The 56763-nt window shown below is 63.5% G+C and carries 53 protein-coding genes (1 of these 53 running past the window's edge); 16 read left to right on the forward strand and 37 right to left on the reverse strand.

Annotated elements, in window-relative coordinates; genetic code table 11:
- Window positions 1-58 precede the first annotated feature (58 nt).
- The 7 genes from GJ700_RS14520 to GJ700_RS14550 all read right to left on the reverse strand — a co-directional run bounded on the left by GJ700_RS14520 (window position 59) and on the right by GJ700_RS14550 (window position 6646).
- Window positions 59-808: a DUF3108 domain-containing protein gene (locus tag GJ700_RS14520; protein WP_371867962.1), complete on the reverse strand. Its 750-nt coding sequence runs from the start codon at window positions 806-808 to the stop codon at window positions 59-61.
- Between the two features lie 7 nt (window positions 809-815).
- Entirely contained in the window at window positions 816-1877 is a 1062-nt protein-coding gene (locus GJ700_RS14525) for a DUF3108 domain-containing protein (protein WP_371867959.1), read from the reverse strand.
- A gap of 128 nt (window positions 1878-2005) precedes the next feature.
- A complete protein-coding gene (locus GJ700_RS14530) occupies window positions 2006-3913 on the reverse strand; it encodes a family 2A encapsulin nanocompartment cargo protein cysteine desulfurase (RefSeq protein ID WP_154374981.1) in 1908 nt (635 codons plus the stop codon).
- Entirely contained in the window at window positions 3888-4817 is a 930-nt protein-coding gene (locus tag GJ700_RS14535) for a family 2A encapsulin nanocompartment shell protein (RefSeq protein WP_154374983.1), read from the reverse strand. Before GJ700_RS14535 ends, GJ700_RS14530 begins: the two co-directional genes overlap by 26 nt.
- A gap of 97 nt (window positions 4818-4914) precedes the next feature.
- Window positions 4915-5145 carry a helix-turn-helix domain-containing protein gene (locus tag GJ700_RS14540; protein ID WP_229507010.1) on the reverse strand — a complete coding sequence of 77 codons (231 nt, stop codon included), beginning with the start codon at window positions 5143-5145 and terminating at the stop codon, window positions 4915-4917.
- Window positions 5146-5152: 7 nt separating this feature from the next.
- Window positions 5153-6124, reverse strand: coding sequence for a serine O-acetyltransferase EpsC (gene epsC / locus GJ700_RS14545; RefSeq protein WP_154374987.1), 972 nt, complete (start codon window positions 6122-6124; stop codon window positions 5153-5155).
- 12 nt (window positions 6125-6136) lie between these two features.
- Window positions 6137-6646 (reverse strand): rhodanese-like domain-containing protein, encoded by a 510-nt coding sequence (locus tag GJ700_RS14550; RefSeq protein ID WP_154374989.1) that lies wholly within the window; start codon window positions 6644-6646, stop codon window positions 6137-6139.
- A 182-nt stretch (window positions 6647-6828) separates the two neighbouring features.
- Here GJ700_RS14550 and GJ700_RS14555 point away from each other — a divergent pair, with 182 nt between their 5' ends.
- On the forward strand, window positions 6829-7671 hold the full coding sequence (locus GJ700_RS14555) for a PhaM family polyhydroxyalkanoate granule multifunctional regulatory protein (protein WP_154374991.1): 843 nt from the start codon (window positions 6829-6831) through the stop codon (window positions 7669-7671).
- A 67-nt stretch (window positions 7672-7738) separates the two neighbouring features.
- Here the strand turns inward: GJ700_RS14555 and GJ700_RS14560 are convergent, their stop codons facing one another.
- The 5 genes from GJ700_RS14560 to GJ700_RS14580 form a co-directional block, all read right to left on the reverse strand.
- Entirely contained in the window at window positions 7739-7954 is a 216-nt protein-coding gene (locus GJ700_RS14560; RefSeq protein WP_154374993.1) for a hypothetical protein, read from the reverse strand.
- Window positions 7955-8004: 50 nt separating this feature from the next.
- Window positions 8005-9684 carry a tetratricopeptide repeat protein gene (locus GJ700_RS14565; protein WP_371867963.1) on the reverse strand — a complete coding sequence of 560 codons (1680 nt, stop codon included), beginning with the start codon at window positions 9682-9684 and terminating at the stop codon, window positions 8005-8007.
- A 35-nt stretch (window positions 9685-9719) separates the two neighbouring features.
- The gene (locus tag GJ700_RS14570) at window positions 9720-10445 is read right to left on the reverse strand and encodes a sensor histidine kinase (protein ID WP_154374995.1); all 726 of its coding nucleotides are present in this window, start codon (window positions 10443-10445) and stop codon (window positions 9720-9722) included.
- Window positions 10446-10652: 207 nt separating this feature from the next.
- Complete coding sequence (gene mnmC1, locus GJ700_RS14575) at window positions 10653-12458, reverse strand: FAD-dependent 5-carboxymethylaminomethyl-2-thiouridine(34) oxidoreductase MnmC1 (protein ID WP_154374998.1); 1806 nt, start codon at window positions 12456-12458, stop codon at window positions 10653-10655.
- A gap of 8 nt (window positions 12459-12466) precedes the next feature.
- Entirely contained in the window at window positions 12467-13045 is a 579-nt protein-coding gene (locus GJ700_RS14580) for a DNA-3-methyladenine glycosylase I (protein ID WP_154375000.1), read from the reverse strand.
- A 74-nt stretch (window positions 13046-13119) separates the two neighbouring features.
- Between GJ700_RS14580 and GJ700_RS14585 the strand changes: the two genes are divergently transcribed.
- A complete protein-coding gene (locus GJ700_RS14585; RefSeq protein ID WP_154375002.1) occupies window positions 13120-13584 on the forward strand; it encodes an OsmC family protein in 465 nt (154 codons plus the stop codon).
- A 3-nt stretch (window positions 13585-13587) separates the two neighbouring features.
- Here GJ700_RS14585 and GJ700_RS14590 read toward each other — a convergent pair whose 3' ends face one another.
- The 3 genes from GJ700_RS14590 to GJ700_RS14600 form a co-directional block, all read right to left on the reverse strand.
- Window positions 13588-16443: a sensor domain-containing diguanylate cyclase gene (locus GJ700_RS14590; protein ID WP_154375004.1), complete on the reverse strand. Its 2856-nt coding sequence runs from the start codon at window positions 16441-16443 to the stop codon at window positions 13588-13590.
- A gap of 70 nt (window positions 16444-16513) precedes the next feature.
- Window positions 16514-17458: an AEC family transporter gene (locus GJ700_RS14595; RefSeq protein ID WP_154375006.1), complete on the reverse strand. Its 945-nt coding sequence runs from the start codon at window positions 17456-17458 to the stop codon at window positions 16514-16516.
- An 82-nt stretch (window positions 17459-17540) separates the two neighbouring features.
- Window positions 17541-18287: a DUF4142 domain-containing protein gene (locus GJ700_RS14600; protein ID WP_154375008.1), complete on the reverse strand. Its 747-nt coding sequence runs from the start codon at window positions 18285-18287 to the stop codon at window positions 17541-17543.
- 154 nt (window positions 18288-18441) lie between these two features.
- On the opposite strand from GJ700_RS14600, the gene GJ700_RS14605 reads away from it, so the two are divergent.
- On the forward strand, window positions 18442-18906 hold the full coding sequence (locus GJ700_RS14605; RefSeq protein ID WP_154375010.1) for an RNA polymerase sigma factor: 465 nt from the start codon (window positions 18442-18444) through the stop codon (window positions 18904-18906).
- Complete coding sequence (locus GJ700_RS14610; protein WP_154375012.1) at window positions 18903-19664, forward strand: anti-sigma factor family protein; 762 nt, start codon at window positions 18903-18905, stop codon at window positions 19662-19664. Before GJ700_RS14605 ends, GJ700_RS14610 begins: the two co-directional genes overlap by 4 nt.
- 12 nt (window positions 19665-19676) lie before the next feature.
- Here the strand turns inward: GJ700_RS14610 and GJ700_RS14615 are convergent, their stop codons facing one another.
- Window positions 19677-20174 carry a winged helix-turn-helix transcriptional regulator gene (locus GJ700_RS14615; protein ID WP_154375014.1) on the reverse strand — a complete coding sequence of 166 codons (498 nt, stop codon included), beginning with the start codon at window positions 20172-20174 and terminating at the stop codon, window positions 19677-19679.
- Between the two features lie 189 nt (window positions 20175-20363).
- On the opposite strand from GJ700_RS14615, the gene GJ700_RS14620 reads away from it, so the two are divergent.
- Window positions 20364-21179, forward strand: coding sequence for a response regulator transcription factor (locus GJ700_RS14620; RefSeq protein WP_154375016.1), 816 nt, complete (start codon window positions 20364-20366; stop codon window positions 21177-21179).
- A gap of 9 nt (window positions 21180-21188) precedes the next feature.
- Here the strand turns inward: GJ700_RS14620 and pnuC are convergent, their stop codons facing one another.
- The gene (gene pnuC / locus GJ700_RS14625) at window positions 21189-21743 is read right to left on the reverse strand and encodes a nicotinamide riboside transporter PnuC (RefSeq protein ID WP_154375018.1); all 555 of its coding nucleotides are present in this window, start codon (window positions 21741-21743) and stop codon (window positions 21189-21191) included.
- A 119-nt stretch (window positions 21744-21862) separates the two neighbouring features.
- Here pnuC and GJ700_RS14630 point away from each other — a divergent pair, with 119 nt between their 5' ends.
- Both GJ700_RS14630 and GJ700_RS14635 read left to right on the forward strand, forming a co-directional pair.
- Window positions 21863-22924, forward strand: coding sequence for a hypothetical protein (locus tag GJ700_RS14630; protein ID WP_154375020.1), 1062 nt, complete (start codon window positions 21863-21865; stop codon window positions 22922-22924).
- 61 nt (window positions 22925-22985) lie between these two features.
- The gene (locus GJ700_RS14635) at window positions 22986-26465 is read left to right on the forward strand and encodes an ATP-binding protein (protein WP_154375023.1); all 3480 of its coding nucleotides are present in this window, start codon (window positions 22986-22988) and stop codon (window positions 26463-26465) included.
- A 2-nt stretch (window positions 26466-26467) separates the two neighbouring features.
- On the opposite strand, the gene GJ700_RS14640 is transcribed toward GJ700_RS14635, so the two are convergent.
- Together GJ700_RS14640 and GJ700_RS14645 are read right to left on the reverse strand one after the other, a co-directional pair.
- Entirely contained in the window at window positions 26468-27967 is a 1500-nt protein-coding gene (locus GJ700_RS14640; RefSeq protein WP_195763905.1) for a tetratricopeptide repeat protein, read from the reverse strand.
- A gap of 92 nt (window positions 27968-28059) precedes the next feature.
- Window positions 28060-28659, reverse strand: a complete 600-nt coding sequence (locus GJ700_RS14645) for a glycine zipper 2TM domain-containing protein (protein WP_154375027.1) — start codon at window positions 28657-28659, stop codon at window positions 28060-28062.
- 215 nt (window positions 28660-28874) lie between these two features.
- On the opposite strand from GJ700_RS14645, the gene GJ700_RS14650 reads away from it, so the two are divergent.
- Genes GJ700_RS14650 through GJ700_RS14660 form a run of 3 tightly spaced genes read left to right on the forward strand, consistent with a single transcriptional unit; the run spans window position 28875 to window position 31255 of the window.
- The gene (locus GJ700_RS14650; protein ID WP_154375029.1) at window positions 28875-29477 is read left to right on the forward strand and encodes a LysE family translocator; all 603 of its coding nucleotides are present in this window, start codon (window positions 28875-28877) and stop codon (window positions 29475-29477) included.
- A 56-nt stretch (window positions 29478-29533) separates the two neighbouring features.
- Entirely contained in the window at window positions 29534-30787 is a 1254-nt protein-coding gene (locus tag GJ700_RS14655) for an SDR family oxidoreductase (RefSeq protein WP_154375031.1), read from the forward strand.
- The gene (locus GJ700_RS14660; protein ID WP_154375033.1) at window positions 30788-31255 is read left to right on the forward strand and encodes a DUF2269 family protein; all 468 of its coding nucleotides are present in this window, start codon (window positions 30788-30790) and stop codon (window positions 31253-31255) included. It abuts the gene before it with no gap.
- Here the strand turns inward: GJ700_RS14660 and GJ700_RS14665 are convergent.
- Window positions 31252-32892 (reverse strand): magnesium transporter CorA family protein, encoded by a 1641-nt coding sequence (locus tag GJ700_RS14665; protein ID WP_154375035.1) that lies wholly within the window; start codon window positions 32890-32892, stop codon window positions 31252-31254. The genes GJ700_RS14660 and GJ700_RS14665 overlap by 4 nt on opposite strands.
- 136 nt (window positions 32893-33028) lie before the next feature.
- On the opposite strand from GJ700_RS14665, the gene GJ700_RS14670 reads away from it, so the two are divergent.
- The gene (locus GJ700_RS14670) at window positions 33029-34402 is read left to right on the forward strand and encodes a family 43 glycosylhydrolase (RefSeq protein WP_154375037.1); all 1374 of its coding nucleotides are present in this window, start codon (window positions 33029-33031) and stop codon (window positions 34400-34402) included.
- A gap of 29 nt (window positions 34403-34431) precedes the next feature.
- Here GJ700_RS14670 and GJ700_RS14675 read toward each other — a convergent pair whose 3' ends face one another.
- Window positions 34432-35337: an SAM hydrolase/SAM-dependent halogenase family protein gene (locus GJ700_RS14675; RefSeq protein ID WP_154375039.1), complete on the reverse strand. Its 906-nt coding sequence runs from the start codon at window positions 35335-35337 to the stop codon at window positions 34432-34434.
- 3 nt (window positions 35338-35340) lie between these two features.
- Window positions 35341-37776 carry a TonB-dependent receptor plug domain-containing protein gene (locus GJ700_RS14680; RefSeq protein WP_154375041.1) on the reverse strand — a complete coding sequence of 812 codons (2436 nt, stop codon included), beginning with the start codon at window positions 37774-37776 and terminating at the stop codon, window positions 35341-35343.
- 245 nt (window positions 37777-38021) lie between these two features.
- On the opposite strand from GJ700_RS14680, the gene GJ700_RS14685 reads away from it, so the two are divergent.
- Together GJ700_RS14685 and GJ700_RS14690 are read left to right on the forward strand one after the other, a co-directional pair.
- Window positions 38022-38708, forward strand: coding sequence for a substrate-binding periplasmic protein (locus GJ700_RS14685; protein ID WP_229507011.1), 687 nt, complete (start codon window positions 38022-38024; stop codon window positions 38706-38708).
- A gap of 49 nt (window positions 38709-38757) precedes the next feature.
- Window positions 38758-39543: a substrate-binding periplasmic protein gene (locus tag GJ700_RS14690; RefSeq protein WP_154375045.1), complete on the forward strand. Its 786-nt coding sequence runs from the start codon at window positions 38758-38760 to the stop codon at window positions 39541-39543.
- Between the two features lie 10 nt (window positions 39544-39553).
- Here the strand turns inward: GJ700_RS14690 and GJ700_RS14695 are convergent, their stop codons facing one another.
- From GJ700_RS14695 to GJ700_RS14760, 14 genes are all read right to left on the reverse strand, one after another.
- Window positions 39554-40849: a type II toxin-antitoxin system HipA family toxin gene (locus tag GJ700_RS14695; protein WP_154375047.1), complete on the reverse strand. Its 1296-nt coding sequence runs from the start codon at window positions 40847-40849 to the stop codon at window positions 39554-39556.
- Window positions 40849-41082 carry a helix-turn-helix transcriptional regulator gene (locus tag GJ700_RS14700; RefSeq protein ID WP_154375050.1) on the reverse strand — a complete coding sequence of 78 codons (234 nt, stop codon included), beginning with the start codon at window positions 41080-41082 and terminating at the stop codon, window positions 40849-40851. The genes GJ700_RS14695 and GJ700_RS14700 overlap by 1 nt, the downstream gene beginning before the upstream one ends.
- Window positions 41083-41327: 245 nt before the next feature.
- On the reverse strand, window positions 41328-42464 hold the full coding sequence (locus GJ700_RS14705; protein WP_154375052.1) for an AAA family ATPase: 1137 nt from the start codon (window positions 42462-42464) through the stop codon (window positions 41328-41330).
- Window positions 42461-43300, reverse strand: a complete 840-nt coding sequence (locus tag GJ700_RS14710; protein ID WP_154375054.1) for an RNA ligase family protein — start codon at window positions 43298-43300, stop codon at window positions 42461-42463. Before GJ700_RS14710 ends, GJ700_RS14705 begins: the two co-directional genes overlap by 4 nt.
- 272 nt (window positions 43301-43572) lie before the next feature.
- Window positions 43573-44349, reverse strand: a complete 777-nt coding sequence (locus GJ700_RS14715) for an enoyl-CoA hydratase (protein WP_154375056.1) — start codon at window positions 44347-44349, stop codon at window positions 43573-43575.
- 206 nt (window positions 44350-44555) lie between these two features.
- Window positions 44556-45752, reverse strand: coding sequence for an acetyl-CoA C-acyltransferase (locus tag GJ700_RS14720; protein ID WP_154375058.1), 1197 nt, complete (start codon window positions 45750-45752; stop codon window positions 44556-44558).
- A 47-nt stretch (window positions 45753-45799) separates the two neighbouring features.
- On the reverse strand, window positions 45800-46246 hold the full coding sequence (locus tag GJ700_RS14725) for a PaaI family thioesterase (RefSeq protein WP_154375060.1): 447 nt from the start codon (window positions 46244-46246) through the stop codon (window positions 45800-45802).
- Window positions 46247-46328: 82 nt separating this feature from the next.
- On the reverse strand, window positions 46329-48728 hold the full coding sequence (locus GJ700_RS14730; protein ID WP_154375062.1) for a 3-hydroxyacyl-CoA dehydrogenase/enoyl-CoA hydratase family protein: 2400 nt from the start codon (window positions 48726-48728) through the stop codon (window positions 46329-46331).
- A gap of 68 nt (window positions 48729-48796) precedes the next feature.
- A complete protein-coding gene (locus tag GJ700_RS14735; protein ID WP_154375064.1) occupies window positions 48797-50587 on the reverse strand; it encodes an acyl-CoA dehydrogenase C-terminal domain-containing protein in 1791 nt (596 codons plus the stop codon).
- Between the two features lie 109 nt (window positions 50588-50696).
- Window positions 50697-51287, reverse strand: coding sequence for a TetR/AcrR family transcriptional regulator (locus GJ700_RS14740; RefSeq protein WP_154375066.1), 591 nt, complete (start codon window positions 51285-51287; stop codon window positions 50697-50699).
- 243 nt (window positions 51288-51530) lie between these two features.
- Window positions 51531-51986 carry a cache domain-containing protein gene (locus GJ700_RS14745; RefSeq protein WP_154375068.1) on the reverse strand — a complete coding sequence of 152 codons (456 nt, stop codon included), beginning with the start codon at window positions 51984-51986 and terminating at the stop codon, window positions 51531-51533.
- A 116-nt stretch (window positions 51987-52102) separates the two neighbouring features.
- Window positions 52103-52486: an RNA-binding S4 domain-containing protein gene (locus GJ700_RS14750; protein ID WP_154375070.1), complete on the reverse strand. Its 384-nt coding sequence runs from the start codon at window positions 52484-52486 to the stop codon at window positions 52103-52105.
- Window positions 52479-53642 carry a cardiolipin synthase ClsB gene (gene clsB / locus GJ700_RS14755; protein ID WP_154375072.1) on the reverse strand — a complete coding sequence of 388 codons (1164 nt, stop codon included), beginning with the start codon at window positions 53640-53642 and terminating at the stop codon, window positions 52479-52481. The genes GJ700_RS14750 and clsB overlap by 8 nt, the downstream gene beginning before the upstream one ends.
- Before the next feature lie 6 nt (window positions 53643-53648).
- Complete coding sequence (locus GJ700_RS14760; RefSeq protein WP_154375074.1) at window positions 53649-54458, reverse strand: endonuclease/exonuclease/phosphatase family protein; 810 nt, start codon at window positions 54456-54458, stop codon at window positions 53649-53651.
- Between the two features lie 170 nt (window positions 54459-54628).
- Here GJ700_RS14760 and GJ700_RS14765 point away from each other — a divergent pair, with 170 nt between their 5' ends.
- The 3 genes from GJ700_RS14765 to GJ700_RS14775 all read left to right on the forward strand — a co-directional run bounded on the left by GJ700_RS14765 (window position 54629) and on the right by GJ700_RS14775 (window position 56588).
- Entirely contained in the window at window positions 54629-55654 is a 1026-nt protein-coding gene (locus tag GJ700_RS14765; RefSeq protein WP_154375076.1) for a MerR family transcriptional regulator, read from the forward strand.
- 86 nt (window positions 55655-55740) lie between these two features.
- Window positions 55741-56118 carry a cupin domain-containing protein gene (locus GJ700_RS14770; RefSeq protein WP_154375077.1) on the forward strand — a complete coding sequence of 126 codons (378 nt, stop codon included), beginning with the start codon at window positions 55741-55743 and terminating at the stop codon, window positions 56116-56118.
- On the forward strand, window positions 56115-56588 hold the full coding sequence (locus GJ700_RS14775; RefSeq protein WP_154375080.1) for a hypothetical protein: 474 nt from the start codon (window positions 56115-56117) through the stop codon (window positions 56586-56588). The genes GJ700_RS14770 and GJ700_RS14775 overlap by 4 nt, the downstream gene beginning before the upstream one ends.
- Before the next feature lie 21 nt (window positions 56589-56609).
- Here the strand turns inward: GJ700_RS14775 and GJ700_RS14780 are convergent, their stop codons facing one another.
- Window positions 56610-56763 carry the end of an amino acid ABC transporter ATP-binding protein gene (locus tag GJ700_RS14780; protein ID WP_154375082.1) on the reverse strand. The gene runs 572 nt beyond the window's last position, so only the last 154 of its 726 coding nucleotides appear in the window; its start codon lies beyond the right edge, outside the window; its stop codon occupies window positions 56610-56612.

Consider the following 56763-nt stretch of genomic DNA (forward strand, 5'->3'; position numbering starts at 1 on the left):
GAAAGCTAAGCTGCTGAAATCAAAGGCAATCCGTACAACACGGGGCGTAGCGCCCTCCTTATTTCTTCACCACCTTTTCCAGCAACTGGTCGACATAATCGCCATCGTCATCGACGAAGCGGATACGCACGGGGAACCAGTCCAGCCCCGGCGCCAGCCACAGGTCGACTTGCTGGCTGGCGTCGCTTTTCGGTGGCGATTTCACGAAGTGCACGGCATCCACCGTGCCGGCGCCCGTTTGCACGGTTTCCTTGCCGACAGTCTTGAATACCCACGGTTCCGCGTCGCGCCGTCCGGCCACGAAATACGCCCATTGCGAGCCCGGCGTGAATTTCTCGGGCGCGCTGCGCGCATTGGCCACCAATTGCCACGGTGCACTGGTGCGGTCCTGCTCGCCGCCCTTGATCGGGTAACTCTCGTCGCCTTTGCTGAACGTGATGGTCTTGCTGTCGCGGTGGAAGGTGGCTGTCGTGGGTTCCTTGCGGAAACGCTTTTCGTGGAACGTCTCCGGGGCCAGGCCGTAATCGTCGATGTCGCCTTCGCTGTGGTTTTCCAGGATTTTGCCGAACAAGCCGGCATGGCTGACCGTGTGCAGGCTGTATTTGCCGTCGCCATGGCGCCACTGCACGGTGGCGTCGCCATTGATGGTGATGCTGCGCTGGCGCGCCTTGATGGAATACACCAGGTCGGCCTGCGGCGGCAGGCTGAAGGCACGCTTGGCGCTCGGGTGGCTGTCGGCGGCCCACGCCGGAGCCACAATGGCGGACAGCGCCACCACGGCGGAGCTGAGGAAAATTCGTTTATTCATCATTGCCTTATTTAGCCATCGAGATTTTGCTGACGGTTTGCGTCGTCAGCGCACCGTTGGCCTCCGTATTGCGTATTTGTACAGGGAACCACTGCAGCGATGGCGCCAGCCAGATATCGAGCCGGGCGGAATACGAGCCCGGTTTCGGCGGCCGCGCCAGGTGCCACGTAACGATGCGGCCCATTTTCGTGTCGATTTCTTCTTCACCCACCAGCTGGAAGCGGTAAATCGCCGCATCGCGGTTGTCGCCGACGAGGATGTCGATATCGCCGCCAAACTGGTTGACATTGGCGCGGCCAATGGCGGCCAGCTGGAATGGAATGGTGGCGCGGTCTTGCGCACCGGTCAGCAGCGGGTAACTGCGCTCACTGGCGGAAAACGTGATGCGCCCTTCGCCGCGCTGGAAATGCGTGGCCGTCAGCGAGCGGCCGCGCCGCTTTTCCGTGAACTTGTTCGGCGCGATACCCGCGTCGTCGATTTCACCTTCGCTGTTCAACTCCAGCACGTTGACGCGCGTGACCAGCATCGACAGGCCCGCTTCCACGCTGACCTTGTACGTGCTGCCATCGGTCTGCCACACCATCTTGCCGGACGCGCTCCAGTTCGCGCCTTTCGCGTCCGTGCGCGTGAGTTCCAGGTCGAATTCGGCCGATGGCGGGATGTTGACTTTATAACGGCGCGTGCTGGCCTGCTCCAGCGACGTGCCCTGCTGTTCCTTGTTGCCGGCTTCGGCCTGCACCACCGGCGGCGCGGGTTCCGGTGCAATTTCCGGTGTTGGCAACGCGGCCACGGCCTGTTCGATACCAGCCAGCGGATCGGCCACGGCGCTGCTGGCCGGCGGCAGCGCGGCAGCGGCATCCGGTTGCGGCAACGGCAAGGGCCGCGCCTTGCGCGGGTGTGGCGGCACGGCTGCCGGCGCTTCCGGCGCGATGTCGGGCGGCGGCGTATTGCTGCCTTTTTTCTCCGGCAGCGGCAAGCGTACCGTCGCCACGGAAGGCTTTTGCGATATGGCAGGCTGCGCGCCAAGGCGGGAGCCCAGCCAGTCGATGGTGACGAAATGGAGCGCCACAGTGGCCGCGCATAAGGCGAACACACGGCGGCGGCGGGAAAGGGAAGCAACTAGCGTCATGGCGCTAGTGTAACGCGGGAAGCGTCCCCGCCGCTGACACGGTGGCGACGCTTCCCTGCCGGGACGCTTCAGCGGCGGGCGCCCGCGAGGCGGCGTACCACCGCGATCATGCGGTCGATTTCCTCGCAAGTGTTGTAAAACGCGAAAGATGGCCGCACGGTGGCTTCCACGCCGAAGCGGCGCAAAATCGGCTGCGCGCAGTGGTGGCCCGTGCGCACGGCGATGCCTTCCTGGTTCAGCGCCTTGCCCACTTCCTCGGTCTGGTAACCCGCCAGGACGAACGAGGCCACGCTGGCCTTGTCGCGCGCGGTGCCGATCAGGCGCACACCGGGGATCGCCCGCAAATGCGCCGTCGCATAGTCCAGCAACGCGGTTTCGTAATACGCCACGTTGTCCAGTCCCAGCCGCTCCAGGTAATCGAGCGCGGCGCCCAGTCCCACGGCATCGGCAATATTGCCGGTTCCCGCTTCAAAGCGGGTCGGCGGCGCGTGATAGACGGTGCGCTCGAACGTCACGTCGGCAATCATGTTGCCGCCGCCCTGCCATGGCGGCAGTTGCGCCAGCAGGTCCGCCTTGCCATAGACCACGCCGATGCCGGTCGGGCCGAATACCTTGTGGCCGGAGAAGACATAAAAGTCCGCATCCAGCGCCTGCACGTCGACCCGCATGTGCGATACGGCCTGCGCGCCATCGACCAGCACGCGCGCACCCACCCGGTGCGCCATGGCCACGATATCGGCCACCGGCGTCACCGTTCCCAGCGCATTCGACACTTGCGTGACCGCCACCAGCCTGGTGCGCGGATTGAGCAGCTTCGCATAGTCGTCCAGCAGGATCTGGCCGCTGTCGTCGACCGGGATCACCCGCAGCCGCGCGCCCTTTTCCGCCGCCAGTTGCTGCCACGGCACGATGTTGGCGTGGTGCTCCAGGTGCGACACGATGATTTCATCGCCGGCGCCAATGCATTGCTGGCCGAACGTTTGCGCCACCAGGTTGATGGCTTCGGTTGCGCCGCGCACGAAGATGATTTCATTCGGGCCGGCCGCGCCGAGGAAGCGCGCCACTTTGTTGCGCGCACCTTCGTACGCATCGGTGGCGCGCGCCGCCAGTTCGTGGGCGGCGCGGTGGATGTTCGAATTCTCATGCGCGTAGAAATACGCGAGACGGTCGATCACGGCTTGCGGCTTGTGCGTGGTGGCCGCGTTGTCGAACCATGCCAGCGGCTTGCCATTGACCCGTTCCGCCAGGATGGGGAAGTCGCGCCGTACGGCATTGACGTCAAAGGCGGGATGCCCCTGCCACTGCGGGCGCTGCTGCTGTGGCGCGTTGCCGCCCTGTTCGAAATAGTAGGCGGGCTGCGCCGGCTGGATGGCGGGCTGGATGGCCGGCGCCGGTTCCGCGAACGAGCGGCCGCCCGTCAGCAGGCGGCGCAAATCGTCGACACCCGGCAAGGCGAAAGCCTGCGCCGTCACGCGGTCGTCGGCGCGCGTGGCTTGCTGCGCCAGCGCATCGAGACCGCTGGCGCGCGACAGCGGCTGGTAACTGGCTTCGCCGATAAAGTAATACGGCGCCGAAGGGGCGCCGGATGGCGGAGATGGACGGTCGATTTGCGGCAGCGCGGCGGCATACGGCGCGGACGCTTGCGGCGCAAGGTGCGACGACTGCGGCGAACCATGCGCCGGCGCACCTGCCGGCGCGACCACCGGCGTCACGCCCTGCCCCGCCGGCGATGCGGCCGGCGCCGCGTGCACTGACGGCGCGACGCCCTGTGCACCCGGGACACCATGCGGTCGCGGCGCAGATACGATGGCAGGCGACGCCGCCGGAGCGGACGGCGATTGTCCGCCCACCAATCCGGCCGCGATGCCCGCCGCGCCCGGCCACTGCGCAAACAGTTCGCCCGCCAGGCGGTTCAGCAAGGCTTCGTCAGGAACGTGCGCCGGAGCGGGGTTATTTGTAGGTGTCTGGATAGTCATGGTATTTACCGATCTCCACATCTTCCAGCACCGCCACCGCGTCGTCCGTCAGCACGGCCAGCGAGCAATACAGCGAAATCAGGTACGACGAAATCGCATTGCGGTTGATGCCCATGAAGCGCACCGACAGGCCCGGGCTTTGCTCGCCCGCCAGGCCCGGCTGGAACAAGCCCACCACGCCCTGGCGCTGTTCGCCCACGCGCAGCAGCAGGATCTTGGTCTTGCCATCCTCGATCGGCAATTTGTCGGACGGCACCAGCGGCACGCCGCGCCACGTGAGGAACTGGGAACCGAACAGGCTGACGGTCGGCGGCGGCACGCCGCGGCGCGTGCATTCACGGCCAAAGGCGGCAATCGCCAGCGGGTGTGCGAGGAAGAAACCCGGCTCCTTCCACACCTTGGTCAGCAATTCATCCATGTCGTCCGGTGTCGGCGCGCCCGTCAGCGGGAAGATGCGCTGGTCGTCGTGCACGTTGGCCAGCAAGCCGTAATCGGGATTGTTAATCAGTTCGCTTTCCTGGCGCTCCTTGATGGTCTCGATCGTCAGGCGCAACTGTTCCTTGATCTGGTCGTGCGGGCTGCTGTACAAGTCCGACACGCGGGTATGCACATCCAGCACGGTGGACACGGCATTGAGGAAATATTCGCGCGGCTGTTCGTCATAGTCGACGAAGGTTTGCGGCAATTCCGATTCGTCGCGCTGCGCGCAGGCCACGCGTACGTCGCGCGGATTCTTGACCTTGTTGAGGCGGTAGATACCTGCTTCGACGGGCAGCCATTGCAGCAGGTGCACCAGCCAGCGTGGCGTGATGGTGGATAACTGGGGGACGGTCTTGGTGGCGTTGGCCAACTGGCGCGCTGCGTTGTCGCCAAGCGCCAACTGGCTGTCTGGTACGGCGGTCATGCTGAACTCCTAATGAGCTGAGTGAATAACGTTATAAGGAAACCGCATCCAGTATCAGCTCAGCCATACCATCGTTCAACATGCTATAGCCACCAACTTACAGCGCCTCCGCCAGCGCCAGTTCGCAATGGGCCAGCACGCCGGAAGCGGACGTGCCCAGCGCGGCGGCCAGCTTGTCGATGGTGACCAGCGACGGGATGGCCGCGCCCCGTTCGACTTCACCGATGTACGAACGGTTCATGTCGGCAGCTTCCGCCAGCCGCTCCTGCGACCAGCCGCGCGCTTCGCGCAAGCGGCGGATCGCCAGTCCGAATTCACGTGTCAGCATGGTGTCCTCACAGGCTGGCGGCGGGGCCGCCTTCCGGCTGCGCATCGGCCTGGGTGATGGTGCTGCCCGCCGCGACGCCGCGCGTCAGCCACACATTGCCACCGATGACGGAACCCTTGCCGATCGTGACCCGGCCCAGGATGGTGGCGCCCGCATAAATCACCACGTCGTCTTCCACCACCGGGTGGCGCGGCAAGCCTTTTTGCAGGGCCCCCGTATCGTCGGTGGGGAAACGCTTCGCACCCAGCGTGACCGCCTGATAGATGCGCACCCGCTCGCCGATGATTGCGGTCTCGCCGATCACGACACCGGTGCCATGGTCGATAAAGAAACTGGCGCCGATGCTGGCGCCCGGGTGGATATCGATGCCGGTTTCCGAGTGCGCCAGTTCCGCGATGATGCGGGCCACCAGCGGCGCGCCCAGCGCATACAGCGTGTGCGCCAGGCGATGGTGGATGATGGCCAGGATACCTGGATAGCACAGCAGCACTTCATCGACGCTGAGCGCGGCCGGGTCGCCGTGGTAGGCCGCCTCCACGTCCGTATCGAGCAGGGCGCGGATGGCAGGCAGGCTGCGCGCAAAGCGCTGCACGATGTCGTAGGCCCGCTGCTCCGTCACGCCGGCCTTGCGGGGCGCATCGTGGCGCGCGTTATAGGCCAGTTCGCGCCGGATCTGTTCGTGCAATCCCGTCAGCGCCGTATCGAGCGTGTGGCCGACAAAGAAATCCTCGCTTTCCTGGCGCAAGTCCGCAGGCCCCAGGCGCATCGGGAACAGCGCGGCGCACAGCAATTGCAGCACGTCGCGCAAGCGCTGGCGGGACGGGAATTCGCGGCCGCCGCACTCCTGGTTGCGCAGGCGCGCCTGGCGCCAGACGGTGCGCACCTGGCGCAATTCATCGACGATCGGTCCCAGTTCCCAGTGTGGCGTATTGCCCAGGGCGGCGGCGGGAATGGCGGAAGTCAGTACGCGGTCATTCATCGTGGCGCTCCCTTAATCCTGTACCCATGGCAAACCGTGCCAGCGCCAGCCGCCACGGTGTCCCCGCTGGCCCGCGTCATCGAGATCGCCTTCAAAGCCCTGCTCCACATTGAATACGCTGGCAAAGCCGGCCTTGGTGGCCGCTTCGGCCGCCGCGCCCGAGCGGAAGCCGCTACGGCACAGCAGCACCAGCACGGCGTCCTTGCCGCCGGCCTTGGCTTCCAGTTCACGCACGAAGCGCGGGTTGCGCGTCAGCGCGGTGCCGGATGCCCAGGTCACGTGCAGCGCTTCCGGCACGCGGCCCACGAAGACGCGCTCTTCATTGCTGCGCACATCGACCAGCAAGACGTCACCGGATTGCGCCAGGCGCCAGGCATCCTGCGGCGAAATGGTCCCGGCGAACGGCAGCCCCGCCGCCTGCGCGTCGGCGCGGGCTTGCTGCAGGGCCGGATCGTCGGCGTTGAGGAGATTGCCGTTGCCGGTGGCAACGGCGGCTTGCGCGAAACTCGGTGCGGTGCTCATGGCGTCCTTTCGATATGGCTGGTGAGTGCTGTCTATGGCCACCAATTTATCGAAGTCGCGGCGCTGCTAAAACGAATTTAATAGCGGATACAAAGTCGAAAATGACATATCGCGCCAGCTATAGCTATGAGCAGGGCACGTTATCTGCTACGCTAGCTCACCTGTTCGAGAGGAGATTAGCTATGGCTTTACCGCAAATGCCCACCATTCCGGGCGCTGCTGTCATGACGGATACGCTGGATTTCGTGAAGAACCTGTGGGGCAGCATGGGCGTCGTGCCCGGCATTGCCGCGCCCACGCTGTCCGTCGACGAGCTGGACAAGAAAATCAACGATTTGAAGGCCGTCGAGGCGTGGCTGAACTTGAATTCCAGCATGGTTCGCGGCAGCATCCAGGCGCTGGAAGTCCAGCGCAACACCATCGCCACCTTGAAGTCGATGGGCAAATCGCTGGCCACTGCCGTGCAGCAGCCGGGCGAAAAAGATACCAAATCCCTGTTTGAATCGATTCCTTACGCTTCCGCATTTTTCCAGCATGCGGCGGAAGCGCTGCAGCCGGCCGCGCCGGGACCTGCACCGAAGGAAGCCAAGCCTGACAACCCGTTTGCGGCCAGGCCGGAAGTGAAAGCGGCAGCGCCGACGGAAGCGCCGGCTGCCACCGCAGCGCCGGAAGCTGCGGCGGCCGCCGCGCCGACGCAGGCGCCGGCCGGCGCCAATGATGCGATGGCGGCGGCGGGACTGGCCAATCCATCGGTCTGGTGGAATTTGCTGCAGGAACAGTTCAAGCAAGCCGTGACGGGCGCGATGTCGGCCGAAGCGGTGACGGGCGCGGCAGCACGCGCCACGGAAGCGGCCACCAAGTTTGCCCAGGCGGCGACACAGGCGGCCACCAAGCCGCTCAGCAAGGCTGCCGCGGCGGCGACGGCCAGCACTCCGCTGGCGTCGGCCGCGAAGGACGAGGCGGCCGCCAGGAAACCTGCGCGCAAGCCTGCCGCAAAAAAAGCCGCCAAGACGGTAGCAAAATAAGTTGGCCCTCATTCCGTACGGCGGCTTTCGCCTTTGGCGAAAACCGCCCTACGGAATCGCGGCTCGGCTATGCCAGCCGCTGGATACGGATCGCCTCGATCAACCCATCTTCCTGCCGCTGCACCTTCACGATTTGAATCAAGCCTTCATCGGCCAGCAGTTTCGCGTTGTCGTACGCGGACTGGAACGTGGCTATGGTGTCCCCCTTGGCGCTGACCGGGCGTATCCACGCCGCCGCACCGATTTTCATCTTGCCGTACACTTCCTTGGCAATGTCGCGCATATGTATGTCTCCTTTTTCTAGTACTACATTGCACAGCCAGGTTTAATCCGTCAGCCTTGTTCCCCGCCCTCCTCGTCGAAGCCGAAGTTCTCGATCGGTGGCGGATCCTTGCGGGGCATCAGCAACGCCAGTTGTTCGATCAATTGCGCAAAGCGCTGCTGGCCCGGGGCGATGTGATCGACGTGCATCAGCACGCCGTTGGCTTCATCCATCAAGTCGCGGTTGTAGCCATGCTGCTGCATGTGCGAAATCAGGATCTGGGCCGAGTTGAACAGGATACGCATGTTGTTCGGCAGTGCTTCGCGCGCCGTGCGCATCCACGCCACGGCTTCGGGCAACTTGCCAGTCTTCCACAACAGCACGCCTTTGTTCATCATGTCGGCCGCTTCCTTGCGGGCCGACTTGATCAGCTCGGCGCCCTCTTCTCCCATGCGGGCTTTCTCGAAGATTTCCTGCACTTCGTCCAGCAACACCATGTTGTCGTGGTTGTTCCGGATCACGTAGCACAGCAAGTCCACCGGCGCATCCTTGACGCCCACCGCAAACAGCAGCGTCGCCAGTTCCATGCAGGTCGGCGTGTCCGGGCGCTCCGGATCCTCGTTCAGCATTTCCTCGAGTTCGTCGCCCGTCTTGCGGGCGCGGCGGTAATCGCCACTCTCGTGGTATACCAACCCTTCCGTGATTTTGGCGCGCAGTTGCACCAGTTCGCCGGTGAACTCGCGCTGCGCCATGCCCAGCACTTGCAGCGCTTCCTTGGCATCGTTTTTCTGGCCGCAAATCCGCGCCAGGCCGAAATAGGCATCGACCGTCTTCATCACGGAATATTCGCCAATCGCGATGCACTTGCGGAACGCCCGTTCCGCCAGCGGGATATTGCCCAGCTTGAGCGCCGCCAGGCCGAGGCGGCGCTGCCGCACCACGGAATTGGGCGACAGCTTGGCGGCCTTTTCCAGCACGTCGCACGATTCTTCCAGCTTGCCCATCAATTGATACGCGGTGGCCAGCTGGTCGTAGGCGTCGATGTAAAAGCGGTTTTCCGCTATCACGCCCTGGAACATCTGGCGCGCCGCTTCGTGGTCGCCATTATTCATGCGGATCTTGCCCAGGCCCGTGCGGGCCCAGTTGTAATCGCGGTCGTCCAGCACCTGCTCATACACGGCGCGGGCTTTTTCCGGCTCGCCGGCTTTCAGCAACAGGGTCGCCTTCATGCGCAGCAAATCGATGGCGTGCAGCTTGTGCACGGCGATCTGGTCGTCACACAGCTTGGCGGCGCGCAGGTAATCCTTTTCCACGAAAGCCTGGTCGATTTCGCGAAAGATCTGCTTTTTTTGCCACACGCGGTTCAAGCGCGTCAGCAATACGCCTTCCGTGATGGGCTTGATGATGTAGGCGTCGGGCTGCTGCTCGGCCGCGCCCATGACGGATTCCACGCTTTTTTCCGCCGACACCATCAAGAACACGCTGGACGGCGTCAGCAAATTGCGGATGCGGCACTCTTCCAGCACTTGCTGGCCATTCTTGCCGTCGCCGAGGTTGAAATCGCACAGCACGACGTCATACAGCGTCTTGCTCAGCATGGTCATGGCTTCGCCGCCGCTCGCGGCCTGGTCGAAGTGCTTGGCGCCCAGGTTGCGCAAGGTTTCGCGCAACAACTGGCGGATGCCGACAAAGTCATCGACGATGAGGTAGCGCTTTTCCGTCCAGTCGATATTGGCCGCAGCCGCCGCCACGGCGGCGGGATGCAGCGCATTGGTCAGTGCATGATTCACGGCAAACTCACCACGAAGGCGCCGCCACCCAGCTGGCCGCCGTTTTCCAGGCGGATGCTGCCGGTGCGCTGGCGGTATTTGTGCATCTTCGCCACTTCGCTGGCAAAGTACAGGCCCAGGCCGCTGCTATTGGTCATGAAATTCACGCCGGCCGTGATGCCGCTCATGGCCGAGACACCCGCATCGATCATCGATTGCGGGAAGCCGGCGCCATTGTCTTCCACGCGGATTTCCAGCAATCCATCTTTTTCCGCGACGGCAATGCGTATCGTGTCGTGCGTGTAGCGCACCGCGTTATTGATGGCTTGCGTCAACATGCCAATGATGAGGTCTTCATCGAACGTCCACACCATATCCTGGGGGAAATCGGCTTGCAGGATGATTTTCTTGGATTCCAGCAAGACTTTCGCCTGCGACGCCACTTGCTGCACCAGTTCGCCAATGTGCTGTGGCCGTGGGTCGAACGGGTATTCCGGCTTGCCGACTTGCTTGTAGAGCGCCAGCAACTGGATCAGGTTATCGTTGAGGCGCTTGGTCTGGTAGAGCATTTGCGCCAGTTGCGGATATGCGGGATGGTTGGCGTCCTTGTTATCAGCGCCGCCAAGCAATCCTTCCAGCGTGCCGGTCAGGACGCTGATCGAATTTTTCATGTCGTGCGCGGTGGATGCCAGGAACAGGAACAGCTCGGGTGCACCTTCTCGATCTTCCGCTTGGTCTTCCATTCAGTTACGCTCCGGGCTTCAATACTGATCAGGCATTATACCGAGAGCGTGAAATCGGGCGGAAAACCGAATGGATGCGGGTGATGCCGGGATGCCACAACTGGCGCCGGAAAGGCAGTGCCCTGGCGGCCTGTCTACGTGGCCGTTCTGAAAGCGCTGTCTGAAATTACCGGAAACCGCGCGTATTTTGTCGGCATCTGCGTGGATTCAAGCCATACCCTGTTCCACCGCCGGCGATTTCCGCTGCGCTTTCAACATGAAACGCCCCGGGTCGAGCGCCGCAATCAATGTGGTTTCCAGCGGCAGCGGTTCATGTTCCAGCTGCGCCGCCAGGATTTCCGCCGCCAGCGGCGCCCAGATCAAGCCGCGCGACGCATAGGCCAGCACGCCATACAAGCCCGGGTGACGGGGCACGTCGCGCAGGCGCTCGATTTTGCCGGCCGCCGCGCTGTAATCGGGCAGCGCCCCCACCAGCGGCAAACGGTCCGGGGCCATGCAGCGGAACGCCACGCGCCCGGCCAATGGCGCCGTGTCGGTTAACCGGTCCAGCGCACCGGGCAGGATGTCCGCCGCGCGCGCCAGGTTTTCCTGCTGGCTCGCTACACGCAACGCCGCATCGGTATCCGTGTCGTACGTTGCCCCAGCGCTCACGATGCCGTGCACCGCCGGCGTGATGTACGCTTCGCGGCAGACCACCAGCGGCACCGCGGGAAACGCTTGCGCATCCACGTGGGTGACTTGCCCGCGCATCGTGTACAGCGGCAGTTCCGCTGTTTGCGCCAGCGACCGCGCCCCCGCGCTGTTGGCGAGGATCACATTGGGCGCTTGCGCCAGCAGTTGCCCCTGTGCGTCCAGCACTTGCCACTGGCCGCCGGTGCGCTGCAATGTCATTGCTTCCGCGTGGTGGATACGCGTCAGCCGCTTCCCGCACGCGTCCAGCATGGCGCGGCAAATCGAGCCGGGATTGGCCCAGCCGCCCTGCGGAAACAGCCAGCCGCCATCGGGCGTCGCCACGCCCAGCATGCCGCTGGCTTCCTGCGCGTCGACCCAGCGCACATACGCTGCCGGATAGCGCCACGCATCGACCACTTCCCGTTGTAAATCCGCGTGCTGCGCATCGCGCGCCAGTTGCAGCACGCCGCACTGGCTGCCAGCGATCGGCCCGACGGCATCCGCGCCGACCTGCGCGTCCGGGTGCAAGCCGCCCAGCGCTTGCCAGCGCCGCTGCGCATACAGGTAAGCGGCGCGCGCCAGCCGGGTCGGGATATTGTCGTCGCGCGACAGCAGCGGCATGAAGATGCCGGAACGGTTGCCGGACGCTTCCTGCGCGGGCAAGCCGTGCCGCTCGATCAGCGTGAGGTCCCAGTCGCGCGCCGCCAGCCGTTCGCACATCGCCGCTCCGGCCATGCCGGCGCCGATCACGATGGCGCGGCGCTCCGGTATTGGCGCGCGCGGTGGTTGCGGTTTGCGGCTGGTGAAGGTGGCGCACGTGACTTCGCTGGCGTCGCCGAGCCACGGACAGGCAGGCGCATCGCAGGACTGCTGCGTAAAGCCTGCCGAGCGCAATGCTTTCAAGTCGTCGTCGCTGCTGCCCTGCATGGCCAGTGTGGCGCCGGGCAGCGCCAGCTTTGCCACCGTGCGCAAGTCGTTCACCGGTTGGGGCAAATACAGCGCATCGACCCGCGCCTGCAATTGCTGCAAACTCTGCCCGGGCTCACCCACCAGCAGATCCAGCGTCACGTTGCCGCCATCGAGCGACAGGCGGTGAAAGCCCGGGACGTCGACGGGCCATTGCGGACGCAATTCCGTTATGGCCAACGCCGCCGCCGGTGGCAGCGCGGGCAGCACGGCGATGTAATGCAGCGCGCTTGCCGTATGCCAGTCGAGTGCACGCGGGCCATCGGCCGCCCTCACCGGCGAGGCAGCGGTGCGGCGCCGCCACGCAGCGAGCACGTGCGCAAAATGTTCACCCGCGCCGAATGCGGTGGCCAGCAAGACGAAACGGTGATCCATCGGCGGCGTCATTGCTGGCATGCGGCGTGGCGGAAGCACGTCGTGTCGTGGTCGTTGACCATGCCGATGCCCTGCATGTACGCATAAATGATGGTGGAACCGACGAACTTGAAACCGCGTTTGCCGAGGTCCTTGGAAATCGCATCCGACAACGCGGTTTTCGCCATGCGGTCTTCCTGGCGGGCGATGTTGTTGACGATGGGCTTGCCGTCGACCCACGCCCACAGGTACTGGTCGAGGCTGGAACCCTCACCGCGCAAGCGCAGGTAGGCCTGTGCATTGGCGATGGCGGCAGCGACTTTCAGCTTGTTGCGGATGATGCCGGGATTGGCCAGCAATGCCGCCACCTTGTCCGGGCCATAGGCGGCGATCTTTTCCGCGTCCCACTGATCGAACGCGGCGCGGTAGTTGTCGCGCTTGTTCAGCACGGTTTCCCAGCTGAGCCCGGCCTGCGCCCCTTCCAGGTTCAGCATTTCAAACAGGCGCAACTCATCGTGGCACGGCACGCCCCATTCTTCGTCGTGGTAAGCGATATAGCGGGGATTGTTGGGATTGGCCCAGTTGCAGCGATGCAGTAGCGTGGTCATGGTGTAGTGGAGTGTGCGGCAAGAGCGTGAAGTCTACATTATGATGTCCGCACCACCCATCACGGAGAGCAGTCATGCAATTCGAAGCAAAACTGGAATGGCAGCGCAACGGCCAGGACTTCCTCGGCCAGCGCTACAGCCGCGCGCACGAATGGATCTTCGACGGCGGCTTGCGCGTGCCCGCATCATCGTCGCCGCTGTCGGTGCCGCTGCCGATGTCGAACGCGGACAATGTCGATCCCGAAGAAGCGCTGGTGGCGGCCACGTCGAGCTGCCACATGCTGTTCTTCCTGTCGATTGCCGCCAAGCGGGGCCACGTGGTGGAGAGCTACAGCGACCACGCGGTCGGCCTGCTGGAAAAGAATGCAGAAGGCCGCATGGCGATGACCAGCATTACCCTGCGGCCAAATATCGTGTTTGCCGGCGGCGACTGGCCGGACGAGGACGAGCTGGCGGCGATCCACCATGAAGCGCATGACAAGTGCTATATCGCCAATTCGCTGAAGGCGGAAGTGGTGGTGGAGGCGCCGGTCGTGTGACCGTTACGCCAGGTCGCTGGACAACCCCACGCGCCGCCGCTCGCCGCGCAGCATCGGCGGTTGCACCAGGTTAGTCACCACCCGCACTTCGCCGCTGGCCACGGTTTGCTCCAGCTGCTGCATCATGCGCCGGAAGAGGCCGTCGCCCTGCGTGGTCTCCGTGCAGTACAGCGCGGCCCACGCATTGCGGCCGGAATTCTTGGCGATGTACAGGCCCATGTCGGCCAGTTCCACCACCTGGCTCCACGTCAGCAAGCGCGGTTGCGACGGCATGAAGGGGAAGCAGGCGTAACCGATCGAGCACGTCTTGGTGAGCGCCGTGCCATCGGGCAGGATGAAGTCGCGGTGCGCAACGGCGCGGCGGATACGCTCGGCCACCACCTTGGCTTCTTCGCGGTCCGTGGCGCGCGCCAGCACGAGGAATTCTTCGCCGCCCCAGCGCACCAGGTAATCCGATTCACGGAACACTTCGCGCAAGCGCTCCTGCATTTGCACCAGCACCGCATCGCCGGCCGCGTGGCCATAGCGGTCGTTGACTTCCTTGAAGTGGTCCAGGTCGACCATGAAGAACACCAGGTCCTTGTTATCCTTGTACGGGCTGACTTCACGCTCCGCGGCGAGCCCCGGCTGTTCGTGGCGGCGCAGCGCCATCGCCACGTCCGAATCCACGTGCTGCAGGAAGAAGCGGCGGTTGCGCAAGCCCGTCAACTGGTCCGTCAGGCTGACTTCCTCCAGCGTGTGGTAAGCCCGTTCCAGCTCGATGTTCTTGTCCATCAGTTGCGCGCGGGTGGCGGCCACTTCGCGATAGGCGCTGGCGTTATCCAGCGCGATGGCGCCGTAGGCGCACAGCGTGGAAAACACCAGCCGTTCCCGTTCGCCATAGGCGCGGGCGCGCAGCGATTGCACGGTCATCGCGCCCAGCACGCGCTCACCCACGCACAGCGGCGCAAACAGCAGGCTCAGTGTCGGCAACGTGCCGGGGATCAGGTTGGGCGTGGCGCCATCTTCATCGAGTTCGATCAGGATTTCGCGCCGTTCGCGGATGCAGCGCGCGGAGTTCGCGTGCGGGTCCGACAGCGCATAGCAGGTCGGCGGCAAATCCTGGCCCGCTTCCTTGCAGAACGCGCAGCACAGCGACTCGCCGCCCGGCTGCAGCAGGAAGATGGAAAAATGCGTGGCGTCCAGCAAGCCGTGCACGTGGCGGTCCAGCACGCGGTAGACCGCCGCCACATCCAGGTGCGCCGTGATTTCCTGGCCGATGGCCGACAGGTGCGCCAGCGTGGCATTGGTGCGCTGCAAGACCTGCGCGCGCTGCGCTTCGGAAGCCGCCAGCTGGCGGTGATGCTCGCCTTCCGTCTGCGCCCGCTCCGTGCGGTATTGCACCTGCATGGCGACGGCGCGGCTGGTGGCTTCCTGGCTGTGCGTCTGGTCGCGCACGGCATTGGCTTGCAGTGACACTTCATACGCCTTGCGGTAATCTCCCGCCGCCGCATATTCACGGGCGGCGGCATCGAGCAAGGCGGCCGGCACCTGGTAGCCATCGATGGTGGAGGCCAAATTCATGGCCGCTTCCAGGTAATGCAGCACCGCATTGGGCGCCGCCATGTCGCGCGGCCCCGGCAACGCATGGCCGTGGCGCGCGTGGATCTGCGCCAGCACGCGCAGCGCGGCGATCTGGTTGCCGATATCGCCGGTACCGCATGCCATCTCCAGCGCGGACAGCGCCACCGCCTGCGCATCGTGCGGCCGGTCCAGCTGCGACAGCGCATGCGCCTGGCCGCGCCGCGCGCTGCTCTTGAAATCGCTCTGGCCCAGCTGGTCGCCGCGCAACTGCAATTGCTGGAAGCTGTCCAGCGCCAGCTGTGCGTCGCCCAGGTCCAGCGCCAGGTCGCCCTGGTATTCCAGCGCCACCGCATAGGCGCGCGAGGAAGCCAGCGGCGCCAGCGCCAGCAAGGCTTCATGCAGCAATTCGCGCGCGGCGGCGCCCTGCCCCAGGTGGCGCAGGGTTTCAGAGGTCTGCATCAGGCACAGGCCCACGCACATCGGCCAGCCCGTCGGGCGGGCCAGTTCCAGCGCGCGCTGCATCCATTCCAGCGCCGCGTCATGCGCATTGAGGCTGGTAAAACCGTTGCCGATATTGGTGGCGATGGTGATGGCGCGGCGCACCTGCCCCGTCGCCATGGCCGCTTCGAACGACAGCATCAAGAGCGCCACGGCGCGGCCGAAATCCGCGCCCTGGAAAGCGCTGATGCCCGCGTAATCGCGCACCCAGCCCGCCACGGCCGGATGGGCATCGTCATCGTCCGTGAAGCGCTGGCCCCAGCGCGCATTGGCTTCCTGCAAATTGTGGAATACGCAGAAAATCGCCGCAGCCGCATCGATGATGTCGGCGCGAATGGTGTCGCCCGCGGCGCGCGCATCGGCCGACGCGATGGCCAGTTCGCTGTTGCTGGCCACGCAGTCGCCACGGTCATTGGCGATCCACGCCAGCAGCCAGTGCGCGTCGGCGCAACCGAGTGCATTGCCTTCCCGTTCGAACGCCAGCAAGGCTTGCTGCGCCAACCCTTCGCCCACTTCCAGCTTGCCGACCAGCCACTGCGCTTCCGCTTCAATCAGCGTGAAACGGGCCGCCAGCAACGCGGCCGCCGCTTCCAGGTCGGTCCGGATGGCGGTGGCTTGCAGGCTGCCCGTCAGCGCCTCGGCCAGCCCGGCCGCCTCCTGCGCCAACAGGCGTGCGCGCGCGACGTCGCGCTGGCGTAAATGCCAGGCAAGCTCGGCCAGCAGCAACAGGCGGGCGTTACCTTGTGTCTCAGGTAACTGCGCTTCCCATTGCGCCAGCACATCATCGGGCGCGAACATTTCCAATTTATTAATTCCTAGCGGATATTGCCGCAGTGCACTATCGGGAATGTCGCATTATTCCACAAGTTCAGCGCAACACTGCGACTGCGCCGGAAAATGTTAAAAACGACAGCGCCGTCGAGACCAGGATAATGCGGGCGATCCGCCCCGTGTTGGCGCCGAAGCGCTCCGCCAGCATGGCGACATTGCTGGCGCTGGGCAGGCAAGCCACCAGGATGATGACGTCCAGCGCCGCCGGATCGAGCGGGAGACCCAGCCGCAACGCAGCGTGGCCGATACACCACATCAGCAGCGGATGCAGCGCGAGCTTTTTCAGCGCGACCGGCACATATTCTCGCAGCGGCGTGGCGTCGGCCGTGCTCATCTGCGAGCGGGCCAGCACGGCGCCGATGGTAAACAGCGCAACGGGCGACGCCGCATCGGCCAGCAAGCCGATGGTTTTCGCCACCGGCCCCGGCAGGGCCAGGCCGGACGCGGACGTCAGCGCCCCCAGCGCGATGGCCCACGGCATAGGATTACTGATCATGCCTTTGAGCGCATTGCCGACGGCGGCCCGGCCGCTGCCGCTGCCCACGCGCGACAGCGCGATGCACAGCGACGCCGTGATCACCATGTCGATCACAATGGTCATGATCACGGGCCCGGATGAGCGGGGCCCGATCAGCGCCAGCAACAGCGGCACGCCCATGAAGCCGTTATTCGGGAAGGCCGCCACCAGCGCACCGAAGGCGGCATTGTTCCAGTCGATGCGGTGGCTCAGCGTCGCCGCCATCGTGATGCCCACAATCAGCAGCGCGCACAGCAAATAGACCGTGAACACGCCCGGATCCAGCAATTGCGCGATGGGCGTACTGGCGCCAAAGCGGTACAGCATGCACGGCAGCGCAAAGTACAGCACAAAGGTATTCATCCCTGGAATGGCCACCAGGGGCAGCATGCCGCGCCGCACGGCGATATAGCCGCACAGCACGAGCGCGAAAAAGGGAAAGGTGACGGCAAAAATGGCAAGCATGGGTTGCCATTCTACCGGTGCCGCCGCCAGGCGGCATCAGCAGGGGGCGATACCCGCCCCCTGCCGTCACTGTCAGGCACCGTCAATATTTCACAGGCGGGTGCACGTCCTTGTTGGCCGGGTTGTCCGGGTGGTCCGTATTGCCGCTGGTCTTGTCGGCTTTCGGCTGGCGTTTGCCATAGGTCTTGCCCGATGCGCTGGCGTCCGGGCTGGCCGCGCGGCCTGAACCCGTATTGCCCGGCGCCGCGGTGGCGCCCATGGTGTCGGCGGCATTGGCCGACGTCCCCACCGGCGGCGGCGTGCCGGCGGTACGGGGGCTGACCCCATCCAGGCTGGCGCTCAGGGTTTCCACGTGGCCCAGGTGTTTGGCGACGGTGGGCTCCAGCTTGGCCGCCAGCGCCTTCACGTCCGCATCTTTCGCTTCGGACTGCACTTTTTGCACATAAGCATGGGTCGCTTTATGGTCGCTGATACCAGCCTGGGCCGCATATTCGCGGTCGAACGCATCACCGGACAGGCGCTGCAGTTTTTTCCCCATGGCCTTGTGTTTGGCGTCGGGCTCGGTGGGCAGCACCACACCCTTGCTCTGCGCGACCGTCATCACTTCCCGCAAACCTTTGCTGTGGTCATCGATCATTTGCTGGGCAAATGCTTTGACTTCCGTGTTTTGCGACTTGTCCAGCGCAATCCGGCCGGCTTCAATTTCCGCGATATTGGCTTGCGCCAGTTGCTTCAACATGGCCTGGTCGGTTTTGGCGAGCGATTGCGCCTGGACTCCGGCCGCGCTCATCAAGGCTGCAATGGCCAGCGCGATTTTCACTTGTTTCATTACGGTTCTCCTCTGGATTGGAAGCGCCGCTTTCAGGATAGTTATTTTATGCTGCCAATGTACACGCGCGCCGGACATATCGGCCGCAGCTTTCGGGCAAGCAATGGCATACTTGTATACAAATGCGCTGCCCCCGCCTCAGGAAGGAACCGCCATGCCCGACGACAGCAACAGCCTGGTAGCCTGCATCCCCCGCCTGCGCCGCTATGCGCGTGCACTGGTGGGCGACAGGGCTGCCGCCGACGAACTGGTGCAAGACACCATGGAACGCGGCTGGCACCGGCTGTCGACGTGGCGACGCGGCAGCGATATGCGGCCCTGGCTGTTCAACATCCTGCATGGCTTGTATACAGAGCGGCAGCGCCACAGCCCTGCCGGCTCACCGTCACAGGAACGGCTGGACATGCGCGACATGCAGGCGGCCTTGCTGCAATTGCCGCCGGAGCAGCGCGAAGTGCTGTTGCTGGTGGCGCTGGAAGAGATGCGCTATGAAGAAGTCGCGGAAGTCTTGCAAATCCCGCTCGGCACGGTGCTGTCGCGCCTGTCGCGGGCCCGTGAACGGTTGCGGCTGACGATGCTGGGGCAGGCGCCCGCCTCGCCGCTGAAGGTGGTCAAATGATTCCCGTTACGGAAGCGGAATTGCAGGCGTGGGTCGACGGCAAGCTGGAACAGGCGCGCCAGGCCGACATTGCCAGCTATGTGAAAAATAATCAGCAGGAAGGCGAACGGCTACGCGCCTACCGCCAGCAAAACATCGCGCTGCGTGCACTGTATGGCCCAGTCCTCGATGAAACCATTCCCCGCTCGATGCTGCGCACCCGCAACCTGTCGCGCTGGCTGTGGCCGATGCGGCGCTATGCGGCCAGTGTGGCGCTGATGTTATCGAGCGCCGTGCTGGGCTGGATGGCCCATGCCTACCTGGCGGAACAGCAGTTGATCGCCAGCGCGCCGGGACCGGCGCTGGCGGCACGCGCCCTGCAGGCGCATGCCGTCTCTCTGCCGGAAGTGCGCCATCCGGTCGAAGTGGGGGCGGATCAGCAGGAACATTTGACGGGCTGGCTGTCAAAGCGGATGAGCATGCCGCTGCAACCGCCCCGCCTTGCACAGCAAGGTTTCGACCTGGTGGGCGGACGTATCCTGCCAAGCGACACGGGGCCAGCCGCACAAATCATGTATGCGGATGCGGCCGGGCAGCGGCTGACGTTATATATTTCCACCGTCAAGGGTGACAGGCGCGACACGGCCTTCCGTTATGCGCAGGACGGGCAAGTCGGCGTCTATTACTGGATCGATGGCCAGTGGGGCTATGCGGTGTCCGGTGTTCTGGACAAGAGCACCCTGGCCAGGGTGGCCAGGGCGGTCTACGAACAGCTGTAAAGCTTGCCGAACTTATTGGACGCCGCGGCGGCCCATGTCGGCCAGCCGCATCTTCATGCCTTCGTTGGCGGCCGGACCTGCCGCAAACATGTAGTCTTCATCGTTGATGGCCAGGCCGGTACGCGCGTCGACCAGCACCTGGTCAGCCGGCTTGCCGGTTTCGCGGCTCACCACCAGCAGGCTGGCGCCTTCCGGAGCCAGGTGTTCGTTACCCCACGCGATGAAAGCCAGCAATACCGGTTTGAAGTCGCGGCCCGCTTTGGTCAGCACATATTCATAGCGTGGCGGACGGGTGCTGTACTGGCGCTTTTCCATCAAACCGCCTTCGACCAGGCCGGCCAAGCGGCGGGTCAGCATGTTCGGAGCGATCTTCAGGCTCTTTTCGAACTCGTCGAAACGGGTCAGCCCGTAAAACGCGTCGCGCAAGATCAGGATGCTCCACCACTCGCCCACTTTACCCAGGCTGCGGGCGATCGGGCATGGCATACGGCCAAAATCAGTATGTTTCATTGCACTTCCTCCTTAGGGAACAATGGATTTCCACTTTCCAACTTAGAAGTCATTATTTGCCAGCTAAAAAATTGCTGCTTTTGTAGGAAGTGACAATCCTTTTGCAAGCGGAGAAACCGGCAAATTTTTTTCAAAGGGAGGCATAATATGCAACACTGCTTCAATGCTTCGATGAGCCCCCAGTAGAAAATGTACCTTTCCAGTGATGCCAACGTGCGCAAGATCCTCATCGTGGACGATTCCGCGTTCGAGCAGCGCATGCTGGTGGACTTGCTCAGTGAAATGCCATACCGCGTCTCCGTCGCGTTCAATGGCTTGCAAGGTTACCAGTTGGCCCTGTCCCAGCAGCCCGACCTGATCCTGCTGGACGTGCGCATGCCCAGCATGGATGGCTACACCTGCTGCCGGTTATTAAAGGCCAATCCGGCCACGCATGACATACCCGTGATTTTCCTGTCTGGCGCCGACGCGGCGGAAGACCGCATCATGGGCTTGTCGATCGGCGGCGTGGACTTTGTCTCGAAACCCTTCACGCCGGGCGAACTGGCGGCACGCATCCACGTGCACCTGAACCTGATGCGGCGCGCGCCGAAAGACGCGGCGGAACAGCCGCCCGCGCCGGCGCTGCCGGCCAACCCGGACGCCGTCCTCGTCAGCGCCGCCAAGCGCTTGATTGCCGATAACCTGGCGGCCTTGCCCAGCCTGTCTGAAATTGCCCGCAGCGTGGGCACTTACCGTGAAAAGCTGTCGCAACTGTTCCGCGAACAGACTGGCATGACGGTGTTTGCCTTTATCCGCGAAGAACGGATCCGCCGTGGCGTGCAACTGCTGCGCGAGACGGAAATCGATGTCCAGGACATTGCATTGCTGATCGGCTTCAATAACGCGGGCAACTTCGCCACGGCGTTCCGCGAACGCATGGGCGTCACACCCAGCGCTTACCGCGCATCAGGCACAGCAAGCGGCGCCCCCGGTTCTCCGCCGGAAGAATCCGGCAAAAAGTGAGCTTGCCGGTCACGCCCGCATTTGCTTGCGCCACCAGCGCCACGACACCAGCGCGTTGACGAAGTAACCGGCATACAGCAGCGCCGTCAAATTCAAGCCGCGGCTGACATACAGCGGCACCGACACGGCATTGACCAGCACCCACACCGGCCACGTTTCAACCCGCCGCGCCATCAGCAGCAATTGCGCGATGATGGAAAACGCCAGCACGGACGAGTCGATGAAGGGCGCATACGCGTTGGTGTACTTGTGCAGCATCAGGCCGTACGCTGCCGCCCCTGCGATGCCGGCTGCCGCCATCCATGCCATCGTCCGCAGTTTGACGGACGTGATCGGCAATTCCTTGCCATGATCGCCGGCCGCCCATTCGCGCCAGCCGATCACGCAAGTCACGATAAAGAAGATTTGCAGCGCCACGTCGGCATACAGGTTGACGCCGTAAAACAGCACGCTGAACAGCGCGCAGCCGACGATGCCCAGCCACCACGAGTGGATGCTGTTGCGGCCGGCCAGGATGATGGCCAGCGCCATGACGATATTGGCGACGATTTCAAGCGGGCTCATAGGCAAAATCCAGTGCAAGATTGTCCATTCTCGGTGACAACCCCGGCATTCCGCAACTGATACCGAACTGACACTGCGCTGCCCTGTCGCCTCGCGCCGCGCACCGTGATACTGGCCGCATGCCATTCACCGACACCGCCATGCAGCTCATCGACCACGACGCCATCGCGTCCCCGCCCTTCCCGCCCCACGGCGGCCGCCGCTTTACCGGCTGCCTGCCCATGAACCAGATCCTGCAAGTGGGCGATTTCCTGGTCTCGGCCAATGGCCTGTTTTTCGCGACACTGGCGGGTGACGGCACGTTCCGCGTGTACCGGGGCATCGATACGGACGAAGAGCAGGGTGTGCTGTGGTGCAGCCGCAAGGCGGGCGAACGGGGCCGCTACTTCGCGCTGGTGCAAAGCGATGGCAATTTCTGCATTTACCAGGGTTCCGACCTGGCCCACAATTGCGGCTGGCACTGGGGCACGCAAATGACGGCGCAGGGCCAGCAGTTTTATGCCGCCATGCAGGACGACGGCAATTTCTCGATCCGCGCCGGCACCGGGCCCGATGACAGCCGCGGCGTGGTATGGGCCACCAGCGTCACCGACCATGTGCTCAGCATCGAGGAAGTGCTGCACATCGAATATGACTTTGCCAATGCCTGCGTATTGCGCACCAGTCCCGCCAGCCAGTACAGCGAAGTGGTCACCAACCACACCGCCACGCCCAGCGCGCACACGCTGGCCGGCGCCATTGCCATCACTGAAACGTCATCATGGACCAACACCCCGGCCGCCACCCTGGGGCCGGATGTCGAATACCGGCACGGCGTGCCGGGCGTGTCCGGCGACGACTTCATCCTGTCCGACGAACCCGTCGATTACGTGGCCAATTGCGCCGTGACACGCCAGACTGCCTGGGCGTTCGACACCCCGTACAACGTGCCGCCGCACGCATCGATGCGCGCCGCCATTGCACTGACCTATTCCACCGTCTCCGTTCCCTATGTGCTGGTGGGCCAGTTGCGCTTCGAATCCGGCGCCCGCGTGGTGGGGGCGATCCAGGGCAACTACCTGGGCACCAATGCGCACAGCCTGACGGCCAGCTTTACGCCGCACGATCCGTCGCCCAACATGGGCAAGCGCATCCTGCGGCCGCTGCGACCGTTGTCAGGAATGGTCGCTTATCAGCGGTAATTAGCGGTAAGCGGCGTGCAAAGCTCCCCGGGCTCACTGGCAATGCTATAGTGCCTGAGCCATGAATCTGGACGCCTCAAAAGTTAACAACAATGAAACGCCGCTGCCGCAAGACGGCCGCGTGCTGCTGGATGCCACCTTGCTGAAACGGTTGCGCAAAGCGCGCGGCCTGAGCCAGGAGGCGCTGGCCGACTTGTGTTTCCAGAACCAGTTGTGCGTGTCGATCGCGTCCATCAAACGCGCGGAAACCGGCAAAATCGTGTTGTACCGCACGGCGCGCCATTTGGCGCAAGTGTTTGACGTGGAGCTGGACCAGTTGATGGCGGCGGCATCGCCGGCCACCGCGGCGGGCGATGCCGTCGCCGCCATGCCACTGCCGCCGGCGGCGCCCGCGGCGGGGCGCCACAGCCATGCGGCCGGCGGTTTCGCGGTTCCCGCGCCAGACTTGCCGCTGTTCCCACCCCACGCCGCCGTGCACGGCGCCCAGCCCATCCCGCCCGGCGTGCCGGCGCTGTATGACCTGCACTATGACGACGTGGTGCGCTATGTCGTCATGCTGCACGCGGAACTGACCATGCCGCCGGGCGCCGACAGCGCGGCGGTGCGCGACATTGCCGCCATCGTCCAGCAATTCGGCGGCAAGGTCACCGGTGTCGACGGTTGCACCGTATCGGCAGCCTTCGGGCTGCCGCAGGCGTACCGCAGCGATGCGGAGCGCTGCATGCGCTGCGCGATTGAATTGAACCGCCATTTGCTGACGCACGGCGGGCGCGCGATGGCCATGCGCCTGGCGCGCTGGGAATCGGGCGCCGCCACCGGCAACGCGCCGGACTTGCGCCAGCCGCCCCGCCCCGCCGCTTCCGTGCTGCCGTTCCGCCTGCCCCTGCATGTGGAGCGCAAGCTGCTGCCGCTGCTGGACCACCGTTTCCTGTTTTCCGATGACGGGGCGCGCGACAGCGGCTACCTGCTGTTCAGCAAACCGGCCGCCAGCGACGCCAGCCAGTTGCCGCCGCTGATCGGCCGCTACGCGGAAACGCGCCAGTTCAAGGCCGTGGCCGAAGGCGTGCTGGAAAGCCAGGCCGGTCACATCCTGTACGTGCGCGCGGTGGCGGGTGTCGGCAAGAGCCGGCTGGCCCAGGAATTCATCGATATCGCGCGCGCCGCCGGCATGCGCTGCCATATGGCCGAAGTGCTCGATACGGGCGTCGTGCACGCAGAACACGCGGGCGCCGACCATGGCTGGCGCGCGCCGCTGGAACAACTGGCGCGCAGCCTGCTGGGCCTCGGGGTGCAACCGGCGCACGGCGATTCGCCGCTGATTGCCGACCTGGTGGCGCGCCTGTACCTGCCGCCGGAAACCGCGCTGTTCTACCACGTGCTGGCCGGCGTGCGGCTCGATGCGGAACAGCACGCGCTGTATGCCGCCATGAGCCAGGACGTGCGCGACCAGGGCTGGACGCGCGCACTGCAAATGCTGGTGCTGCGCCTGGCCATGACGGAACCGCAACTGATCGCGCTGGAAGACGTGCACTGGGGCGACCCATACCTGTTCGATGCGCTGGGCCCGCTGCTGGCGCTGTCGCATGAGGCGCCTGTGCTGTGGGTAATCACGTCGCGCGTGGAAAACGATCCGCTGGAAAGCGCGCTGCGCCAGCAGATGGCGGACCTGGGCCTGACTGTGTTCGACCTGGCGCCCATGCCGGCGCGCGAAGCGATGGCGCTGGCCGACCAGTTCACGGACGTCGATCCGGCCTACCGCGCCCGCTGCGTCGAGCGCGCGCAGGGCAATCCGCTGTTCCTGACACAATTGCTGGCCAGCCCCGGCCAGCAATTGCCGGACAGCCTGAAACATTTGATCCAGGCGCGCCTGGACGGCATGCCGGCCCAGCACCGCCAGGCGCTGCGCATGGCGTCCGTGCTGGGTCCCCGCTTCGAGCTGGACTTGCTGCGCGATGCGCTGGGCGACGGTGGCTACGTGCCGCAGGCGGCGGGCCGCGACAGCCTGTTGCGCAAGACGGCCGACAATGGCTGCAGCTTCGTGCACGACCTCGTCATGCACTGCATTTACGACACCATCGATCCGCAGCAATTGCGCCAGCTGCACGCGGTGGCGGCGCTGGCGTGGCGGCAGCGCGATGCGGCGCAGTGCGCGCACCACCTGTACCGCGCCAACGATCCCGGTGCGCTCGACATGATGCTGCAGGCGATCCGCGAGCGGCTCGAGCGGCACCAGTTCGAAGCGGCGCTGGACCTGGCATCGTCATGCAACGCCTATGATTCCACCAGTTTTTCCAGTTTTACGCTGGCGCTGCTGCGCGCCCACGCCAGCACCGGCATGGGCCACATGGGTAATGCACGCCAGTATTACCAGCACGCGATCATGCTGTCCGGGCGGCCGCAGGAAAAGATCGACGCGGTGATCGGCCTGGCGGGCGTGCTGAACATCCTGGAAGAGCTGGAAGAGGAAGAGCGGCTGCTCGATGAAACCGTGCCGCTGGCGCTGTCGGTGGGCGCGGAAGCGGCGCTGGGCAAGCTGCTGTACCTGAAAGGCAATATCTACTTCCCGCGCGGGAATTACACGGAATGCCGCCGCTATCACGAAGACGCGGCGCGCTATGCGGAAGCGGCCGACATGAGCGAAACCCAGGCCCGCGCCCTGTCCGGCGTGGGCGATTCGTATTATGCGCAGGGCCGCATGCGCAAGGCGTTCGACCTGTTCAGCCAGTGCCTGGCCATGTGCGAACGGCACCGCTACGTGCACATCGAAGCGTCGAATCGCGCGGCGCTGGGCTCGACCCGCATTTACCTGGGCGATACGGAAGGCGCCGTCAGCGACGCGCTGGCATCGGCCACGCTGGCGCACAAGGTCGGCAACCGCCGCGCTGAAACGTTTTCCCGCATGACGGCCGGCTGGGCGCTGGTGGCCGATGGCGCGCTGGATGCGGCCACGGAGCAGGTCGAACTGGGCCTGGAACTGGCGCGCACGCTGGGCAGTTCGCGTTTCGAGACCTTCCTGATGGAGAGCCAGGCCCGCATCACCTGGCTTAACGGCGACCATGCGCTGGCGGAACGGCAAATCAACGCCACCGCGCAGCAAATGGAAAGGCTGCAATTGCAGAACTTTATCGGGCCGTGGGTGCTGGGCACGCAGGCGCTGTTTACGCGCGATGCAGACGTGCGCCGCCGCGCGCTGCTGCAAGGCGCCGCTTACCTGAACCGCGATTGCCTGGCGCACAATGCGTACCGCTTTTACCTGAGCGCGGCGGAGGTATCGCTGCTCGATGGCGACCTGGTGGCCGCGAGTTTTTATGCCGACCAGTTGCTGGCCACGGCCGCGCAGGAAAGCTGCGCCTGGGCCGAACACCACGTGGCGCTGCTGCGCGCCTATGCGCAGTGGCTGCGCGAACCGGACGAGGCGTTGCGCCGTACGCTGACCGAGCTCGATGACCGCTCCGTGCAGTATGGCTATGCGCAGGCGGCGCCGCGATTGCGGATGGCGCTGCAGGGTGCGTTGCAGGGGCGGTTGCTCAAGACCGTATAACCTTACGGATTGCGCGATAACACGGTGATGTAACCTGCCACGTCCGCACCGGCATCCTGCCGCAATGTCTGCATGGCGAGACTGTCCACCGTCAAGCCGTGCGCCTGCGCCAGCGCGTGCAGGTAGCGGGCCGTGTGGGCGTAACGGCCGCTGCTCCGCAACACATAGTCGCCCTCTCCCTGCTGCGCTTCCACGGAATACGCGAAGACACCGCCGGCCCGCAACGCCTTGCGCACAGCACGGAACAGCGGCTGCAAATCCCCCAGGTAGACCAGCACGTCCGCCGCCACCAGCACATCGGCGCTGCGGCCCTGCAGGGCGGCGGCGATATCGGCGCACGCCAGTTCATCGTACACGCCACGCCGCAACGCCTGTTCCAGCATCTGCGGCGACAAGTCCACGCCCACCAGCGCACGCGCGTGGGACCGCAGCAGCGGTCCGCACAGGCCCGTGCCGCAACCAAGGTCGATCACATCGAGCAACCCGCCATGCAGGCGGCCGGCCAGCGCGTCCATCAGTAAGCCCGGCACGCGGTAATGCAGAACCTGCTGCAAATGCTGGTCGAAGCCATCGGCATACTGGTCGAACAGCGCCGCCACATACGGCGCGGGTGGTGCGGCCGGCGCCGGTTGCGCGCCCAGCGCGGCCAGGTGGAATGCCACGGCGTCCGCATCGGCGCCGCAAGCCAGCGCATCGCGGTAAGCGGTGATCGCGGCATCGTGCTGGTTCAGTGCGCGCAGCGCATTGGCGTAGTGCAGGTGCACCTGCGCATCGCCGGGCTTCAGCGCCAGCGCGCGCTGGTGACAATCGAGCGCATGCTGGCTGTCGCCCAGGCGCAGCAACAGCGTGCCGTAGGCGCTCCATGCGGCTGCATGGTCGGGGTCCGCTTCGATCGCGTTACGGTAAGTTTCCACCGCCTCATCGTAGCGGCCCAGGCTTTGCAGGGTGACGGCGGCGCCCGCATACGACGGGCTGTGCCCGGGCGCGGCGCTCAAGGCCTGGCCATAGCTGTCCAGCGCCTGTTCCGGGCGTCCCAACTGGTGCAGCACCAGGCCCCGGTTACACAGCGCTTCCACGTACGCCGGTTGCAACGCCAGCGCCGCATCGTAATCGGCCAGCGCCTCATGCAGCCGCCCGAGGCGGCGCAGCGCATTGCCCCGGTTGGCCAGCGCCATCGGGTAGCGCGGCTGCAAGGCCAGCGCCCGGTTGAAACTGGCCAGCGCTTCCTCGTGGCGCCGCGCATCCTGCAATGCCGCGCCCAGGTTGCAGTGGGCGATGGCCTTGCCGCCGTCGACGGCGATCGCCTGTCCGATCAGCCGGATGGCGTCATCGGCCGCGCCGGCCTGGCGGGCAATCACGCCCAGCAAATGCAGCGCATCGAAATTGGCGGGATCGAGCCGCAACACTTCGCCATACAGCGTTTCGGCTTGCGCCTGGCTGCCGCGCTGGTGCAGCGCGACGGCTTGCTGGAGCAGTTGGGGAATGCGGGGGGAAGAAGACATGGCGGCGGGCTGGGCGTTGCGGGAAAAGCAGCACATTACCAGATCGTGCGCCCGCCCGTCCCGCCGCCCCCCTTGCCGCCGATGTGCGCGGATTACTTCTGCTGCGGTTGCGGATCTTGCTGCTGGTTGCGCTTGGCGATTTCATTGCCGACGAAACCGCCGCCAATCGCACCGGCCACCGTCGCCAGCTTCTTGCCGTTGCCGCCGCCCACCTGGTGGCCGATCAAGCCGCCCACCACCGCGCCGATACCGATGCCCAGCGCGCTGTTTTGCGGTGCGGCTTGCGGCGCTGGTGCCGGTTGCGCGGCCACCTGCGGTTGCGGCTCCGGTTGTGGACGCGGTTCCTGGCGCGCCTGGCCGCTTTCCGCCCGCACGGCGTCACGCACGGTGTCGTGGCGGCGCGGTGTTTCATGGCGTACCGCAGGTTTCGGCGCGGGCGCCTCCACCGCCACCGGTTGCTGCGATGCCGTGGTGGATTCCTGCGCCACCACCAGCCCTTGTGCCCCGGCCGGCAGCGCCGACGGCGCGGCGGCCTGTGCACCGGCCTGCGCCTGCACGGCGGCGGGTTCGCTGTGCGACATCGGCAGCAATCCCGTCACGGCGGCGATGCCGGCCAGGCTGAACACGGTCAGCGATACGGCAGCCGTGGCGACCAGTGGGTGGATGCGTTTAGGGGTAGCGGTTTGTTCCATGTTGTTCTCCGTAAGTGAGGCGCATCGTGCAGCGCCGTTGCTACCTTAACGGTCGAGCCCGCTTGTGGGCTGTGAGAAAAATGTATCGACGGTAAGTACTTGTAACCGGACAAGTGTATCGGCCAAGCCGCCTGTACACCCGATGCGTGTATTGCGGCCGACTGTACCGGTTCTGTACCGGGAATTCCATTACAGTGTCCTGCAAGGAGTAACCCATGACCACCGACCAGCTCATCGCTTTTTGCGCCTTCGCGGCGATTTCATCCATCACGCCCGGCCCCAACAACACCATGGTGCTGGCGTCCGGCCTGAACCACGGCTTCCACCGTTCGCTGCCACACATCGCCGGCATCAGCATCGGCTTTGCCATCCTGGTACTGGGCACGGGCGCCGGCTTGCACGCGGTCTTCACCGCCGTGCCGCCGCTGCAAACCCTGCTCAAATATGGCGGCGCGCTGTACCTGCTGTGGCTGGCCTGGAAGCTGGCCCGCTCCGGCCCCATGCAAGACAACAATGCGCAGGGGGCGGAACGTCCCATGTCGTTCCTGGGTGCGGCAGCGTTCCAGTGGATCAATCCCAAGGCATGGGTGATGGCGGTGGGCGCCGTCACCACTTACCTGCCGCACGCCTTCGGCCTGGCCGACGCCATGTTGATGGCTGCCGTGTATGGCGCCATTTGCGCGCCGTGCGTGGCGGCCTGGGCCGGTTGTGGCGTGGCGCTGCGGGGCTGGCTGCAAGATCCGCGCGCCGTCCGTATCTTCAATCTCACGGCGGCGGCATTGCTGGTCGCATCGCTGTATCCGATGCTGCAACATTGACGTCACGGCGCAGTCATTCTATTATTTCTGTAACGACAGAAATTTCGGAAAATGACATGCGCATCCTGCTGATTGGCGCCAGCGGCTTTATCGGGCGGCACTTGCTGCATACATTGCACCGTGCCGGCCACGACGTGACGGGGGCCGGCCGCGGCGCCGCGCCGGCCGGTATCGATGGCCCGTGGCGCACGCTGGCGATGGCCGACTTGCACCATGCGTCCGCGTGGCTGCCCGCGATCGAAGGCTTCGACGCCGTCATCTATGGCCTCGGCGTGTTCCGCGCAGCCGACCATGCAAGCTACGACCGGATCCACCACGCCATCCCCGCCGCCCTGTTTGTCGCCTGCGAACAGGCGGACGTGCGGCGCGTGATTTACCTGTCCGCGCTGGGCAGCGACGCCAATGCCGCCACGCCCTACTGGCGCAGTAAGGGCCGGGGCGAAGACGCGCTGCGTTCCGGCAAACTGGATTACACGATCGTGCGGCCTTCGCTGGTGTATGGCGACGATGGCGCCAGCAGCCGGCTGTTCCGCGCCCTGGCCTCGCTGCCGGTGGCGGCGCTGCCCGCCGCCGGCGAAGTCCAGCCGGTCCATATCGACGACCTGTGCGACGCAATCGCCGCCCTGCTGCGGCCGGAACACCGGCATGTACGGAAACTCGACGCCGTCGGGCCGAAGCCGATGCCGTTGCCGTCCTACCTGGAAGAGCTGCGGCGCGGCATGCAGGCCGGGCGCGCGCTGGTGCTGCGCATTCCCATGGCGCTGGCGCAACTGGCGGCGCCCCTTGCCGCCCTGCACCCGGGCAGCCCCGTCACACCGGATGCGCTGACGATGCTCAAGCACGGCAGCACTGCCGACGCGTCGGCCATGTACACGCTGCTGGAGCGCACCATGCGCACCCCGGCGACATTTGCCACGCCGGCGTTGCGGCCGGATGCCGTACTGGCGTGGACCATGCCGCTGGCGCGGCTGGCGCTGGCCGTCATGTGGCTGTGGACGGCGTACGTGTCATGGTTCGCCTGGCCGCATGAGGAGAGTCTTGCGTGGCTGGCCGCATGCGGCGTGCCGGCTTCGCTGCAAACGCCCATGCTGGCCGGCGCCAGCGTGCTCGACGCCGCCATCGGCTGCGCACTGCTGCTGCGCCCACGGCGCTGGCTATGGCCGGCACAGGCCGCGCTGGTGGGCGGCTATACCGTCATCATGAGCGTGTGCCTGCCGGGCTTCTGGCTGCACCCGTTCGGCCCCCTGTTGAAAAACCTGCCAATCCTGGCGCTGCTGTTGCTGATGTGGCGCCTGCAAGGGAGAAAGTGAATGGAATACCTGACCACCAAATGGCTGCACATCCTGTCGGCCACCTTCATGTTCGGCACCGGCTTCGGTACCGCGTTCTACATGTTTTTCACGAACCGCAGCGGCAACGTGCAAGCCATTGCCGTCGTCACGCGGTGGGTGGCGCGGGCCGACTGGTGGTTCACCACGCCGTCCGTCATCATCCAGCCGCTGTCCGGGCTCTGGATGATGCACCTGGCCGGCTATCCGCTGAACACGCACTGGATCGCCATGTCGCTGTGGCTGTACGGCCTGGCAGGCGCCTGCTGGCTGCCCGTCGTGTGGCTGCAATTGCGCATGCGCGATATGGCGCAGGACGCGGCGGCGCGCAACGACACCACGCTGCCCGCGCGCTACTGGCGCTACGAGCGGTGGTGGACCTTGCTGGGCTTCCCGGCCTTTGGCGCGCTGATCGTCGTGTACTGGCTGATGGTGAATAAACCTGTTTAATCTTTCTCAGTCCGCCACACGCCCACCAGCGCCTTCATCTTGGTCCAGAACGGCAAACGCTCGTCGGACAGCACGTCGAGGAAATCCGACAGGCGCTTGGACTTGATCATCGTATAGGCGGTCAGCACCGTGGTGACGATGAACGTGACGGCAAAGATCACCAGCCGCCGCTCCATCGACGCATCCGCCTCGGCCAGCAAATTCATGCCGAGGAAGCCGGTGGTGACGGTGCCGATCAGGCCGAAAATCGTCACCACCGTCAGCCGCACGACGGTATTGGCCTGGCGGCGCAGGCTGTCCGCTTCCAGGTAACCGTTCATGTCCTCCACCCGCACCTTGACTTCCGCGTGCAGGCGTTCCAGTCCCAGCTGCGTCGAGCACATGCCAAACAGCGCGCGCACCAGCGCCTGTTCGGAAATGTCCTTGAACCAGTAGCGGTGCGTGAAGCGCAGGAAGCCTTCGAACGATGCGCGGATGCGGCGCTTGAAGCGGCGCACACTGTTGGCGTCCATCACATTCAGGCAATTGAGCGCTTCGGCCAGCCGGTCGGAAAACATCAGCAGCGACGACTTTTGCAAATGCGCGATCAAAAACAGCAGGAAATGCTGGTGCCGGAATTGCGCCAGCACACCCCGGTCGCGACAGCAAAAGTATTCGGACTTCGCATCGCCCACCACCACCAGCGACAACCCGCTGCACAGGTAGCGCGTGTGGGGCGCCGCGCCGGCCGGGCTCCAGAACCGGTCGTAACACACCTGCTGCTCGAAGTCATCCAGCTGCCGCGCCGTATAGGGCGACGCGCCATTGCCGTTGCCCATCACGTGCCCCAGCCGGATGAAGTCGTCGCGCGTCAGCGCCTGCGGGTCCTCCACCGACAGGAACGCCATCACGGGCATGCGGTAATACTCGATTTGCCGGTAGCGCAGCGCGCCCGGTTCCGCCACCGGGTCATACACCAGCGGTTCGAGCAGGAATTTCCAGTGCGACGCGATGCGCGGCGCGCGCTTCTGGCAAACGTGGGCCAGGAACAGGTCGCGGTTTTGCGCATCGGAGACCGACAGCGGATTGCCACGGGCATCGAGCCATTCGACCTTGTGCATGCAGTGCAGCGCCTGGCCGTCTTCATCCCAGCCGGCCGGATAACCGCGGCCGAAGCGGTACAGCACTTCCTGCGCCTGCGCCAGCGGCAAATTGCCGGCGCCCACTTCGACGTTCAGCATGACGACGTCGACGTCATAAAAGAAATACAAGTCGGCATGGATCACTTGCAGCACCAGCGGCTCATCGCCGGGACGCGACGTTACCCGCACCTGCGCCACGTCGTGGCGGCGGAACACGCGCATGCTGGCCTCGCCCGCCTCGCCGCGCCCCGTGCGCGCCTCGCCATACAGGAAACGCTGCACATAGGGCAGGAAGGTGACGAATTCGTTGTAATGGCGCTCATGGAATTTGGCGCTATCGCCGTCGAATTCGTCGATGACGGTGCGCCACGGCGACGTTTCGCCCAGCGCCTGCAGCACTTCCCACGGCCGCCGACTGGTCTGGTCCGCGCCGCTGCCCGGCATCAGCCGCAAGGGCCACAGCAATACCTGGCGCAATTCGTGGACATGGGTGCCGGACTGGGGTGCTTGCGTCATGCGCTGGTCTCCTGGATCTTTGCAGCATGATAGCAATCCCGGTATCGATTGCTGAAAAAAAGTGATTGGATACGCGCCGGGCGCCGTCCTAACCTGATCCCCGCAACACCAAAAAATACACAACAAGGAGACGACTTTGAAGAAATTGCTGGCATCCCTATGCCTGGCGGCGGCAGCGCTCGCCCCGGCCACCGCTCCCGCCATTACCCTGCAAGGCTTGCAGAACGCCCATGACCCGGGCACGCTGACCAAGGATGGCGACACCTGGTTCAACTTCACCACCGGCACCGGCATCTGGTATTCGAAATCCACGGACATGCTGAACTGGGCCGGCGGCCCGGCCCCCGTGTTTTCCACGTATCCGTCGTGGATTACCAACAAAATCCCGGATTTCTCGGGTTCGTTCTGGGCGCCGGACGTGATCCACATGAATGGCCAGTACTACCTGTACTACTCCGTGTCGAAATGGGGCACCACCACGTCCGCCATCGGCGTAGCCCGTTCGCCGTCGCTGAAAAACCCCAGCTGGACCGATCTCGGCATCGTGGTGGAGTCGTTCGGCGGCGGCACGGAAATCAATGCCATCGACCCGGCCCTGTTCCGCGACCATGACGGCAAGGTGTACATGTCATACGGTTCGTTCTTTGGCGGCATCGGCGTGGCGGAAATCAACCAGGCGACGGGCAAGCTGGCCGGCAACGTGACGAAAATCCTCGGCGGCGGCGGCGTCGACATGGAAGCGCCGTACATCGTGCGCGAAGGCGGTTATTACTACCTGTTCGTCAACCGGGGCGCGTGCTGCAAGGGCGTGGATAGCACGTACTACGTGGAAGTGCAGCGCGCCACCTCCGTCACCGGGCCTTATTCCGGCACGCGCACGATCCTGCCGAATGTCGATGGCAAGTACAAGGGGCCGGGGCACGTCGGTGTGCTGAAACAGGATGGCTGCAACTTCGTGTCGACCCACTATTACGACCTGACCGACAGCGGCAACGCCAAGCTCGATATCCTGCGCATGACGTATAGCGGCGGCTGGCCGGTCCTGACGCGCAATTTCACGAACTTCAATGGCTGCGGCGGTGTCAGCGACGGCCCGTACGTCATCAAGTCGCGCCTGTCCGGCAAGGCGCTGGCCGTGGCGGGCAGTGCCACCACCAATGGCGCGCTGGTGCAGCAGCAAACCTATACCGGCGCGAAAAACCAGCAATGGTATGCGGTGGGCCACGGTGACGGCCAGTACAGCATCATCAACGCCAACAGCTTGCTGAGCCTCGACGACTACGACAACTCCACCACGGCCGGCACCAATATCGCGCAGTGGAGCTACTGGGCCGGCAATGGCCAGCACTGGAGTTTCGCCAGCCCCGCGGCCGGCTATGTCACGGTGAAAAACCTGCTGTCCGGGATGGTGCTGGACGTGGCCAACAAGAGCACGGCGGAAAACGCGCAAATCATCCAGTACAACCTGAATAACGGCACCAACCAGCAGTGGACGTTAACGCGGCCATAAGCGTTACCGGATCGGGATCGGCAGGCGGTTTATTTCCCCTTGCTGATCTCGACTTCCCAGTCCAGGCCAGCCCCCACCTTGTGCTGACGCGCGAAGTTGCCCTGGCTGATGGCCACCGCCACGTCGAGCAGGCTGTTGAGGTAGACCAGCGGCTTGCCCTTGGCCACCGCGCCAAACGTATTCTGGAACGGCGCGACATACGTGCCCACCGGTTTGCCGTTGTGCAGGATGCGCACTTTAACGGGATCGCCCACGGCGATGTTCAGTTCCGCAAACTGCGATTTGGGAATGTTGGTCCACACGTTGCCGTATTTATCATCCAGCACGGGAATCATGCCGCGGATGGTATTGCCTTCCCGGACCGGCTTTTTATAGGCCAGCTTGACGACGGAATCGGCCGGCAGCACCGGGCCCACCTGTTCAAACGCGATCTGTCCCGACGCCAGCCGCGCGCCCACATAGGCATACACGTCGCGGCCATGAAAGGTGTACGACTCGCCGGACCCCGCCAGGCGGTTGACCTTTTCATCGACTTCGCGCAACTCCGCCACACCGTCGCGTTCCGCGATCAACGTGAACAAGCCATTGTCCGGGCCGACAAAGTAACGCCCGCCCCTGGTTTTCAGCACCACGGATTTGCGCGTGGTGCCGACGCCGGGATCGACCACCGACACGAACACCGTGCCCTGCGGCCAGTAATTCGCCGTCTGGTACAGGCGGTAGGCGCCCAGCCAGATATCGTATTCGGGAATCTGGTGCGTCAGGTCGGACACGGCGAGTTTCGGATCGACGCCGAACGCCACGCCACGCATGGCGGAAACGGCGCCATCGGCGGTGCCAAAATCGGTCATTAAGACCAGCGCATCGGCGGCCAGCGCCTGCGCCGTCGCCAGCGCGCTGAATGCTGCCGCGGTAAGGAAGTGCTTGAGTTTCATGTTTTAAAAGGTGTAAGTCAGTTTGCCGTAGAAGTAAGCGCCATTGATGCCCACCGGATTAATGAAGTTATAGGGCAGCGCGCCGCCGTAGGTCGCCGCATTGGTCTGGCGCACGCGGTCCGGATAGCGGTCGAACAGGTTGTTGCCGCCCACCGCCACCGTCCACTGTTTCGTGACCTTGTATTGCGCTTCCAGGTCCACCGTCCACACGGGACCAAAGTATTGCGCATTGACGCCTTCGACGACGGGCGCTTCGCTGTCGTACACGAAGTCTTGCAGCGCGCCGAAGCGGGTGGCGCGCGCCTGCACGCCGACTGCCCCGCCCTGCCAGTCGGCGCCCAGCACCAGTTTATTTTTCGGCGACGCGTGCTTCAGGCGGAACAGACCGCCATCGGTCAGCAGCGACAATGCCGGGTCGATCTTTGCCAGTTCAGTTGAGCTGGTGCGGGCCTGGTCCAGGCGCGTCTTGTTGACGTTGAGCGCGGCGCTCAGGTTCAGCGTACCGCCAGCGGCTTTCAATTCATGGTTCAGCACCGCATCAATACCGCGCGTGGTGGTGTCCAGCAGGTTGGCAAGGAAGGCCACGGAACCGATGTCGGTGCGGTCCTGCGTGCCAAGGTAGGCGTTAACGGCGTCGCTCTGCAAATCGCTGGTGCGGGTGATGCGGTCGCGCAGGCGGATGCGGTAAGCATCGACCGACAAGCTGGTGGCTGGCGTTGCGCGCCATGCGAAGCCCAGAGACAGGTTGTCCGATTTCTCCGGTTTCAGCGGCTGCGCGCCGAAAGCGCGCGCCAGCGCATCGGTGGCGGGCAACAGCGCGGCAGTCTGCAGGCCCGTGCCATCGGCATTGAAGTTCAAGGTGGCGAAGCGGAAGCCCGTCTGCGCCAGCGCGGGCGCGCGGAAACTGTTCGAGACGGCGCCGCGCACCAGCCATCCCGGCGCCACCTTGTAGCGCGCCGACAGCTTGCCGGTCGTGGCGCTGCCGAAATCGCTGTAATCGGACCAGCGCGCGGCGGCGCCCAGCAACAGCGCGCCGAATTCGGTTTCCGCATCGGCATAGAGCGACTTCACGTTGCGGCTGCCGTCAAACGCATCGCCCGGCCGCAAGCCCGGCCCCGCCTGCGCGCCGGGCGGCGCATCCGTGAACGGACCGCCCGCATACGACGCCGGATCGCCCGGCAGCGTGCGGTACGCTTCATGCAGCACTTCCGCGCCGAGCGCCACACTGACCGGCGCCGGCCAGCCAAGATCCAGTTCGCGCGTGGCGTCGAGGTTCAATCCTTGCTGGCGCGTACGGAACGACGCCAGGTGGAAGCTGGTGGGGCTTTGCGCACCCAGCGATGCGTTGACGGTGCTGGACACGCCGTAATGGAAGCGGTCGCCGCCATGGCGCGCACTGGCGTCGAGGTGCCACGCGCCTGCCGCGAATTTCACGCCCGCCACCACGCTGGCGTCAAGCTTGTTGCCATGTGTGACGGGGCGGTAACCGGACGGGTACAGCGCCGGCACATTCGACGGATCGCCCGGATAACGGAACCACGCGCTGCCATCGGACAGGCGACGGTTCAACGTGGCAAAGCTGTACGCATCGATACCGCCACCCAGCGGGACCAGCGCGTTATAAAACAGCGAGCCGCTGTCCTGCTGCGCATCGCCGGATTTGAACAGCACTTTGCCGTCCAGCGCCAGGTCGGCTGGCGTGCTGTTCCACGAAGTCCAGCCCGCGTCGCTCTTGCCGGCGCGTTCAGTCGGCTGGCGGCGGCGCGCGTCGAAGCCGAAGCGCAGGAAACCCGTGTCGCCCACGGGGATGCCGGCATCGGCATTGACGGTGGTGGTCTGGCCATCGGTCAGTTTTTGCCCGGTCGGCTTGAAATCCGTATGGTTCGCGCCATAGCCGATGGCCGCCGTACCGCCGCTACGGCCCTTCTTCAGCACGATGTTGATGACACCGGCCACCGCATCGCTGCCATATTGGGCACCGGCGCCATCGCGCAGGATTTCAATGCGCTCGATGGCGCCAAACGGGATGGCATTGATGTCGACCGGCACCGTGCCGGCAAAGCTGCTTTCCGTATCCAGCAGCGCGCTGGCGTGGCGGCGCTTGCCGTTGACCAGCACCAGCACCTGGTCCGGGCCGAGCCCGCGCAACTGGATGCCGCGCACCGAATCGGAAGCGCCGCTCGATTCGATGCGGGGGAAGTTGATCGATGGCGCCAGGTTTTGCAGCGCCGCCCCGACTTCGCCGGACGACAGCGCGTTGGCGACTTCACGCGCATTGAACAGGTCGACGGGAACCGCGCTGTCGAACACGGTGCGCGCCTTGGCGCGGGAACCGACGATGGTGACCTGGTCCAGCGTACTGTCTTGCGCCTGAGCCTGCACCGAAGCGCCGGCAGCCAGCGCCGCATAAGCCAGCGCCCGCAATTTCAAAGGTTTCATGATTTTTTTGCAGATGAGAACGTTGTATCGATCTTAACTTGCATATGGGCCAGTTCCAACGCAGCAATTGTCATAACGATATGCGCGTCGCGGAATTATCACGCACACAATGCACTTGAATTAAGGCATTGCATCTGTCACATTGAAACTTTCCAGGCTGTCCCGTTCACACCATGCGCGCGCGCCCCTTTTTCCTTGCTGCGCTATGCCTTGCCGCAATCCCCGCGTGCGCCTGCCATTTGCGGATGGCGTCCGAATCGTGGCCACCGTATATCTACAGCGGCGAGAGCGGCGAACCGGCGGGCGCCGACGTGGAACTGGCGCAAGCCATCATCCGCGAAGCAGGCTGCACACTGGAAGTGGTGCCGGAATTGCCGGCGCTGCGCCGGGAAATCCTGTTCCGCCAAGGGAAACTGGACTTGATGCTGGCCGCCTCCCGCACCGACGAACGGCGCCGCTACGCGCGCTTTTCCGCGCCCTACCGCCATGAACGGGTCGGCTTGTTCGCGGCAACGGACAAGTTGCCGCAATTCGCAAAAATCGACAGCTTCGACGCCATCGTGCGCCAGCGTATCGCCGTGCTGGCGCCCCGCGCCGGCTGGTATGGGCCCGATTATGCGCGGGCCGCCGCAGCGCAGGATGCGGGCGCGTGGCGCAATACCTTCGGCACGTTCCGCCAGGGGATACAAATGTTCCGCGCCGGACGGGCGGAATTGATCATGGGCGATGCGGCGGCGCTGCAGCACGAAGCCAGGCAGCAGGGCGTGGCGCTGACCGCCCTGCCGTATGTGCCCTTCAGCGCGCCCGTCCACTTGATGCTGAACGCGTCCAGCACCACGCAGGAACAGCTGGCCCGCATCAACAACGCTATTACCCGATTGGAACAAAGTGGCGCGTTGGCAACGATCCGTACCCGCTACGGGCTGCACTGAAGACTGCGCTGACGCTAGAATGTAAATTCCACCCGCCGGGACTTTACCGATGCTTCGCCACGCAGCCTGCGCCCTCGTGTTTGCCTTCGCCACCACGCCCGCCGCCGCCGTCACGTTGCGGCTGTGCACCGATGAACATTCGCGGCTGCCGTACATCACGCCGCAAGGAACCGGCGTGGCGGACGTGCTGATCAGGGAAGCCGCCCGGGAACTCGGCATCACCGTGGAATTCCGGCCGGCGCCCATCACGCGCTGCCGCGAGGAGGTGCGCGTCAACGCGGTCGATGGTTTTCCCACCGTGCCCTACTCCGCGTCCGTGACCGACTTCATGGCCTTTCCCATGCACGGCAACGATCCCGATCCGTCACGCGCGGTCGGCAATATCCGCGCGATGGTGTTCCGCCGCGTGGGGACACCGGCGGCGTGGGATGGCGCGCGCTTCACGCAACTGAACACGCCCGTGCTGGTGCCGTTCGGCTCCGTCCTGCTGCTGGACCGCCTGACACAAATGGGCGTCCCGCTGGAAAACACGGCGCGCGGCCTGGAAGCGAATTTCCAGAAACTGCTGGCCGGCCGCGCGGAACTGGCCGTGGGGTCGGAATTTACCGGCAACGTGCTGCTGGGGCAACCGCAATACGCGGGCAAGATCGAGGCGCTGCCGGTGCCGTTTACCGACGAACCGTATTACCTCGGCGTGTCGAAACAATTCCGCGACAGCAACCGGGAAACGATGGAAAAACTGTGGAACACGATGGCGCGCATCCGCAAATCCCCCGCGTACCAGCAAACGCTGCGCAAGGCGATGGATGAGCATGCGCGGACGCTGAAGGAATAGCGCTGTATCGCTACGCCGGTACGGAAAGCCGCTTGCCGATGCTGCGCGACAGCGAAGCGATTTTTTGCACCAGCCGTTCCGCCATGACACGTTCACCCGGGGCCAGCATCGGCAAGACTTCGGCGGCGGCGGCGGAAATCGCCGCCTCGGTCTGGCGCGCCATGTCCGTCGCCAGTTGCAACACATACCGGGGCGCCACGCCCAGCGTGCGCGACAAGCCGGCGAGGTGTTCATGCGTCAGCTTGCCAGGTTCGCTTTCGCCTGCAATCGTGAACGCGAAGTGCGCCCCCAGGCCGGGATAGGCGCGCGTGCACATCAAGTCGTAGAACGGCGCGAGCCGCAGGCCCACCGGGGTTGCCATCATCGACAGGTTCTTCGCATGGGAATCGTTATTGCCCGTGCACAGGTTGAAGAATAGCCAGCGCAATAGCTGCAGGCGGTCGACCGCCGGTTGCACCGACATTTTCAGCAAGGCGTAGCAATCCGCGAACGACGGACCACCATCGTGTTCGTACTTGACGTCGGACGGCTTGCCCAGCAGCTGGCAAAAATCCGCCTGCCAGACGCGAAGCAGCAAACCATCCGCCTGCCGCACGCGGTCATAGCGCTCCACCAGGCATGCGTTGGCGACCGGCTGGTAAGTCACCCGCGCCGTGTGCAAGCCGCATTTCGCGGCAGCCAGCATGACGATGGTTTCGTTGACGGCGGACGCAAACACGCTGATGTCGTGGCGCACGATATCCGGCTTGAGGATGTGGGTGGACGGGGCATTGCCCATGGGGCGGGCAGGCTTTCCCTGTTCATCGAGATACAGCAATACTTTGAACTGTGCGCCGGAAATCGACATGCGCGGTCGCGGCATATCCTGCGCGGCCTGTTCGATGGCTTCCCGCTCGGCTGCGCGCGCCCCGCTGGCATGCACCAGCACATCAACTTGCTCCCAGGTCAGCCATTGGTAGATGGGCGCCTGCGGCGACTCCCCTTCCGGCAACAGCACATAAGCGCCGGCGCTTTCGCCCCCCACCCGCGACAGCAGGCCGAACACGGTGGTGACCTGCTCCCGCAGGCTGATCAATTTGCGCTGGTCGCCTTCCGGCAGCAGATTTTCAAAGAATGCGGCGACGTACGGCGTAGCGATCAACTCGTCGCCCAGCGGTATCCCCGGATGCAGCGGCGTAGCGGCGGCATTGGCCAGCCACGATGCACTGTAACGGAAGGAAAGCGGTTCCGTTGGATGCAACGTCCCCACCAACCCGCCGGGGCCATAGACCCACAGTGCTTGCGGAAGAGCGGCTGGCGCGGCCATTACGCTTTCTTCCTGATCACGACTTCCAGGCCCAGCAACGCCAGCACATCGAGCACCTTTTGCATTTGCAGGGTTTCCTTGCCGCGCTCCAGATCGATGACAAAGCGGTTGCTCATGCCGGCCAGGCCGGCGACGTCGAGCTGGGTCAGGCCCTGTTCTTTGCGGATGGCCCGCACCAGTTCGCCTAATTGGGAGGTGGTTTCGAGGGTACTGGGGGGGGTTGGCGCTGGCATGGCAATCCTTGTGATAGCTCTATCACATTTTAGCATTAGCCCGGCTCTCCGCAGCAAAAAGTGATAGATCATTCACTTTTATAACTTTTCTTTGCAGTAAAGATATAAATATGATCGATCCATCACATTAAGTCACAGGAGTCTTAAAAGTATCTATGCATGAATCTATTCACAAATTCATGCAAAAATTAGTTTTTCCTTTATTTATCAACGAGATAGCAAGATCGGAATCTATTCACCCCTGGTTACGCAGGATATTCAACCCGGTGTGCTTCAGTCGGCAACGGCACTTCCCATTTGAACAACATGCGCCTGATCGACGCGTTGGTCAGTGTCGTGTCCCGTTTGGTGTTACGCGACATCAGGACATCTTCAGACTGCTCGAGATATACGATCGTCACGCTGGCGTGATACGCATATAAAAGATCGAGTGTTTTTTTACGCATGGAACTGCTGATGTGCGTTGCGTTAAACACGAACCCGGCTTTGTTCCGCAGCAGCGCCTTCGCATCGTCGATGGCTTTGTGCACCGCAGCCCCGGCATTGTCACCGTGTTTCAGGCCCAGCGCTTCGCGCGCATCGTCAAATGAAATCACGGGCAACGCGGCGCAATGCTTCGCGACCCAGGTATTTTTCCCGGACGCAGGCAAGCCTGCCATGACAATCACGTTCGAACCGGATTCGGCATGGAATGGATAATCCGGTGCAATGGCTGCCCCGCGAAAGTAGGCTACTTGCGTCGCCAGGTCGGCAAAGCTTCTCGGCATGCCATAGCAGCCTTCGTCACGCGCCAATTCCCGAAACAATTCGATATCGACCAGACAGTCGGCCTTGCCCACATAATCGCGCCCCCGCATATCGGCTTCCGCCACCGCCGCCAACAGGCGCAGGTCAAGCTCATGCGACAGCTTGCGAATCAGGAATTCGGGCGGCTGTCCGCCCTTGTTTCCCGCAATGGCAAAGAAAGGCAGCTGGTGGACAGCAATGATCCTGCAAATGGCTTCGCGTATCGCAAACGGCACGCCATAGCGCCACAGCGCGATGCGCGCATCGATTGCACCGCGCCGCGAATGTCCCGGCTGGCCGATTTTGCCAGTCACCTCGTCGATGACCGTGGTATCGGGTTTGGCGATGTCGTGCAGCAGCGCGGCAAAAAACAGGATAAACCGTTGTTCCGCTGTCGACGCGGCATAATCGCCACCATTTACCAGTTCATTGACCACCATGACCGTGTGGGTCCAGACGTCGCCCTCCGCATGGTAGTGCGGATCCTGCGGCGTTGTCGCCAGCAGGCGCAGCGCCGGAAACGCATCGAGCGCCCAGGCAAGGTTGATGACCTCGCCCGGCGCCGGAACGTGCTTCAGCAAATCTTTGTAGTTCATCGTGCCTCCCCTGGCCATCCAACCGAAATCCGTGGCGCAAAAATATCGACTCCGTCGGCCAGCTGGTTCGGGATGAACGGCTGCGCCGCATGGTGCTGGTCCGCGTCGAGGATCGCCTGCGTGAAATCGCTGCGCACCAGTTTCAACCGGTCCACCACGTGGCCCGCCTCTTCCACTTTGATGTATAAGCCTTCCATCAGGTCGGACTTGTCCGCCATCTTCCACGCCTTCGCAAGATCCAGCCCTTCGCGCGCCACCACGGCTTCAAACACGCTGCGCCATGCCGGTGATTTGGCCAGCGACGGACCGATCATCGCCATCAGGTCAGCCAGCTTCCGGGGCGCCGCTCCCCGGTACAGCACGGGAACGGCCAGCACGGGCGCATCCGCCAGCAGTGCGCCTCGCTTCGCCGTCGACAGGAACACGCCGGCGCTACGGTCCCATATGTCGAATTCGTTGAAGTAAGCCGGCAAGCGGTCATAAAACACGGAATGCTTCTTGTGCATCCATTCACCGTACATGATGTAGCGGTCTTCGAGCTTCTCCAGCAACGCCGCTTCATGCGCAGTCGCCCAGCTTTTGAACAGGTTGAACTGGCGCTCCCGTCCGCCGCCGGTCAGGTAATGGCCGCGCGATTGCAGCAGCAGTTCGGCGGCCGGCGAAAAGCTGACGCCCGCATTGCCGCCATCGAGCTTTTCCTCGACCACGATGTAGCGGCCAGCAATGTTTGAATAAGGGACGTGGCCCTCATCGCCTTGTTGAAGGCGTGAGCCCGCCACGTGCGCAGTGCGCGGATACTTGTACAGCTCCAGGTTCTGGATGAATTTTGTCGTCATGATGATGCTCCGATGAATTACGGGGAGCTGACGACAGGGAGATAGGGCGCGAAAAGCGTGAGATAGCTATGCCCGTTGAGCGAAGGCGCTCAAGCGGAAAATCCGTTGTCGTCAGCAGGAATGTTGGCGGCGTACAGGCACGTTGTTCTCGATTCTTACAGTGGTGTCTTGCGCGACAATGCGCAGGGACGGGAGTGTAATCGGTTTTTTAGCAAAAAGTCTACAGAAATTTCAGGGGTGGCATGGCAGGAATGCCGCCCCCTTCATACCGGTCAGTTGAACTTGCTGAAATCCGGCTTGCGCTTCTCAAAGAACGCCGTGAACGCTTCCTTGGCTTCCGGCGCTTGCAGCATTTCGCCGAACAGCTTGCCTTCGGTGGCCATCACGGTGGCCAGCGCATCGGCGCCGTTGGCTTTCATCAGGCGCTTGGTGGCGCGGATCGACGATGCCGGCAGGGCCACCAGCTTGGCCGCTTGCGCCTGCGCGTAGGCCAGCACTTCGTCGGCCGGCAGCAGCTTGGAAACCAGGCCCATGTCGTAGGCTTCCCGTGCCAGGAACGGCTCGCCCAGCATCAGTTTTTCCGCGGCGCGCGCGTGGCCGCCCAGTTGCGCCAGCAGTACGCTGGAACCGAATTCCGGGCACAGGCCCAGCGGCGCGAACGGCACGGAGAATTTCGCGTTATCGGCCGCGTAGACCAGGTCGCAGTGCATCAGCAGCGTGGTGCCGATCCCGATCGCCAGGCCCGTCACGGCCGCCACCACCGGTTTCGTGGTGCCGGACAATGCTTGCATGAACTGGAAGACGGGCAGCTTGATGAAATCGTCGCCGTTGCGCGGCGCGGATTTCAGGAAATCGTCCAGGTCGTTACCAGCGGTGAAGACTTCCGGCTTGCCCGTGATCAGGATGGCGCGCACGGCGGCATCGCGCTCGCCTTCGTTGATGGCGTCCGCCATGGCCTGGTACATGGCCGACGTGATCGCGTTCTTGCGCTCCGGACGGTTGAATTCGATGGTAAGGATGCCGTTGGCCTTGCTGGTGAGAATATCCATTTCGTCTCCGTGTGATGAGTCTAATATTCGATGGGGTGCCAACACCGTAGGGCGGTTTCGCCTTGGCGAAGCCGCCATGCATGCGTCAACGCGGCACATACATGGCGGCTTCCGCTGCGCGGAAACCGCCCTACGCATTCGGTGTTCCCAATGCAAAAAAAGGCGCCGGGTTTTCCGCGGCGCCTTTTAGCAGTGATAAGCGGTACTTATACGCGCTCGATGATACCAGCCGCGCCCATACCCGCGCCAACGCACATGGTGACCATGCCGTATTTCAGGCTGTTGCGGCGCAGTGCGTGCACCACGGTGGCGGCACGGATCGCGCCGGTCGCGCCCAGCGGGTGGCCCAGGGCGATCGCGCCGCCCATCGGGTTGACCTTGCTGGTGTCCAGGTTCAGGTCGCGGATCACGGCCAGCGCCTGGGCGGCGAACGCTTCATTCAGTTCGATCCAGTCCAGTTGATCCTGGGTGATGCCGGCGGCGGCGCAAGCGGCAGGGATCGCCACTTTCGGGCCGATACCCATGATTTCCGGTGGCACGCCACGCACGGCGAACGACGAGAACTTGGCCAGCGGGGTCAGGTTGTGCTCTTTGAGGATCTTTTCCGACACCACGATCAGCGCGCCGGCGCCGTCGGACATTTGCGACGACGTTGCGGCCGTCACGGTGCCTTTGGCGGCGAACACAGGCTTCAGCTTGGCCATGCCCTCCATCGACGCGTCGGCGCGGGCGCCTTCGTCGGTGTCGACCACGCGCTTGCCGACCTTGATTTCACCGGTGCGCAGGTCTGGCGTGCGGGTGATGATTTCCACCGGGGTGGTTTCATCCTTGAAGAAGCCGGCTTGCTGGGCGGCGATGGCCTTGCGGTGCGATTCCAGGCCGAACGCATCCTGGTCTTCGCGGGAGATTTTCCACTGCTGCGCCACTTTCTCGGCGGTCAGGCCCATGCCGTACGCCAGGCCCACGTTTTCATCCTTGAACGTGTCCATGTTGATCGATGGGTGGTGGCCCATCATCGGCACCATCGACATCGATTCCACGCCGCCGGCGATCATCACGTCGGCTTCGCCAACGCGGATGCGGTCCGCCGCCATGGCCAGGGCAGTGATGCCCGATGCGCAGTAACGGTTGATGGTCACGCCGCCCACGGTATTCGGCAAGCCGGCCAGCACCACCGAGTTACGGGCGATGTTGAAGCCCTGTTCCGCTTCAGGGAACGAGCAGCCGACAATGGCGTCGACGATCAGGGCCGGGTCCAGGTTCGGTACGGCAGCCATCGCGCCTTTGATGGCGGCGACCAGCAGGTCGTCCGGGCGGGTCTTGCTGAACATGCCGCGTGGCGCCTTGCCGATCGGGGTGCGGGTCGCTGCGACGATGTATGCGTCTTGGAGTTGTTTGCTCATTTTGTGCTTTCGAGAATTTTGTGTTCGATTAGCGGCTTATCGCGTACTTACCGTTTCGCCGACAGATACCAGTCCACTTGAACCTGGGCCGCGAGGGTGCCTTCCTGGTCGAAAATATCGACATTGACAGGGAAGGCAATCTTGCCGTCGGCGGCCAGCTGCGCCTTCAGCGCGGCCAGGTCGCCCGGCACGCGGCCCGAGGCGCGCGTCGCGCCCTTGGCCACTTTCTGGTACTGGATGCGCGATTCCTTGGCCACCGGCCGCAGTCCCATGATCAGCTCCGCAAAACCACCCGCCATGGCGGCGCCGGACGCGGTTTCCGCCAGCGTGAACAGGGCGCCGGCATGCGGCGTGCCCAGGTGGTTGTGCAGCTTGCTGTCGTCCGGCATCGATACCTCGGCGGTGCCGGGGCCGATGCTGTCGATGTGAATCCCGAGCGTGCGCACCAGCGGCAGGGTTTCCATCATTTGCTGCTTGATACGTTCGTACACCATGCTCGGTTTCACTTTCAAGAGGACTTTAAAGGCCAGTTTAAGAATGGACATTTAATTCGGACATCTATCTGCCGGCGTGCGATCAGTTACGCACTGGCTTGCCGGTTTGCAGCATGCCCATGATGCGTTCCTGGGTTTTTGGATGGTTCAGCAATTCCAGGAAGGCCTTGCGTTCCATATCCAGCAGCCACTGTTCGCTCACCACACTGCCCTGGTCGATGTCGCCGCCCGACACGATCTCGGCGATCATGTCGCCCAGCTTGAAGTCGTGGGCGGAGATGAAGCCGCCATCGCGCATGTTGACCAGTTGGCCCTTGATGGTGCCCCAGCCGTAGCGGCCGGTCACGGTCACAGGACGCTGGATCGGTGCGCGGTAGCCGGCATCGAACATCGAACGCGCGGTGACTTTCGCCACGTGCAGCAGTTCGTACGGGTTGAACACGATCACATCGTCTTCTTTCAGGTAACCCATGGCCTTCGCTTCCAGGGCCGATTTCGACACGTTCGCGGTGGCCGCGTTGGTGAAGCCGGTTTTCAGGAATTGCAGGATGTCGTTACCTTTGGCTTGCGTTGCTGCGCGCACTGCGGCTTCTTTCAGGCCACCGCCGGCAGGGATCAGGCCCACGCCCACTTCCACCAGGCCGATGTACGACTCGATCGACGCCACGCGCTTGGAAGCGTGCAACATCATTTCGCAGCCGCCGCCCAGCGCCAGGCCGGCAACAGCAGCCACCACCGGCACGTTCGAGTACTTCATGGCCTGGAAGGTGTCTTGCAGTTCGCGAATGATCGGGTCGACTGCCTTGGCGCCGCCCTGCATGAACGCAGGCAGTGCCGATTGCAGGTCCGCGCCGGCGGAGAAGGCGCCGCCTTCGGATGCGTCGGTATTCCAGATCACCACGCCCTTGAAGTTCTTCTCGGCTTCCGCCAGCGCCAGCTTCAGGCCGGCGACCACGCCTGGGCCGATCACGTGCATCTTGGTCTTCAGCGAAACCACCAGGACGTCGTCGCCGGAGTGCCACAGGCGCACGGAATCGTCTTCGAACACGGTGGTGCCAAAGGTTTTCGCGTCGGCGGTGGTCGAACCGAACACCGGAGCGCGGAATTGCTGGCGGTCGTACACGGAGAGCGACGAGCGCGGAGCGAACGACTTGGTGGCCGGGGAGTACGAACCTTCAGGGGTATGCACGCCCTTCTCGCCCACCTGGCCTTCGAACACCCATGCCGGCAGCGGTGCATTGCACAGCGCCTTGCCCGCGTCGATGTCTTCCTTGACCCACTGCGCCACCTGGCTCCAGCCGGAGGCTTGCCACGTTTCGAATGGACCGGTGTTCCAGCCGAAGCCCCAGCGCATCGCGAAGTCGATGTCGCGGGCGTTGTCGGCGATCGATTCCAGGTGGATCGCGATGTAGTGGAACGCGTCGCGGAAGATCGCCCACAGGAACTGGCCTTGCGGGTTGGTCGATTCGCGCAGCGCCTTCATCTTCTTGACCGGATCCTTTTCTTTCAGGATGCGGGCGATGATGTCGTCAGCCTTTTTGCCGCCGGCGACGTATTCACCGGTGGCCGCGTCCAGGCGCAGGATGTCCTTGCCGACTTTCTTGTAGAAGCCGGCGCCGGATTTCTGGCCCAGCGCGCCCTTGGCCACCAGGCCGGACAGCACTTCAGGCGTTTTGTAGATGCTGAAGAACGGGTCGTTCGGCAGGTTGTCTTCCATGGTCTTGATCACGTGACCCATGGTATCCAGGCCCACGACGTCGGCGGTACGGAAGGTGCCGGACTTGGCGCGACCCAGCTTGGCGCCGGTCAGGTCATCGACCACGTCCACCGACAGGCCGAATTTCTCGGCTTCGTGGATGATCGCCAGGATGCCGAACACGCCCACGCGATTGGCGATGAAGTTCGGCGTATCTTTCGCACGAACGACACCCTTGCCCAGGGTCGACGTCATGAAGGTTTCCAGCTGATCCAGGATTTCCGGCTTCGTCGAAGTGGTCGGGATCAGTTCCACCAGGTGCATGTAGCGCGGTGGGTTGAAGAAGTGAACGCCGCAGAAGCGCGCTTTCAGTTCGTCGGAGAAGCCTTCGGCCAGCTTGTTGATCGACAGGCCCGACGTGTTCGATGCGAAGATCGCGTTTGGCGCGATGTGCGGCGCGACCTTCTTGTACAGGTCGTGCTTCCAGTCCATGCGCTCGGCGATGGCTTCGATGATGATGTCGCAACCGGCCAGCAGTTCCAGGTTGTCTTCGTAGTTGGCGACCTGGATCAGTTCCGCGTCGGCCTTGTCGCCGAATGGCGCCGGCGACAGTTTTTTCAGGTTTTCAATCGCGCGCAGCACGATACCGTTCTTCGGCGTGCCTTCCTTGCCTGGCAGGTCGAACAGAACCACCGGTACTTTGGCGTTGACGCAGTGGGCGGCGATCTGCGCACCCATCACGCCGGCGCCCAGCACGGCTACTTTTTTCACGTTGAAGTTGCTCATGTTTTTCCTTGGTCGATGGCGGTTGAGACCGCTGGTAACACCAGCGGTCTCATGCGCCACTAAGTTGATTAGAACAGGTCGGCTTCCAGGGACATCAGGTTGGCGGCGCCGGAGCGTGCCAGACGGATCTGGGTTGCGGTTTCAGGGTACAGGCGGCCGAAGTAGAAGCGCGCCGTTGCCAGTTTGGCTTTGTAGAAGTTGTCGCCGGAATCTTGCTTGGCCAGTGCGATCTTCGCCATTTGCGCGAAGAAGTAGCTGTACACCAGGTGGCCCACGACGCGCAGGTATGGCACGGCGGCCGCGCCCACTTCGTCCTGGTTCTGGAAGGCTTTCATGCCGATTTCCATGGTCAGCTTGCCGACTTTTTCGCCCAGTTCGCCCAGCGGGGTCACGAATTCGGACATCGCTTCGTCGGTGCCGTTTTCTTCCACGAAGGCGCGCACTTTCTCGCCGAACTTGCGCAGCTTGGCGCCGTTGTCCATCAGGATCTTGCGGCCCAGCAGGTCCAGCGCCTGCACGGTGTTGGTGCCTTCGTAGATCAGGTTGATACGGGCGTCGCGCACGTATTGTTCCATGCCCCACTCGGAGATGTAGCCGTGGCCGCCGTACACTTGCATGGCTTCCGACGTGGCGATCCAGCCGTTGTCGGTGATGAAGGCCTTGATGATCGGGGTCAGCAGCGCGACTTCGTCGGCGCACTCTTTGCGCACGTCTTCGTCAGGGTGGTGCAGTTCGCGGTCGATCTGCAGCGCCACGTACGACGTGAATGCGCGGGCGCCTTCAGCGTAGGCTTTGGCGGTCAGCAGCATGCGGCGCACGTCCGGGTGCACGATGATCGGGTCGGCAGGACCGTCCGGGTTTTTCACGCCGGACAGCGAGCGCATTTGCAGGCGGTCTTTCGCGTACACCAGGGCGTTCTGGTAAGCCACTTCGGTCAGGCCCAGCGATTGCATGCCCACGCCCAGGCGGGCGGCGTTCATGAACACGAACATCGCGTTCAAGCCCTTGTTCGGCTGGCCGATGATCCAGCCTTTGGCGCCGTCCAGGTTCATCTGGCAAGTCGAGTTGCCGTGGATGCCCATTTTTTCTTCGATCGCGCCGCAGAAGATCGGGTTGCGCTCACCGATCTTGCCGTCGGCGGTCGGCAGGTATTTCGGTACCAGGAACAGCGAAATGCCTTTCGAGCCTTCCGGTGCGTCCGGCACGCGGGCCAGCACCAGGTGCAGGATGTTTTCCGACATGTCGTGTTCGCCGGCCGAGATGAAGATCTTGGCGCCGGTGATGTCCCACGAACCGTCGGCGTTCGGGATGGCCTTGGTACGCAGCATGCCCAGGTCGGTGCCGCAGTGCGGTTCGGTCAGGCACATGGTGCCGGTCCATTCGCCGGACACCAGTTTCGGCAGGTACAGGCGTTTCTGTTCGTCGGTGCCGTGTTCTTTCAGGCACTCGTACGCGCCATGCGACAGGCCTGGATACATGGTCCACGCCTGGTTGGCCGAGTTCAGCATTTCATAGAACGAATTGTTCAGGACCAGCGGCAGACCCTGGCCGCCGTATTCCGGATCGCAGGCCAGCGCAGCCCAGCCGCCTTCAACGTACTGCTTGTACGCTTCCTTGAAGCCTTTCGGAGTGGTCACGGTCTTGGTTTCCGCGTTGTGCGTGCAGCCTTCACGGTCGCCCGAGTGGTTCAGCGGGAACAGCACTTCGGAGGTGAACTTGCCGCCTTCTTCCAGCACCTGGTTGATGATGTCGGCATCGATTTCAGCGTGGGTGGGCAGTTCTTTCAGTTGCTCTTCAACCTTCAAGAACTCGTGCAGCACGAACTGCATATCCCGGATTGGCGCGACGTATTGACCCATGATTTTCTCCTGACGGCTAAATAACAATGTAAGTGAAAGCTGACTGCGGTTCGCCCACAGCCGCTTGGCAGCCGCCTGTACTACCGCATTAATACAACTGCGCTGGCGACTACGGATTCCGGTAATTCTCGATCAAACGTTCAAAGCCCACTTTGGCACGCTCGACGGCGCCGGGAGTCCGCAGCAACCGTGCATCGTGATGGACCGCCAGGATCAGGCCGTACATCTCGTACACCAGCTGATGCGGATCGGTGTCCTGTTTCAGGTCACCGGTCTCCACCGCCTGCTTCACGCATCGCAGCAGCGCCCCCTGCCACGCCGACACCATCGCCACCAGCTCTTCCCGGATCGGTCCGGGGCGGTCGTCGTATTCGACGGCGCCGCTGATGTAGATGCAGCCTGACGCGATCTCTTCGCTGACGCGGGAGATCCAGCGCGCAAACATCGCACGCAAGCGGGGCAAACCGCGCGCTTCCTTGATGCTGGGGAAGAAAACTTCCTGCTCGAAACGGTGGTGATACAGTTTCAAGACTTCCAGCTGCAAGTCTTCACGCGAACCGAAGTGCGCAAACACCCCTGACTTGCTCATGTTCATCTTGTCCGCGAGCAAGCCAATGGTGAGGCCCTCCAAACCGTCCCGGCTGGCCAATTCCAGCGCCGTGTCCAGGATGGCTGCGCGAGTTAATTCACCCTTGCGCATAAATTTGATCGAAGTATTAATAGTTGCCACTCAAAGTTTTCATCCAAGTCAGAAAATCTTATTTTCCACCACTTGGATTTCCTTCGTGTGAAAAGAATTGCGAACGCTCGTACTATTATCCACCAGGTGATAAAAGTCAAAGGGGATTGTTAGAGATCGCGCTCTATTGGTGCGTCGCAGCAGTTGGCTGTGCCCGGTTTTATGGCATCCGGCGGCGGACGCCGCCGGGCAAGGCGATGGACGCTACTTGTATATACCGCATGCGACGAGGATGTCGTCGACTTTTTCGATGTACGCGGTTTTTTGCTGCAAAGCGCCCGTGATCGGGTGGGGCCAGACGAAATCCACCCAGCCCTGGCCCTTGGTATTGGCCACTTCCAGGTAGCTTTTCACGGTAGGTTTGCCATTGACGTCTTTCACGTCAAGCATGTTGCGGCCGACGATCTTGGGATTGGGACTGGCGAGATTGACGCCCTTCATATCATAGGAAAAGATGTACAGCTCGCCGTCGACAAACCTGCCCTTCGGGTTGTTGTATTCGGCAATCGCTTTTTCCCGCCCCACTTCCTTATAGTACGCGACGGCTTTCTTGACCATCGCCACCGCTTCTTCAGGCGTGCGCTTTTCCTGGGCCTGCACGGGCGCTTGCATTGCCAGTGCAACAAAACACATCCAGACCGCTTTCAGCCATTGCTTCATCGTCGTCTCCCTGGTGTTTGTCGACGCCGTCCTCTTGCGGGAGCGGCCAGCTTCATACTAGCACCGGCAAACTGTGACGAAATGCCTGTTGCGCAGGAGACACACGCGGGACCTCGTTATTCGTCGAACAGGCCCCCCCTTACCCGCCGGTCGCGCTTGGTGGGGCGGCCCTTGTAGTCGGCGCCCGGGTCCTGGAACAGCCTGCGGCGCTCCTGCTCGGTGGCGCGGCGGGCGATGCTCTCTTCGCTTTCCTCGTACAGCAGGCGTGCGATCGGGGCGCCCTGGCGCTGGTCTGAAATCCCCAGCACCAGCACGTCCCATTTGTCGGAGCCGTTGTCGATGGACAATTTGTCGCCCAGGTGGACGATGCGGGCCGGTTTGATGCGCTCTCCGCCGACTTTCACGCGGCCGGATTCAATCGCGTCGATGGCCAGCGAGCGGGTCTTGAAGAAGCGGGCGGCCCACAACCACTTATCGATACGAACGTTTTCTTTAAGCATATTTCTCTGCGGCAAAAATCCGCATCAGTAATTTGTACACGACGAATGCGATTTCATAGCCGATGCGGCGGAAGCGGCCCACATGCGCGTATTCGTGCTCGTGGACGACGACACCATCGGCAATCGCATCTTCGATATGGCGGCGCAGGCTTTGCGAAAAAGCCGCATCCTTGATGACGACGTTGGCTTCCTGGTTCAAGAACAGGCTCAGGCCATCGACATTGCTGGAACCCACCGTGGCCCAGTCATCGTCGATGACGGCGACTTTCGCGTGCAACTGGGTCTTGTGGTACTCGACCACCTTGACCCCGGCCGCCAGCAATTTCGGGTAAAACGAGTGGGCCACGGCATCCTGCAGCCAGATTTCCCCCACGCCGATCAGCAGCACTACCTCCACGCCCCGCTGCGCCGCGGTGGCCAGCGCGCGGCGGAATTTCCGGCCCGGTGCAAAGTAGGGATTGGCCAGAAGCACGCTCTTGCGGGCACGGCCCAGCGCCTGCAAGTACGCTTTCTGGATGGTGGCGCGGTTGCGCCAGTTGTCGCGCACGACAAAGCCCGCCTGCACGGAACTTTGGCGCGCGATCTTGTTCACCTTGCGCATTTCATTGAGCAGGCCGATGCGCTTGATGATGCTCATCCGGCCCAGGCGGCGCCATTGCGTTTGCGCTTCCTTGTGGATGGCCGCCACCAGCGGTCCCTGCACTGCCACGGCAAAATCCCACCGTGGCGCGGACAGGCTGATGTTGTGGTCGTAATCGCAGAACATGTCGTCGTTGATGTTGATGCCGCCGACAAATGCGATTTCCCGGTCCACCACGCAAATCTTGCGGTGCGTACGGGTAAAGCCCCGTTTGAACCAGGGATTGAAGATGCGGTGCTCGACACCCGCTTCGCGCAATGCCGCATCCATGCGCGACACCTGGCCGTGGCCCGTCCCATACCAGTCGGTGATGACGCGCACCACCACGCCGCGCGCAGCGGCATTCTTCAGCGCAGCCAGCACGGATTGCCCCGTTTCGTCCCCCGCGAAGATATAGGTTTCGAAATACACCTCGTACTGGGCAGCATCGATCGCTTCCCGCAATGCCGGGAAGTAATCCGTACCACAGTGCAAGAGCCTGACTTCGTTATCAGCGATAAAGTTGACCGACCGCATGGTCCTTCAGTTCAGTTGGAGTGTCGCGACGATAGGCGAATGGTCCGACAGTTTAGCCCATGCGGGGCCGTGCAAGACTTGCGCGGTCTCCACATGGAAGCCTCGCACATAGATGCGGTCCAACCTGAAGAATGGCAAGGCCGCCGGGAACGTGCGCGCGGGCCGGACGGCGGCCTGGCGGCGCGCCAGGGTGCGCACCAGGTCACCAAACGAGGGATGAGCACCGATTTCATCGAACACTTCCACCACGCCCAGCGCCTGGCGCAAGGTATCGCTCAACGTATTGCGCCAGTCGTTGAAGTCGCCGGCAATGATGACGGGTTCGTTGTCGGGCGCGGTTTCCCGCACGGCATCGATCAGCGACTGCGTCTGCCGCGTGCGGCTGCCTTCGAACAGGCCCAGGTGCACCACGTAGCAGTGCACGGGCTGTTCCGGTGTCTCGATAATGCAGTGCAGGATGCCGCGCGCTTCGTACTTGTGGTCGGAAATATCCGTGTTGGTCCAGTGCGCGATGGGGAAATTGCTGAGCAGCGCATTGCCGTGGTGGCCATGGTCGTAGACCGCGTTCATGCCGTACACGGAATGGCGCTCGTCGCCGGCAAAGAATTCGTGCTGGGCCGTGGTGGGCCAATGCCGGTGGCCATTGGCCTCGCTGCCGAATTTTTCAGCAATCCGGTCATGCTTGCCCTGCACTTCCTGCAAAAACACCACGTCGGCATCGAACTGCCCGATGGCTTGCTTGAGCGCGTGTACCCGCGGATGGCTGCGGTACGACATGCCCTTATGGATGTTGTAGGTAGCGACTCGGATCTTCATGCAATTGATTCTAACCCCAACAGCTTGCTTGCTGCGGGGATATTGTGCGGTGGCGCGCTGGGTTGGCCACCGCACAGACTGTGCCGCAGGAAAAATCCTGTAGGATCCGCTTGACCCTGACGCAACGTCAGGCTCCACGATGGTCACACGTTCGAAGAGAAAGGACACCGATGGCGCTGAAAATTGGGGAACTGGCCCGCCGCACCGGCTTGACGGTACGCGCGCTGCACCACTATGACGCTATCGGCTTGCTGACCCCTTCGGCGCGGTCCGACGCCGGCTACCGGCTGTACAACGATGCGGATGTCGCCCGGCTGCACCAGATCCAGGCGCTGCGCAGTTTTGGCCTGCCGCTGGCCGACGTCGGAACCTATCTATCCAGGCCGGACCTGTCCCTGCAATCGGTGGTCGCCCAGCAAATCGACATGCTGACGCGCGAAATCGAGCAGGCCGGCGCGTTGCGCGAGCGCTTGCGGCGCTTGCATGGCGTGCTGACGCAGGGACAGGAACCGAACCTGGCCGACTGGCTGACCACTTTGGAGAGCATGAGCATGTACGACAAATATTTCACCCCGGAAGAATTGCAGCAATTGCCGCTGTATACCAATGCCGCGATTGCCGTGCCTGAATGGAAGGCGCTGGTGGCTTCCGTGCGCGCGCTGATGGACCGGGGCGCCACGCCGCAAGACCCGGACGCGCAAGTGCTGGCACGGCAATGGATGGCGAAAAGCGTGCACGACACGGGCGCCAATCCGATCCTGTTTGCCCGCCTGAACACGCTGCACGAGCACAATCAGGAAGTGCGGGAACAGTCCGGCGTCACATCGGACATCCTGCAATTCATCATCGATGCTTCGCATGAAGGCAAGCTGGCGATTTACCGCCGCTACCTCGACGACGATGAATACGCGTTCGTCCGCGCCAATATCGGCAAGCGCGCGCAGGAGTGGCCGCCGCTGATTGCGCGGGTACGGGTAGCGATCGATGAAGGCCATGCGCCGGATTCGCCGCAGGGGCAGGAATTGGCGCGACAGTGGTTCGAGCTGTTCCGCTCGTTCGCTGGAGATAATCCTGCCACGCAGGCGAAGATCCGTGAAGCGCTGACCAGGGAACCGGGGCTGACGGACCCGGGCTGGATCGATGCGGCGATGCTGGAGTGGGTGCGGCAGGCAATGATGGCGTTGCGGGCAGCGTAGCCGCCCGCGCCGAAACACAGCAACGGCAGACAATCCGTGGCCATCGACAAGCGCTATATTGTTAGCTTTACCAAGGAGCGTTATTCATGAATCCCTTCGCCGAATCCGTCAACCTCGAAGCCGCCTTCGCCACCATCACCGACCACTGGTCGCCCAAGGTCGTGGCCCAGGTAAACGACCAGTACGTCAAGCTGGCCAAAGTCCAGGGTGAAATCACCTGGCACAGCCACGAACACGAAGATGAACTGTTTTTCATCGTGCGCGGCAGCCTGGCCATGCACTATGAAGGCGGCAAGGTGGTGCAGCTGAATCAAGGCACGCTGCACGTGGTGCCGCGCGCCACGCAGCACAAGCCGGTGGCGGAGGAAGAATGCTGGATCATGCTGGTCGAAACCGTCACCACCAAACATACGGGCGACGTCGACACGCCCTATACCAAAACGCTGGAACAGCAACTGGCATGAAACGGTTCGCGACGCTTGCAACCCTGCTGTGGGCCGGCGCCGCATCCGCCACGCTGCCGCAGCACGACGCGCTCACGTACGAGGGCCGGCAGAGTGTTGTACTCATGAACGGACGGGCATCACTGCCGGTACCGCCGTCCGACCGGCTTGCGGCCATGCGCAAGCAGAATTACTGTTCCGCCGCGGGCGGGCCGGTGGCGCGATGGGCCATTATCGACAGCACGCTGTACCTGACCCACTTCAGCGATTGTGGTACGAATATGCCGCTGGGTGCGGTCTACGAAGGCGTGACGTCGCCGCTGGTCGCCACGTGGATCAGCGGTGAATTGCGCGCCAGCCGTGGCGCCATCATTTGCTTTACGATGGAAAAAGGCGCAGTCGCCGCCACGGCGCTGGTCTTCACGGTGGACCAGGGCATCGTCACCGATGTCGAGGAGAGTGACAACAGCGGCGCGTGCCCGGAACGGTAAGCGCCGCGCCTGGCGGGTCATTTAGTGAATGATCTTGGACAGGAAGTCGGCAGCGCGCGGCGAGCGCGTGGTGCCGAAGAAGTCATCCTTGCTGCAATCCTCGATGACTTTGCCCTGGTCCATGAACACGATGCGGTTGGCCACGCGCCGGGCAAAGCCCATTTCGTGCGTGACC

The sequence above is a fragment of the Pseudoduganella rivuli genome (genome assembly GCF_009674485.1).
Lineage (GTDB): Bacteria > Pseudomonadota > Gammaproteobacteria > Burkholderiales > Burkholderiaceae_D > Rugamonas > Rugamonas rivuli_B.

Coding starts and splice junctions, on each gene's coding strand:
- GJ700_RS14520 (WP_371867962.1), bottom strand. CDS start 808: ATGAATAAACGAATTTTCCTCAGCTCCGCCGTGGTGGCGCTGTCCGCC.
- GJ700_RS14530 (WP_154374981.1), bottom strand. CDS start 3,913: ATGACTATCCAGACACCTACAAATAACCCCGCTCCGGCGCACGTTCCT.
- GJ700_RS14535 (WP_154374983.1), bottom strand. CDS start 4,817: ATGACCGCCGTACCAGACAGCCAGTTGGCGCTTGGCGACAACGCAGCG.
- GJ700_RS14540 (WP_229507010.1), bottom strand. CDS start 5,145: ATGCTGACACGTGAATTCGGACTGGCGATCCGCCGCTTGCGCGAAGCG.
- epsC (WP_154374987.1), bottom strand. CDS start 6,124: ATGAATGACCGCGTACTGACTTCCGCCATTCCCGCCGCCGCCCTGGGC.
- GJ700_RS14550 (WP_154374989.1), bottom strand. CDS start 6,646: ATGAGCACCGCACCGAGTTTCGCGCAAGCCGCCGTTGCCACCGGCAAC.
- GJ700_RS14555 (WP_154374991.1), top strand. CDS start 6,829: ATGGCTTTACCGCAAATGCCCACCATTCCGGGCGCTGCTGTCATGACG.
- GJ700_RS14560 (WP_154374993.1), bottom strand. CDS start 7,954: ATGCGCGACATTGCCAAGGAAGTGTACGGCAAGATGAAAATCGGTGCG.
- GJ700_RS14570 (WP_154374995.1), bottom strand. CDS start 10,445: ATGGAAGACCAAGCGGAAGATCGAGAAGGTGCACCCGAGCTGTTCCTG.
- mnmC1 (WP_154374998.1), bottom strand. CDS start 12,458: ATGGATCACCGTTTCGTCTTGCTGGCCACCGCATTCGGCGCGGGTGAA.
- GJ700_RS14580 (WP_154375000.1), bottom strand. CDS start 13,045: ATGACCACGCTACTGCATCGCTGCAACTGGGCCAATCCCAACAATCCC.
- GJ700_RS14585 (WP_154375002.1), top strand. CDS start 13,120: ATGCAATTCGAAGCAAAACTGGAATGGCAGCGCAACGGCCAGGACTTC.
- GJ700_RS14590 (WP_154375004.1), bottom strand. CDS start 16,443: ATGTTCGCGCCCGATGATGTGCTGGCGCAATGGGAAGCGCAGTTACCT.
- GJ700_RS14595 (WP_154375006.1), bottom strand. CDS start 17,458: ATGCTTGCCATTTTTGCCGTCACCTTTCCCTTTTTCGCGCTCGTGCTG.
- GJ700_RS14600 (WP_154375008.1), bottom strand. CDS start 18,287: ATGAAACAAGTGAAAATCGCGCTGGCCATTGCAGCCTTGATGAGCGCG.
- GJ700_RS14605 (WP_154375010.1), top strand. CDS start 18,442: ATGCCCGACGACAGCAACAGCCTGGTAGCCTGCATCCCCCGCCTGCGC.
- GJ700_RS14610 (WP_154375012.1), top strand. CDS start 18,903: ATGATTCCCGTTACGGAAGCGGAATTGCAGGCGTGGGTCGACGGCAAG.
- GJ700_RS14615 (WP_154375014.1), bottom strand. CDS start 20,174: ATGAAACATACTGATTTTGGCCGTATGCCATGCCCGATCGCCCGCAGC.
- GJ700_RS14620 (WP_154375016.1), top strand. CDS start 20,364: ATGTACCTTTCCAGTGATGCCAACGTGCGCAAGATCCTCATCGTGGAC.
- pnuC (WP_154375018.1), bottom strand. CDS start 21,743: ATGAGCCCGCTTGAAATCGTCGCCAATATCGTCATGGCGCTGGCCATC.
- GJ700_RS14630 (WP_154375020.1), top strand. CDS start 21,863: ATGCCATTCACCGACACCGCCATGCAGCTCATCGACCACGACGCCATC.
- GJ700_RS14635 (WP_154375023.1), top strand. CDS start 22,986: ATGAATCTGGACGCCTCAAAAGTTAACAACAATGAAACGCCGCTGCCG.
- GJ700_RS14640 (WP_195763905.1), bottom strand. CDS start 27,967: ATGTCTTCTTCCCCCCGCATTCCCCAACTGCTCCAGCAAGCCGTCGCG.
- GJ700_RS14645 (WP_154375027.1), bottom strand. CDS start 28,659: ATGGAACAAACCGCTACCCCTAAACGCATCCACCCACTGGTCGCCACG.
- GJ700_RS14650 (WP_154375029.1), top strand. CDS start 28,875: ATGACCACCGACCAGCTCATCGCTTTTTGCGCCTTCGCGGCGATTTCA.
- GJ700_RS14655 (WP_154375031.1), top strand. CDS start 29,534: ATGCGCATCCTGCTGATTGGCGCCAGCGGCTTTATCGGGCGGCACTTG.
- GJ700_RS14660 (WP_154375033.1), top strand. CDS start 30,788: ATGGAATACCTGACCACCAAATGGCTGCACATCCTGTCGGCCACCTTC.
- GJ700_RS14665 (WP_154375035.1), bottom strand. CDS start 32,892: ATGACGCAAGCACCCCAGTCCGGCACCCATGTCCACGAATTGCGCCAG.
- GJ700_RS14675 (WP_154375039.1), bottom strand. CDS start 35,337: ATGAAACTCAAGCACTTCCTTACCGCGGCAGCATTCAGCGCGCTGGCG.
- GJ700_RS14680 (WP_154375041.1), bottom strand. CDS start 37,776: ATGAAACCTTTGAAATTGCGGGCGCTGGCTTATGCGGCGCTGGCTGCC.
- GJ700_RS14685 (WP_229507011.1), top strand. CDS start 38,022: ATGGCGTCCGAATCGTGGCCACCGTATATCTACAGCGGCGAGAGCGGC.
- GJ700_RS14690 (WP_154375045.1), top strand. CDS start 38,758: ATGCTTCGCCACGCAGCCTGCGCCCTCGTGTTTGCCTTCGCCACCACG.
- GJ700_RS14695 (WP_154375047.1), bottom strand. CDS start 40,849: ATGGCCGCGCCAGCCGCTCTTCCGCAAGCACTGTGGGTCTATGGCCCC.
- GJ700_RS14700 (WP_154375050.1), bottom strand. CDS start 41,082: ATGCCAGCGCCAACCCCCCCCAGTACCCTCGAAACCACCTCCCAATTA.
- GJ700_RS14705 (WP_154375052.1), bottom strand. CDS start 42,464: ATGAACTACAAAGATTTGCTGAAGCACGTTCCGGCGCCGGGCGAGGTC.
- GJ700_RS14710 (WP_154375054.1), bottom strand. CDS start 43,300: ATGACGACAAAATTCATCCAGAACCTGGAGCTGTACAAGTATCCGCGC.
- GJ700_RS14715 (WP_154375056.1), bottom strand. CDS start 44,349: ATGGATATTCTCACCAGCAAGGCCAACGGCATCCTTACCATCGAATTC.
- GJ700_RS14720 (WP_154375058.1), bottom strand. CDS start 45,752: ATGAGCAAACAACTCCAAGACGCATACATCGTCGCAGCGACCCGCACC.
- GJ700_RS14725 (WP_154375060.1), bottom strand. CDS start 46,246: ATGGTGTACGAACGTATCAAGCAGCAAATGATGGAAACCCTGCCGCTG.
- GJ700_RS14730 (WP_154375062.1), bottom strand. CDS start 48,728: ATGAGCAACTTCAACGTGAAAAAAGTAGCCGTGCTGGGCGCCGGCGTG.
- GJ700_RS14735 (WP_154375064.1), bottom strand. CDS start 50,587: ATGGGTCAATACGTCGCGCCAATCCGGGATATGCAGTTCGTGCTGCAC.
- GJ700_RS14740 (WP_154375066.1), bottom strand. CDS start 51,287: ATGCGCAAGGGTGAATTAACTCGCGCAGCCATCCTGGACACGGCGCTG.
- GJ700_RS14745 (WP_154375068.1), bottom strand. CDS start 51,986: ATGAAGCAATGGCTGAAAGCGGTCTGGATGTGTTTTGTTGCACTGGCA.
- GJ700_RS14750 (WP_154375070.1), bottom strand. CDS start 52,486: ATGCTTAAAGAAAACGTTCGTATCGATAAGTGGTTGTGGGCCGCCCGC.
- clsB (WP_154375072.1), bottom strand. CDS start 53,642: ATGCGGTCGGTCAACTTTATCGCTGATAACGAAGTCAGGCTCTTGCAC.
- GJ700_RS14760 (WP_154375074.1), bottom strand. CDS start 54,458: ATGAAGATCCGAGTCGCTACCTACAACATCCATAAGGGCATGTCGTAC.
- GJ700_RS14765 (WP_154375076.1), top strand. CDS start 54,629: ATGGCGCTGAAAATTGGGGAACTGGCCCGCCGCACCGGCTTGACGGTA.
- GJ700_RS14770 (WP_154375077.1), top strand. CDS start 55,741: ATGAATCCCTTCGCCGAATCCGTCAACCTCGAAGCCGCCTTCGCCACC.
- GJ700_RS14775 (WP_154375080.1), top strand. CDS start 56,115: ATGAAACGGTTCGCGACGCTTGCAACCCTGCTGTGGGCCGGCGCCGCA.